General features: G+C 70.7%; 37 protein-coding genes and 1 pseudogene (1 of these 38 running past the window's edge). 24 read left to right on the forward strand and 14 right to left on the reverse strand.

Annotated features, from left to right (window positions below; translation table 11 throughout):
- The 3 genes from FBZ33_RS04845 to gatA all read left to right on the forward strand — a co-directional run.
- Positions 1–1,852 carry the 3' portion of a bifunctional diguanylate cyclase/phosphodiesterase gene (locus FBZ33_RS04845; protein WP_141908141.1) on the forward strand. It extends 731 nt beyond the left edge of the window, so the window shows 1,852 of its 2,583 coding nt (coding positions 732–2,583); the start codon falls outside the window, past its left edge; it ends in the stop codon at positions 1,850–1,852.
- 157 nt (positions 1,853–2,009) lie between these two features.
- On the forward strand, positions 2,010–2,315 hold the full coding sequence (gene gatC / locus FBZ33_RS04850; RefSeq protein ID WP_099851058.1) for an Asp-tRNA(Asn)/Glu-tRNA(Gln) amidotransferase subunit GatC: 306 nt from the start codon (positions 2,010–2,012) through the stop codon (positions 2,313–2,315).
- 76 nt (positions 2,316–2,391) lie between these two features.
- A complete protein-coding gene (gene gatA, locus FBZ33_RS04855; RefSeq protein WP_141908142.1) occupies positions 2,392–3,870 on the forward strand; it encodes an Asp-tRNA(Asn)/Glu-tRNA(Gln) amidotransferase subunit GatA in 1,479 nt (492 codons plus the stop codon).
- 39 nt (positions 3,871–3,909) lie between these two features.
- On the opposite strand, the gene FBZ33_RS04860 is transcribed toward gatA, so the two are convergent.
- Entirely contained in the window at positions 3,910–4,515 is a 606-nt protein-coding gene (locus FBZ33_RS04860; RefSeq protein WP_141908143.1) for a hypothetical protein, read from the reverse strand.
- A 121-nt stretch (positions 4,516–4,636) separates the two neighbouring features.
- On the opposite strand from FBZ33_RS04860, the gene gatB reads away from it, so the two are divergent.
- Both gatB and FBZ33_RS04870 read left to right on the forward strand, forming a co-directional pair.
- Positions 4,637–6,136 (forward strand): Asp-tRNA(Asn)/Glu-tRNA(Gln) amidotransferase subunit GatB, encoded by a 1,500-nt coding sequence (gene gatB / locus FBZ33_RS04865; RefSeq protein WP_141908144.1) that lies wholly within the window; start codon positions 4,637–4,639, stop codon positions 6,134–6,136.
- 85 nt (positions 6,137–6,221) lie between these two features.
- Positions 6,222–8,579, forward strand: coding sequence for a pyruvate dehydrogenase (locus FBZ33_RS04870; protein WP_088946532.1), 2,358 nt, complete (start codon positions 6,222–6,224; stop codon positions 8,577–8,579).
- A 309-nt stretch (positions 8,580–8,888) separates the two neighbouring features.
- Here the strand turns inward: FBZ33_RS04870 and FBZ33_RS04875 are convergent, their stop codons facing one another.
- The 3 genes from FBZ33_RS04875 to FBZ33_RS04885 all read right to left on the reverse strand — a co-directional run bounded on the left by FBZ33_RS04875 (position 8,889) and on the right by FBZ33_RS04885 (position 13,598).
- Entirely contained in the window at positions 8,889–10,454 is a 1,566-nt protein-coding gene (locus tag FBZ33_RS04875) for a metallophosphoesterase (protein ID WP_141908145.1), read from the reverse strand.
- Between the two features lie 61 nt (positions 10,455–10,515).
- Positions 10,516–11,688, reverse strand: a complete 1,173-nt coding sequence (locus FBZ33_RS04880) for a sorbosone dehydrogenase family protein (RefSeq protein ID WP_141908146.1) — start codon at positions 11,686–11,688, stop codon at positions 10,516–10,518.
- Between the two features lie 92 nt (positions 11,689–11,780).
- On the reverse strand, positions 11,781–13,598 hold the full coding sequence (locus FBZ33_RS04885; RefSeq protein ID WP_141908147.1) for a SpoIIE family protein phosphatase: 1,818 nt from the start codon (positions 13,596–13,598) through the stop codon (positions 11,781–11,783).
- A gap of 186 nt (positions 13,599–13,784) precedes the next feature.
- Here FBZ33_RS04885 and FBZ33_RS04890 point away from each other — a divergent pair, with 186 nt between their 5' ends.
- On the forward strand, positions 13,785–14,711 hold the full coding sequence (locus FBZ33_RS04890; protein WP_141908148.1) for a 2-hydroxyacid dehydrogenase: 927 nt from the start codon (positions 13,785–13,787) through the stop codon (positions 14,709–14,711).
- Here the strand turns inward: FBZ33_RS04890 and FBZ33_RS04895 are convergent.
- Positions 14,705–15,097 carry a PH domain-containing protein gene (locus FBZ33_RS04895; RefSeq protein WP_141908149.1) on the reverse strand — a complete coding sequence of 131 codons (393 nt, stop codon included), beginning with the start codon at positions 15,095–15,097 and terminating at the stop codon, positions 14,705–14,707. The two genes, FBZ33_RS04890 and FBZ33_RS04895, sit on opposite strands and share 7 nt — an antisense overlap.
- A 218-nt stretch (positions 15,098–15,315) precedes the next feature.
- Between FBZ33_RS04895 and FBZ33_RS04900 the strand changes: the two genes are divergently transcribed.
- Complete coding sequence (locus FBZ33_RS04900) at positions 15,316–17,706, forward strand: GGDEF domain-containing phosphodiesterase (RefSeq protein WP_185755214.1); 2,391 nt, start codon at positions 15,316–15,318, stop codon at positions 17,704–17,706.
- 20 nt (positions 17,707–17,726) lie between these two features.
- On the opposite strand, the gene FBZ33_RS04905 is transcribed toward FBZ33_RS04900, so the two are convergent.
- Positions 17,727–18,746 (reverse strand): LacI family DNA-binding transcriptional regulator, encoded by a 1,020-nt coding sequence (locus tag FBZ33_RS04905; RefSeq protein ID WP_141908151.1) that lies wholly within the window; start codon positions 18,744–18,746, stop codon positions 17,727–17,729.
- A gap of 119 nt (positions 18,747–18,865) precedes the next feature.
- On the opposite strand from FBZ33_RS04905, the gene FBZ33_RS04910 reads away from it, so the two are divergent.
- The 10 genes and pseudogenes from FBZ33_RS04910 (at position 18,866) to FBZ33_RS04950 (ending at position 37,102) form a co-directional block, all read left to right on the forward strand.
- A complete protein-coding gene (locus tag FBZ33_RS04910) occupies positions 18,866–21,310 on the forward strand; it encodes a glycoside hydrolase family 2 protein (RefSeq protein ID WP_141908152.1) in 2,445 nt (814 codons plus the stop codon).
- Positions 21,311–21,436: 126 nt separating this feature from the next.
- Entirely contained in the window at positions 21,437–21,772 is a 336-nt protein-coding gene (locus FBZ33_RS04915; protein ID WP_141908153.1) for a helix-turn-helix transcriptional regulator, read from the forward strand.
- The gene (locus FBZ33_RS04920) at positions 21,769–23,454 is read left to right on the forward strand and encodes a SulP family inorganic anion transporter (protein ID WP_141908154.1); all 1,686 of its coding nucleotides are present in this window, start codon (positions 21,769–21,771) and stop codon (positions 23,452–23,454) included. Before FBZ33_RS04915 ends, FBZ33_RS04920 begins: the two co-directional genes overlap by 4 nt.
- Before the next feature lie 151 nt (positions 23,455–23,605).
- Positions 23,606–24,142 carry a hypothetical protein gene (locus FBZ33_RS04925; RefSeq protein WP_141908155.1) on the forward strand — a complete coding sequence of 179 codons (537 nt, stop codon included), beginning with the start codon at positions 23,606–23,608 and terminating at the stop codon, positions 24,140–24,142.
- A gap of 732 nt (positions 24,143–24,874) precedes the next feature.
- Positions 24,875–25,621, forward strand: a pseudogene (locus FBZ33_RS33235) (DNA/RNA helicase domain-containing protein).
- Positions 25,618–25,806 carry a DNA/RNA helicase domain-containing protein gene (locus FBZ33_RS33240; protein ID WP_255508720.1) on the forward strand — a complete coding sequence of 63 codons (189 nt, stop codon included), beginning with the start codon at positions 25,618–25,620 and terminating at the stop codon, positions 25,804–25,806. The pseudogene FBZ33_RS33235 and the gene FBZ33_RS33240 overlap by 4 nt, the downstream one beginning before the upstream one ends.
- A 146-nt stretch (positions 25,807–25,952) precedes the next feature.
- Complete coding sequence (locus tag FBZ33_RS04935) at positions 25,953–27,929, forward strand: DUF2075 domain-containing protein (RefSeq protein WP_141908156.1); 1,977 nt, start codon at positions 25,953–25,955, stop codon at positions 27,927–27,929.
- 238 nt (positions 27,930–28,167) lie between these two features.
- Entirely contained in the window at positions 28,168–32,289 is a 4,122-nt protein-coding gene (gene pglW / locus FBZ33_RS04940) for a BREX system serine/threonine kinase PglW (protein WP_141908157.1), read from the forward strand.
- Positions 32,286–35,795 (forward strand): BREX-2 system adenine-specific DNA-methyltransferase PglX, encoded by a 3,510-nt coding sequence (pglX, locus tag FBZ33_RS04945; RefSeq protein WP_141908158.1) that lies wholly within the window; start codon positions 32,286–32,288, stop codon positions 35,793–35,795. Before pglW ends, pglX begins: the two co-directional genes overlap by 4 nt.
- Positions 35,796–35,809: 14 nt before the next feature.
- Positions 35,810–37,102: a PIN domain-containing protein gene (locus FBZ33_RS04950; protein WP_141908159.1), complete on the forward strand. Its 1,293-nt coding sequence runs from the start codon at positions 35,810–35,812 to the stop codon at positions 37,100–37,102.
- A 64-nt stretch (positions 37,103–37,166) separates the two neighbouring features.
- Here FBZ33_RS04950 and FBZ33_RS04955 read toward each other — a convergent pair whose 3' ends face one another.
- The 7 genes from FBZ33_RS04955 to FBZ33_RS04985 form a co-directional block, all read right to left on the reverse strand.
- Entirely contained in the window at positions 37,167–37,592 is a 426-nt protein-coding gene (locus FBZ33_RS04955; RefSeq protein WP_255508721.1) for a hypothetical protein, read from the reverse strand.
- Positions 37,579–38,232 carry a hypothetical protein gene (locus FBZ33_RS04960; protein ID WP_141908160.1) on the reverse strand — a complete coding sequence of 218 codons (654 nt, stop codon included), beginning with the start codon at positions 38,230–38,232 and terminating at the stop codon, positions 37,579–37,581. Before FBZ33_RS04960 ends, FBZ33_RS04955 begins: the two co-directional genes overlap by 14 nt.
- The gene (locus tag FBZ33_RS04965; protein WP_141908161.1) at positions 38,229–38,489 is read right to left on the reverse strand and encodes a hypothetical protein; all 261 of its coding nucleotides are present in this window, start codon (positions 38,487–38,489) and stop codon (positions 38,229–38,231) included. The genes FBZ33_RS04960 and FBZ33_RS04965 overlap by 4 nt, the downstream gene beginning before the upstream one ends.
- Before the next feature lie 15 nt (positions 38,490–38,504).
- A complete protein-coding gene (locus FBZ33_RS04970) occupies positions 38,505–38,768 on the reverse strand; it encodes a hypothetical protein (protein ID WP_141908162.1) in 264 nt (87 codons plus the stop codon).
- A gap of 92 nt (positions 38,769–38,860) precedes the next feature.
- Positions 38,861–39,292, reverse strand: a complete 432-nt coding sequence (locus FBZ33_RS04975; RefSeq protein WP_255508722.1) for a hypothetical protein — start codon at positions 39,290–39,292, stop codon at positions 38,861–38,863.
- A gap of 129 nt (positions 39,293–39,421) precedes the next feature.
- Positions 39,422–39,616, reverse strand: a complete 195-nt coding sequence (locus FBZ33_RS04980; protein WP_141908163.1) for a DUF397 domain-containing protein — start codon at positions 39,614–39,616, stop codon at positions 39,422–39,424.
- The gene (locus FBZ33_RS04985; RefSeq protein ID WP_370452973.1) at positions 39,609–40,589 is read right to left on the reverse strand and encodes a helix-turn-helix domain-containing protein; all 981 of its coding nucleotides are present in this window, start codon (positions 40,587–40,589) and stop codon (positions 39,609–39,611) included. Before FBZ33_RS04985 ends, FBZ33_RS04980 begins: the two co-directional genes overlap by 8 nt.
- A gap of 147 nt (positions 40,590–40,736) precedes the next feature.
- Between FBZ33_RS04985 and FBZ33_RS04990 the strand changes: the two genes are divergently transcribed.
- From FBZ33_RS04990 to FBZ33_RS05025, 6 genes are all read left to right on the forward strand, one after another.
- Positions 40,737–40,988, forward strand: a complete 252-nt coding sequence (locus FBZ33_RS04990) for a hypothetical protein (protein WP_141908164.1) — start codon at positions 40,737–40,739, stop codon at positions 40,986–40,988.
- Positions 40,989–40,993: 5 nt separating this feature from the next.
- Positions 40,994–43,000: a hypothetical protein gene (locus tag FBZ33_RS32615; RefSeq protein ID WP_185755215.1), complete on the forward strand. Its 2,007-nt coding sequence runs from the start codon at positions 40,994–40,996 to the stop codon at positions 42,998–43,000.
- 246 nt (positions 43,001–43,246) lie between these two features.
- Positions 43,247–47,011, forward strand: a complete 3,765-nt coding sequence (locus tag FBZ33_RS05010; RefSeq protein ID WP_141908168.1) for a phage resistance protein — start codon at positions 43,247–43,249, stop codon at positions 47,009–47,011.
- On the forward strand, positions 47,008–49,773 hold the full coding sequence (gene pglZ / locus FBZ33_RS05015; RefSeq protein ID WP_141908169.1) for a BREX-2 system phosphatase PglZ: 2,766 nt from the start codon (positions 47,008–47,010) through the stop codon (positions 49,771–49,773). Before FBZ33_RS05010 ends, pglZ begins: the two co-directional genes overlap by 4 nt.
- Positions 49,770–51,071, forward strand: a complete 1,302-nt coding sequence (gene brxD, locus FBZ33_RS05020) for a BREX system ATP-binding protein BrxD (RefSeq protein ID WP_141908170.1) — start codon at positions 49,770–49,772, stop codon at positions 51,069–51,071. Before pglZ ends, brxD begins: the two co-directional genes overlap by 4 nt.
- Positions 51,068–53,191: a DEAD/DEAH box helicase gene (locus tag FBZ33_RS05025; RefSeq protein ID WP_141908171.1), complete on the forward strand. Its 2,124-nt coding sequence runs from the start codon at positions 51,068–51,070 to the stop codon at positions 53,189–53,191. The genes brxD and FBZ33_RS05025 overlap by 4 nt, the downstream gene beginning before the upstream one ends.
- A 128-nt stretch (positions 53,192–53,319) precedes the next feature.
- On the opposite strand, the gene ilvD is transcribed toward FBZ33_RS05025, so the two are convergent.
- A complete protein-coding gene (gene ilvD / locus FBZ33_RS05030; protein WP_141908172.1) occupies positions 53,320–55,167 on the reverse strand; it encodes a dihydroxy-acid dehydratase in 1,848 nt (615 codons plus the stop codon).
- Positions 55,168–55,296: 129 nt separating this feature from the next.
- Here ilvD and FBZ33_RS05035 point away from each other — a divergent pair, with 129 nt between their 5' ends.
- Entirely contained in the window at positions 55,297–57,651 is a 2,355-nt protein-coding gene (locus FBZ33_RS05035; RefSeq protein ID WP_370453073.1) for a putative bifunctional diguanylate cyclase/phosphodiesterase, read from the forward strand.
- Positions 57,652–57,671 lie beyond the last annotated feature (20 nt).

Raw genomic sequence — 57,671 nt, forward strand, 5'->3', positions numbered from 1 at the left:
CGCCGCCGACCCGTTGACCGGTCTGCCCAACCGCAAGGCGCTGCTGGCCGAGGTGGCGGAGCAGGTGCACCTGCACGCCGAGCGGACGGCCCGCGGCGAACCCGACGGGCAGTTGGCGCTGCTGCTGATCGACCTGGACCGTTTCAAGAACGTCAATGACGCGCTCGGGCACGCCGTGGGCGACCGGCTGCTGGTCGAGGTCAGTGCCCGGCTCACCGACGTGCAGCCCCGACCACAGATGATCGCCCGGCTCGGCGGCGACGAGTTCGCCATCGTGATGACCGGCATGACCGACGTCGGTCAGGCCCGGGAGTTGGCCGACCAGGTGGTCCAGGCGCTGGCCGAGCCGGTGCCACTCGACGGGCTGCCGTTGGACGTGGGCGGCTCGATCGGGATCGCCCTCTTCCCCGAGCATGGCGAGGACTTCGCCACCCTGATGCGCCACGCCGACGTGGCGATGTACGACGCCAAGCACCGCAACGACACGGTGGCCGTCTACGCCCCCGAGTCCGACCACAATTCCGCCGAGCGCCTCGGCCTCCTCGCCGACCTGCGCCGGGTGTTGGAATCCAGCCCGTCGAGCGAGTTGTTCGACACCGACCCGGCGGACCAGGCCGACGGGGCTGTCGACGTACCCCTTGCGGCGACGGCGGAGGTGCGCGGCGGTGACGGCGCGGCGCTGCCCGTCGGGTCCCCGGCCGAGGCCGCACCCCACGCGGACCCGGCACCGGCGGTCGCCACGGCACCGCCGACCACCAACCGGTGGTGGGGGCGCCGTCGGCGCAACGACGCCGAGCTGGTGCACGCCGACGAGTTGATCAACCGGATCGCGACCGGCGCCGACCCGATCCGGGGCCGTGGCTCCCGTTCCACGGTCACCGGCACCCGCTCGGGCCTGACCCGGGAGCGACGCGCGGGAGCCGGCAACGGCCGCCGGTCACCGAACGGGAGCACGGTCCCCGCGAGGGGCAACGGCGGCCTCGGGCGGCGGCGTGACATCGGGACAGGCGGCCCGGGCCACCCGGTCGAATCGACGGGGTGGGCGCACGCGGACGGCGAAGCGGCAGAAGACGCCGGGGAAATCACCATGTACTACCAGCCGCAGATCGCCATCGCGACCGGCGAGGTGGTCGGTGTCGAGGCCCTGCTGCGGTGGCGGCATCCCCGGCGGGGCATGGTCGACCCGGAGGAACTCATCCGTGTCGCCGAGCAGAGCGCGGTGATGCGACTGCTCACCCGGCGGGTGGTCGACGACGTGGTGGAGCAACTCGCCAAGTGGTCGGCGGCCGGCATCGGCCTGCGCGCGGCGCTGAACGTGAGCGTGCGCGACCTGCACACCGGCGACGTCGCCGAACAGATCGCCGACCGGCTGGCCCGCTACGGGGTGCCTGCCGACCGGCTGCAGGTGGAGATCACCGAAGGTGCGTTGATGGCCGATCCGCGCCGGGTGCTGGCCACCATCTCCCAACTGCACCGGATCGGGGTGGCCATCTCATTGGACGACTTCGGCACCGGCTACTCCTCGCTGCAACACCTGCGCCGGTTGCCGTTGTCCGAGGTGAAGGTGGACCGGTCGTTCGTGCTCGGCATGGCCGAGGACGCCGACGACGCGGCGATCGTCCGATCGATGATCGAGTTGGCCGGGGCGCTGGGCCTGCGTGTGGTCGCCGAGGGCGTCGAGGACGAGCGGACCTGGCGGATGCTGCACTCCGCCGGCTGCGACGCCGCCCAGGGCTGGTTCTACGCCCGGCCCATGCCGGCCGAGGAGCTGGTCACCTGGCTGGCCCGGTACCGGCCGGTGCGCCCGAGCGGGCCCCCGCAGTCGGACATCGGCCGCCGCCCCACCCGCTGACCCCTCCGCCGGCATGGCATTCCGGCTGCCGGAGGGGGAGTCGGGGACGCGGCACCGGAGCGGAACAATAGACTCGCTCCGGTCACCGCGCGTCACGCTCCACCCGTCGCGCGGCCGGCACACCGCCCGACCAGCAGGACATCAGAAGGGGGCACGGATGGCCGCCATCTCCCGCGAGGAGGTCGCGCACCTGGCGCGCCTGTCGCGGCTCGCCGTCACCGAGGAGGAGCTGGACATGTTCGCCGGCCAGCTCGACGTGATCCTCCAGGCGGTCGCTCAGGTCGGCGAGGTCGCCGCCGCGGACATTCCGCCGACCTCGCACTCGGTGCCGCTGACCAACATCTTCCGCGAGGACGTCGTCACGCCGTGCCTGACCCCGCAGGAGGCGCTGTCGGGCGCACCCGACGCCGAGGACCAGCGGTTCCGCGTACCGCGGATCCTGACCGAGGATGTGGCGTCATGAGCGAGCGCCAGCGAGTGAATCATGGTTGCAGCGCGGTGGTGCCTCATGGCGTCATGGAGCGAAGCGGAGTGACGGCATGAGCAGCGATCTCACCAGAATGACCGCGACGGAGATCGCGTCCCTGGTCGCCGGGGGCGAGACCTCCGCCGTCGAGGTGACCCGGGCGCACCTCGACCGGATCGCCGCGGTCGACGACCGGGTGCACGCCTTCCTGCACGTTGACACCGACGGCGCGCTCGCCGCGGCCCGCTCGGTGGACGAGCGCCGGGCCGCCGGCGAGGAGCTGGGCCCCCTTGCGGGTGTGCCGGTCGCGGTCAAGGACGTGCTCGCCACGCGGGGCGTGCCGACCACCGTGGGCTCGAAGATCCTGGAGGGCTGGCGCCCGCCGTACGACGCGACGATCGTGCAGCGGCTGCGCGAGGCCGGCACGGTGATGCTCGGCAAGACCAACATGGACGAGTTCGCGATGGGCTCCTCCACCGAATACTCGGCGTACGGCCCGACGCACAACCCGTGGGACCTGAGCCGGATCCCGGGTGGCTCGGGTGGTGGCAGCGCTGCCGCGCTGGCCGCGTACGAGGCGCCGCTGGCGATCGGCTCGGACACCGGCGGCTCGATCCGCCAGCCCGGCGCGGTCACCGGCACTGTCGGTGCGAAGCCCACCTACGGCGGCACCTCCCGGTACGGGCTGGTGGCCTTCTCCTCGTCGCTGGACACTCCGGGCCCGTGTGCCCGTAACGTGCTCGACGCGGCCCTGCTGCACCAGGTGATCGGCGGGCACGACCCGCGTGACTCCACCTCGATCCCTCAGCCGATGCCGGACGTGGTGGCGGCGGCGAAGCTCGGCGCGACCGGCGACCTGACCGGTGTGCGGCTCGGCATCGTCAGCGAGTTCGTCGGCGAGGGCGCCGAGCCGGGTGTGATGGCCGCGTTCCGCGAGTCGGTCGACGCTCTCGCGAAGCTGGGCGCGGAGATCGTCGAGGTGTCCTGCCCGACGTTCGCGTACGCGCTGCCGGCGTACTACCTGATCGCCCCGAGCGAGTGCTCCTCCAACCTGGCCCGGTTCGACGGCGTCCGGTTCGGCCTGCGGGTCGGCGACGACGGCAACCGGTCGCTGGAGGAGGTCATGTCGCTGACCCGCGAGGCCGGCTTCGGCCCGGAGGTCAAGCGCCGCATCATGATCGGCACGTACGCGCTGTCGTCGGGTTACTACGACGCGTACTACGGGCAGGCGCAGAAGGTCCGGACGCTCATCACCCGGGACTTCACCGCCGCGTTCGAGCGGGTCGATGCGCTGATCTCGCCGACGACCCCGTCGGTGGCGTTCCCGATGGGCGCACGGACCGCCGACCCGTACCAGATGTACCTGGCCGACCTGTACACGATCCCGACGAACCTGTACGGCGGGCCGGGCATCTCGGTGCCCTGTGGCATCTCCGAAGGGCTGCCCGTCGGCCTGCAGGTGATGGCCCCGACGATGGCCGACGACCGGATGTACCGGGTCGCCGCCGCGTTGGAGTCCGTGATCGGCACGTTCACGCCACCGGCGTTGTAAGCCGCGCAAGCGGTCGAGGCGGGTCGGGGACAGGCGGTTTCACGCCGGTCCGTGACCCGCCTCGACCGTGTTGGTCGTCGGCCCGGCGAGGTAGCGGCGGGCCTCCCGCAGGCCACGCCAGCGATACCAGGCGGCACCTCCCCAGAGCAGGAGCAGCAGTACGGCCAGCACGCGGCCGAGCGGGCGGACCGGGTCCACCAGGGGCGGCAGTTGGCTGAGGAAGCCCACCGTGAACAGCACCAGCAGCCAGCGTTGACTGACGCGGGACCGGGCCTCCTTGCGAGCCAGCGCGTCCAGATAAGGGTCGTCGGTGGACCCGTCGCGTAACGCCTGCACGATCAGCCGCCTGGTCGTCGGGTCGACGCCGGCCGTCCGGGGCATCCGCCTGATCAGCCGCCGGCCGAAGACGAGGGCGACGACCGCGCCGACCAGCGGCGGGATCAGCATCAGCGCGAACGCCGCGAAGAGGTCGGGGCCCCCGGTCCGGCCGTTGACCATCGCGGCGGTGCCCGTCGCGGCCGCGCCGACCACGACGGCCGCGGCCACGACGTACGTGCTGCGGCGGTGCCGCCCTCGCGGCACCTGCTCGTCTGCGAGGATCACCTGCCGGGTCAGCGCTCCTGGTCGTTCCCCCGTATTCGACATGGTCGCTCCGTACCCCACCGTCAGCGACGACACGCGCGCCCGGCGAAACCCGCCCGAGGATTGATCGGGCAACCCCATTAGGCTGGACAGGTTCTGTCCCGGATCGCGCCTGGAGCGTCTCATGACCACGACACTGCCCGCGTACGACGAGGTCGTTGCACGCTACGAACCGGTGATCGGCCTGGAGACCCACGTCGAGCTGGGCACGAACACCAAGATGTTCTGTGGTTGCCCGACCGACTTCGGTGGCGAGCCGAACACCCGGGTCTGCCCGGTGTGCCTGGGCCTGCCCGGCTCCCTGCCGGTGGCCAACAAAGCGGCCATCGAGGCGATCATCCGGATCGGCCTGGCGCTGAACTGCTCGATTGCCGAGTGGTGCCGGTTCGCCCGGAAGAACTACTTCTACCCGGACATGCCGAAGAACTTCCAGATCAGCCAGTACGACGAGCCGATCTGCGTCGACGGCTACCTGGACGTCGAGGTGGGCGGCGAGACGGTGCGGATCGAGATCGAGCGGGTGCACCTCGAGGAGGACACCGGCAAGACGCTGCACGTCGGTGGTGCCACCGGCCGCATCCACGGTGCGACGGAGTCGCTGGTCGACTACAACCGGGCCGGCATCCCGCTGGTGGAGATCGTCACCAAGCCCATCCCGGGCACCGGCGCGCTCGCACCCGACGTGGCCAAGGCGTACGTCACCGAGCTGCGCGACGTGATCCGCACCCTCGGTGTCTCGGACGTGCGGATGGAGGAGGGTTCGCTGCGTTGTGACGTGAACACCTCGCTCAACCTGCCGGGGCAGGAGTGGGGCACCCGCACCGAGACGAAGAACGTCAACTCGCTGCGGTCGGTGGAGCGGGCGGTCCGCTCGGAGATGCTGCGGCAGGCGTCGGTGCTCGAAGCGGGCGGCCGGATCACGCAGGAGACCCGGCACTTCCACGAGGACACCGGCGACACCACCCCGGGACGTTCGAAGGAGACGGCCACCGACTACCGGTACTTCCCGGAGCCGGATCTGGTGCCGATCGCCCCGGACCCGGCGTGGGTCGCCGAGCTGAAGGCCGCCCTGCCGGAGCTGCCCCGGGTGCACCGGCGTCGGCTCCAGCAGCAGTGGGGGCTCTCCGACCTGGACATGCAGTCGGTGCTGAACGCCGGCGCGGTCGAGCTGATCGAGGCCACCGTGGCCGCCGGCACCACCCCGGCGGCGGCCCGCAAGTGGTGGCTGGGTGAGCTGTCCCGCCGGGCCAACGAGAGCGGTGTGGAGCTGGCCGAGATCGGTGCCACTCCCACCCAGGTCGCCGAGTTGCAGGGGCTGGTCGACGCCGGCAAGCTCAACGACAAAATGGCCCGCGCGGTGCTGGAGGGCGTGGTCGACGGTGAGGGCTCACCCGCCGAGATCATGGCCAGCCGGGGCCTGGAGGTCGTGTCGGACACCGGCGCGCTGACCATCGCCGTGGACGAGGCGATCGCCGCGAACCCCGGCATCGCCGACAAGATCCGCAGTGGCAAGGTCGCCGCGGCCGGCGCACTGGTCGGCGCGGTCATGAAGACCACTCGGGGTCAGGCCGACGCCGCCGCCGTCCGCACGCTGATCCTGGAGCGCCTCGGCGTCGAAGGCTGACCGGCACGTCACCCTCTGCCGCCCCGGGCGGCGCGATCCACACCCCTCGCGAGGGCGTCAACGGCGACGCCTGGATGGAGCCACCGTGACCCAGCACGACCTCGATGTCCTTGACGAGATCCAGCGGCGGGTGCTGTGGCTCGCCACCCGGATCGTGGACGCCGCCAACCATGACCGGGCCACCGGAGACGGTGTGAAGGTGGGCGGCCACCAGGCGTCCAGCGCCTCCCTGGTCACGGCGATGACCGCGCTGTGGTTCGCGCACCTGGACGCCGAGGACCGGGTCGCGGTGAAGCCGCACGCGTCCCCGGTGTTCCACGCCATCCAGTACCTGCTCGGCAACCTGGACCGCTCGTACCTGCCCCGGCTGCGGGCCCGGGGCGGCCTCCAGTCGTACCCGTCGCGGACCAAGGACCCCGACGAGGTGGACTTCTCCACCGGCTCGGTGGGTCTGGGCGCGGCCGCGCCGCTCTTCGCCGCCGCCACCCGTCGCTACGTCGACGCGCACTTCGGGGCCCGACCGCACTCCCGGTTCGTGGCGCTGATCGGCGACGCCGAGCTGGACGAGGGCAACATCTGGGAGGCGGTGGCCGACCCGGCGACCACCGGGCTGGGCAACGTGATGTGGCTTGTCGACTTCAACCGGCAGTCGCTGGACCGGGTGGTCCCCGGCATCCGGATCAACCAGTGGCGGGGTCAGTTCGAGGCGGCCGGCTGGCACGTCGTGGAGGTCAAGTACGGTCGCCGGCTCGCCGAGGCGTACGCCCGGCCGGGCGGCGAGGCGCTGCGCGACTGGATCGACGCGATGCCCAACGAGCAGTACCAGTCGCTGTTCGGGCTGACCGGCCCGGCGCTGCGCAAGCAGTTCCTGGACGGCGCGCCGGCCGGCATCGACGAGCTGATCGCCCACATCAGCGACGAGGACCTCGGTCCCCTCGTCACCGACCTGGGCGGGCACGACCTGTCCGCGATGCTCGACGCGTACGCCCAGTGCGACGCGGTCACCGACCGGCCCAGCGTCGTCTTCGCGTACACCGTGAAGGGTTGGGGTCTGCCCATCGCCGGCAACCCGCGCAACCATTCCGCGCTGCTCAGCTCGGAGCAGGTCGACACGCTGCGGGCCGCGCAGGGGCTGACCTCCGAGACCGAGTGGGACCGCCTCGACCCGGCGTCACCGGCCGGCATCCGGGCAGGCGCCCGCCGGGAGGCGCTGTCCCGAGCGCCCCGCGAGCGCGCGCTGGGGGTCACCGTTCCGGAAAGCACGGGAGTACGCGCAACCAAGCCCATCTCCACCCAGGAGGTCTTCGGTCGGGTGCTGGTGGACCTGGCGCGGAACCGGGAGGTCGGCCGCTACCTGGTCACCACCGCCCCGGACGTGGCCACCTCCACCAACCTGGCCGGGTTCATCAACAAGACCGGGGTGTTCGCACCCACCGAGCAGCGCTCCTGGACCGAGGACCGGATGCTGCGCTGGACGGAGAGCCCCGCCGGGCAGCACATCGAGCTGGGCATCTCGGAGATGAACCTGTTCCTGCTGCTCGGCCAGCTCGGGCTCTCCTGGGACCTGTCCGGGCAGCCGCTGCTGCCGGTGGGCACGGTCTACGACCCGTTCGTCCTGCGCGGCCTCGACGCGTTCCTGTACGGCACGTACTCCGGCTCCCGGTTCGTGGTGGCCGGCACCCCGTCGGGCATCACCCTGGCCCCGGAGGGCGGCGCCCACCAGTCCACCATCACCGCGTCGGTCGGCCTGGAGCTGCCCGGGGTGACCTTCCTGGAGCCGGCGTACGCGGCCAGCCTCGACTGGCTGCTCTGCGACGCGCTGGGGCAGATCGCCGGCGGGTCGGCCCCGGCCGCGACCGCCGCGCCGACCGAGGATGGGGCGTACTACTTCCGGTTGAGCACCCGGCCACTGGACCAGGCACCGTTCGAGGCGGCCCGCGCCCGGCTCGGCGACGCGGTCCTGCGTCGGCAGGTGGTCGCCGGGGCGTACCGGCTGGTCGACGCGCACCAGGCGTATCCGCACCTGGTCGACGCCCCGGTGGTGCAACTGGCCGCCTCCGGCGCGGTGCTGCCCGAGGTGCTGGCCGCTGCGGCGGAGCTGGCCGACGAGGGCGTCGCCGCGCACGTGGTGGACGTGACGAGCCTCGACCGGCTCTACCGGGCCTGGCAGCGCACCCTGCGCCAGGGCGTGCGGACGGCCACCGTGCCCAGCGTGCCGGGCGCGCTGCGGTCCGCGTTCGTCGATCGGGTGCCGGTGGTGACCGTGCACGACGCCGCGTCGCACGCGATGGCCTGGCTCGGTTCGGCGGTCGGCGCCCCGGCGGTGCCGCTCGGCGTGGACGAGTTCGGCCAGTCCGGCAGTGTCGCCGAGCTGTACGAGTTGCACGACCTGCTGCCCGGCAGCATCGTCAACGCCGCGCTGGCCGCCATCGCCCTACGCTGACCGCGGCGGGGAGCGTTATCACACTGAGTGATTCGCATAGGAAAGAACCCGTTCGCAACTCGCTGTAATCGTCTCTGTCGCTCACGCCACGCCCTTTCCTCCCTTTGCTCTGCTGCCGCCGATGCGCCACCGGTCTGAACAGCGCGAACCGATAGTTGCTCTTTGGTGTCATGTCGCACGGGGCGCACCGACAGTGACTGGTGCAGATTGGGCGGCAGAGCAAAGGGGGAAGCAGGGGTGGGGGAGGCTCGTCTCTGTTTACTCTCTGTCGAACTGAAGGACGGCGGTCGGTCGCCCTTCCATGCCGCGTCAGCCGGTCGGGCTGGTGGTGGGCGAGGGGGACGCCACGGTGGGGTTCTCCACCAGGCGTCGTTCCAGGTTGACCTGGGCCTGCCCGGTGCCTCCGACGGTGATGGTGTCGTACGCCTGGAGCATCTTCTGCTGGTCGAAGTAGAGCACGCTCATCGACAGCGGGGTCGGCTTCTCGCCCTCAAGGCCGCGCAGCCCGGCCCCGCCGGTCGAGCCTTCGACCATCAGCGTGGTGGGCTGCTGCCCGGGCACCTGTGGCAGTTTGGAGACCTGCCCCGAGTGGGTGTGCCCGGCCAGCACCAGCGGGCAGGTGCCGGAGAGCGCCCCGGCCGACGCCGGATCGTGCACCAGGGCGATGTTCACCGGCCGGGGTGAGCGGCGCACAGTGGTCGCGAGCTGCTCGCCGACCCCGGTCACCTGGTCGGCGACCTGCGGGGTCAGGCCGCTGCCGGCGGGTGAGGTGTTCTTGTCCGGGGTGAAACGCGGGTCGCCGATGCCGGCGATGGTCAGCCCGGCGACGGTCGTCGTCGTGTTGTTCAACACGATCGCGTTCGGCTGGCGGGCCACCGCGGCGGCGGTCTTGCCGGAGTCGTGGTTGCCCCGGATGAAGACGTACGGCTTCTTGAGCAGGCCGATCGACCCGACGAAGGACGCCTCCGGCTCGCTGCCCCAGTCGGTGATGTCGCCGGTGTCGATCACCACGTCGATGCCGAACTGCTCCACCACCGTGCGGATCAACTGCCAGCCGGTCGGGTTCAGGTGCATGTCGGAGACGTGCAGCACCCGCGTGGTGCCCGGGGTCGGCTCCAACAGCGGAAGCGCCGAGACGGTGGTGTAGAGCTGGCTGACATTGCCGACCAGGCGTTGCAGCTGCTCGGCGTACTTGGTGTAGTCGTTGGCGATCCGGCGCGCGTCGCCGACGATGGCCGGTGCGTTGACCAGCAGCCCTTCGTAGCGTGGTTCCTCGATCGCCTGCGGACGCAGGGTGGCCGCCGCCGTGCCGAGGCTGCCGGCGGTGATCAGCAGTGCGAGCCCGCCCGCCCAGGCGGTCCGCCGGACGTTGCGGAAGATCAGCCCGGCCAGGATCAGGGTGACCAGCACCGACGTGCCGAGGGTCCGCAGGCCGAGCCGCATCACCCCGGAGCGGACGTCCTCGACGGCGCTCTGACTGGCCCGGCTGATGCTGGCCGGGTCGTCGATCAGCGCCTCGGTGCGGCCCTGGTCGAGTGCGCCCAGGCGGACGGTGAGGTGGGTCGGCCCGTCGTGGCTGTCGAGCAGCAGCGCGCCCAGCGGTGGGATGTCGACAGTGGTGCCGCCATCGCGGGCGGGGGAGATGCTGAGGTTGGCCCGGAACGGGCCGATGTCGGTGTCCACCCGACCGCCGGCCAGCACCCCGAGCACCGCCCCGCCCAGGGCCACGGCGAGGACGGCGACGACCAGCCCGATGCGGCGCAGCACCTCGACGGACCCGAGCCGCCGACTGTCCGGGCGCGGCCGGTCGCCGCCGGTCGCCGGGTCGTCCCGGTCGTCGGCGTCGTCGTGCTGCTCGTCGCGTTGCCCGTCCATGCTGAAAGTCTGACCTGCCCGTCGAAAGATCTTGGCAAACCTGACCGGATGGTGACGAACGTCAGCTGCGGCCGCCGTCGCCGCCCGCGAAGACAACCCGCAGGAGCCGGTCGTCGTCGCCGGCCGGGTCACCGCGCCCGTCGTGGTTGGAGGTGCCCACCCAGAGCGACCCGTCCGGTGCCGCGGCCACCGCACGCAGTCGACCGTACCGGTTGGTGAGCAGCTCGCTGGGCTGGCCGAGCAGCGTCCCGGTGTCAGTCAGCTCCATCACCCAGAGGCGCTTGCCGCGCAGACAGCCGGTGACCAGCAGCCGGTCCGTGGCGGCCAGACCGGAGCAGGAGGCGTCCGAGGTGGCCCACTGCGTGATCGGGTCGGTGAACCGCTTGTCGCCGGCGCGCCCCTCGACCTCCGGCCAGCCGTAGTTGCCGCCCTTGGTGATCTGGTTGATCTCGTCCCACGTGTTCTGGCCGAACTCGACGGCGTACATCCGCTTGGCGCCGTCCCAGGTGAACCCCTGGACGTTGCGGTGGCCCAGTGACCAGACGGGGGAGTTGGGGTACGGGTTGCCGGCGGAGGGCTTGCCGTCCGGAGTGATCCGGAGGATCTTGCCGCCGAGGCTCTTCACGTCCTGGGAGGAGGGGCGCTCACCCGCGTCGCCCGTGCTGACGTAGAGCTGCCCGTCCGGCCCGAAGCCCAACCCGCCGCCGTTGTGCACGTTGGCCTTGGGGATGCCGGTGAGGATCGGGGTGGGCTGACCGCCGAGTTGCAGCCGGGCGACCCGGTTGTCCTGGGCGGCGGTGTAGTAGACGAAGACCGTGCGGTCCTGGGCGTAGGCCGGGGAGACGGCGATGCCGAGGAGACCGCCCTCGCCAGCCGCGGCCACCTCGGGGATCGTCTGCACCGGGCGGACCCGCAGCCCGTCCGGCCCGGACTCGGGGCCGACCTGAAGGATCCGGCCGTTGTCGCGTTCGGTGACCAGCGCGCCGCCGTCCGGCAGGAAGGCGATGCCCCACGGCACCCGCAGACCCTTGGCGAGCACTGTCGCCACCGCCTGCTGGCCGGCGCCGCCGGCGCTCGCCGGCGCGGACGGGGTCGGCAGGTTGGGCGGCTCGCCGGCCGGGTCGGGTTCCGGTTCGCCGAAGCTGCAACCGGAGGCGAACAGCAGCGCCGCGCAGGACGCCGCGAGGGCCGCCCGGAGGCGACGGACGCGAGGGTACGGGGGACGGGCTCTCACCCGGCCCAGGGTAGCCCGCTGGACGGCCCGGCCGGGCCCGTCGCGATCCGACGGGTGCCGGTGAACCCTGCCGGTGGTCCCCGGTGGACCGCTCACCGTGCCCGTACGGCCAGCAGCGCGGTGTCGTCCTCGCGGTGGTCGATCGAGGCGAGCAGCAGGTCGCACAGCTCGTCGAGGGGCAGCGTGTCGGTGCCGGCCAGTCGGTCTGTCAGCTCGGCCAGCCCCTCGTCGATGGAGCGGTCCCGCCGCTCGATCAGCCCGTCGGTGTAGAGCAGCAGGGTGTCACCGGTGGCCAGGTTGGTCGACTGGCTGGTCCGCGTCGACGGCCGGGCCAGTCCGAGCAGCGGCTCCGGGGTCGCCTCCAGGGCCTCGACCGCCCCACCGGCGCGAACCACGAGGGCCGGTGGGTGCCCGGCGTTGGACCAGGTCACCTCGTGGACACCGCCGTGCTGCGGGCAGATCCGGACCAGTGTCGCGGTGGCGGCGATCGGCAGTCGCAGGCCACGGATCGCGCCGTCCAGGTTGCTCATCAGCGACCCGACCGTGTCCGGCCGGCCGAAGGCGTTGCCCCGCACCAGGTTGCGGAGCTGACCCATGGTCGCCGCCGCCTCGATGTCGTGCCCGGCCACGTCGCCGATCGCCGCGATCACGTCACCGTCGGGCTGGACGAAGGCGTCGTACCAGTCGCCGCCGACCTCCACCCGGTCGGCTGCGGGCTGGTAGCGGGCGGCGAGCTCCAGCTCCGTCACGATCGGCAGCTGGGGCAGCATGCTGTGTTGCAGCACCTCGGCGACGTGCCGCTGCTCGCCGTACATCGAGCTGTTGCCCACGGCCTGGCCGGCCCGGCGGCCGATGTCGACAGCGGTGAGCAGGTCGCGGTCGTCGAACTGCTGTCGTTGCGCGCCGTTGACGAGGGTGATCGCGCCCAGCACGGTGCCGCCGACGCCCTGCATCGGCACGCTCAGGTAGGAGGCGATGCCGAGACGGTCGGCGATCGTCGACATCTCCGGCTGTGTGGTGCCCCTCGTGACGTCGGCCAGGGACGCCACGCTGCCGAGCCGAGGCTGGCCGGTCCGCAGGACCGCCCGGACCATCGACTCGGGGCTCAGCCCGGTGCGCAGCAGCTCACCGAAGCGGTCGACGTCCACCGCCCGGGCCGGGTCGCGGTGCACCGAGACCACCTCGCGGGGCAGGCCGGTCGGCCCGATCAGGGTGAGCAGGCACCAGTCGGCGAGCAGCGGCACCATCGCGGCGGCGAGCCGGCGCAACGCGGTGCCCACGTCCAGGGTGCCGGCCAGCGTCTCGCTCACCCCGGCCACCAGCTCCAACCGCTCGTGCGCCTGCACGATCCGCCGCCCGGCCTCCTGCGCGCTGTCGAGCGCGATCCGCAGTCGCAGCTCCGACGAGCAGGCGGCGGCCAGGTCGGCCAGTGTCCGCAGCTGCGCGGCCGTCCACGCTCGGGGCTTGTTATCGATGGCACACAGCGAGCCGAGCACCCGACCGGAGAGGTCGGTCAAAGGCATCCCGGCGTACGCGACCACGCCGAGGTCGTCGATCGCCAGATTCTCCCGGACGCGGGGGTAGAGCCGGGCATCCGGCAGCACCATCGGCACCTGGATGTCCACGACGTGCTGACAGAACGAGTGGCTCAGCGGGGTCTGCCGACGCTCCGACCAGGGGTCCGGCAACCCGACCGCGCCGGGGAAGAACTGCCGGTCGGCGGAGACCAGGGAGACCAGCGCCACCGGCACGTCCAGCAGGTCGCTGACCAGCCGGGCGAACCGGTCGAACGCCTCGTCCGGGACGGCGTCGAGCCCGGTGTCAGCGAGCGCGCGCAGCCGCGCCGGTTCGCCGAGCGCCGCAGGCGGGACGATCGGAGGCCGGGCGGTGGCGGGGGAGCCGTCGGTCATCGAGCACCTGTCTGCCGGGGCGGAGGCCGACCGGCCCTCCGACCCTTCGTTATACCTCGTCCAGGGCGGAGTCGAACATCGGTGTGCTGAGTCTCGCCCGCCCCGACCCCACGCGCCATCCCCCGGGACGTCTGTTCGCCGCCGTGCCCGCGCCGGCCGTGGTCAGGGGGACTATCGTCGGCGGACGTGAAGGTATGGATCCCACACCAGGCCGGTCTGAACCTCATGGGCGAACTGCCCCCGGACGTGACGGTGGAGGTGTTCGAGCACGCTGACCGGCTGCCCTCGGAGGCGACCGACGTCCGCGTCTGGGTGCCACCGTTTTTGGGCGGCTCGGACGCGACGGCGTTGCTGCGTGAGCTGCCCGACCTCGCCGTGGTGCAGTTGCTCTCCGCCGGGGCGGACGCCTGGGCCGGCCGTACACCGCCGGGGGTCACGCTCTGCGACGCGCGGGGCGTGCACGACCCGTCCACCGCCGAGTGGGTCGTCACGGCTGTCCTTGCCCAGCTGCGGGCGTTCCCGACGTTCATCAGGGCGCAGGCCGAGCGACGTTGGGCGAACGAGGGGAACCTCCCGACCGACGAGCTGACCGGCAAGCGGGTGCTGATCGTCGGTGCCGGCGCGATCGGCACCGCGGTGCGGGACCGGCTCGCCCCCTTCGAGGTGAGCTTCACTCTGGTGGCGAGGACCGCCCGCCCGGAGCAGGGCGTGCACGGCGTCGAGGAACTGCCCCGGCTGCTGCCCGACGCCGACGTGGTGATCGTGATCGTGCCGCTCACCGACCAGACCCGTGGCCTGATCGACAAGGACTTCCTGGCCGCGATGCCGGACGGTGCGTTGCTCGTCAACGCCGCCCGGGGGCCGGTGGCCCACACCGAGGCGCTGGTCGCCGAGCTCGCCACCGGTCGGATCTCGGCCGCCCTGGACGTCACCGATCCGGAGCCGCTGCCCGCTGACTCGCCGCTCTGGACGATGCCGAACGTGCTGCTCACCCCGCATGTGGCCGGGTCGGTGCGAGGTCTGCTGCCGCGTGCCTACCGACTGGTCGGTGACCAGGTGCGCCGGTTCGCCGCCGGGCAGCCGCTGATCAACACGGTGGTCGACGGCTACTGACCGGGCGCCTCGTCCGAGTTGTCGGGCAGCGTCTGGCCGGTGGCCGACACCAGCCGGGGCAGGTCCACGCCGCGTACCGCCGGCAGGGTCACCTGCTGGCCGTCGTCGAGCCGCGCGACCGCACGTCCGCGCTGGTCGGTGACCAGTTCGAGGACCTGGTCCCAGTCGATGCGGCGTTGCCCGGCCAACGCCCGTACGCGCAGCTCCCGGGCGTTGGCGTCGGTGCCGGCCCGCCAGGCCCAGAGCGCGACGGCGAGCGGCAGGAGCAGCACCGGCAGCAGGTAGGTCCGGGCGCTCGCCAGCGGCAGTGCACCGATGAAGGCGATGACCGCGGCGACCAGGATGGCTTGGTTGTACCGGAAGCGGACCGTGTCGGGCTTACTCACCCTCCGATGATCCCACCCCCGGCCGGTCCGGCTCGCGGCGGGCGGTGCCGGCGGGGTGCGGTACGCCGTACAGTGACACAGGTCATTGTCTCCTCCAGGTGACCGACACGTAACTAATCCGGCCGCCGATCGTTTCCGTTTGTTGAGCAGCGGACTCGCAACGTCCGATGCCCCGCACCGTCGTACCGCCCCCGTGCCCCCTCACGAAGGCGACCGCCGTGCTCCTCGCGTACCCGTTCCGTGTTCTCGTCCCTCGCCGGGCGGCACCGGAGGCCGCCACCTCCGCCGCGGTGGCGCTGCTCCTTCTCGCCGGTGCCGTCGACCTGGTCCCGGCCTCGGTGGTGATCGCGCTGACCGCTGGTGCCGGCGCCACACTCGCCGGGGTGCGGCTCTCCCGGCTGGCCGGACGACGCCGCGCCGATCCGTCACCGCGTACGGCGGGTGTGCTCCTCGACGCGGCGGTGGTGACCGCTGGCCTCACCGCCGTCGTGCTGCCCCTGGCCGACGTCGGGTCGACCGTCGCCGTGCTGATCGGTTCGTTGATCGTGGCTGCCCTCTCCGGGCTCGGCCTCCATCGCCTTCCCGGCCGGACGGGGACGTCGGCCGGTGTCCTGCTGCGTCGGTCGGTCGAGTCGAGCGGCCCGGCCGTCGGCCTGGCCCTCGCCGGCTGGCTGCTGCTGCCCCGTGCCGACCTGCCGGGTTCGACCCGGCTGGTCGTCGCGCTGGCGCTCGGCGGGCTGGGGATGGCCGCGCTCAACGCGTTCGCGGGGCCGAGGCGACGCTCGGGTGCGGAGGTCTGCCGGGGCGGCGTCCTGCTCACTCTGGGCGGGTTGGTGCTGCTGGCCACGCTGCCAACCGAGCCGGTCGGGCCGGCGGCCCTGCTGGCCGTACCCCCGTTGGTGTTCGGGATGCTGCTCGTCGCGGTCGGTGCGGCCGACGCGGCGGACGAGGGTGACGCCGAGCCGGCGGAGCCGGTCGCCGCGGCCTGGCCCCGAGCGGTGCTCCCGGCGGGGATGCTGCTGCTGGCGGCGGGTGTCCACCTGGCTGCCGGCCGTGCTCCCGACCGGACGAGCGTGGTGTTGGCCCTGGCGGCGGTGCCGTCCCTGGTGCTGCGTGACCTGCTGCGCGCGGGTGGCACCTCCACCACCGAACGGCGGGCCGCGCACCGCAGGCGCGCGGGCGGCGCGGTCCGGCACCGCCATGCGGCGCCGGCACGCTGGCCGGGCAGGTCGGAGCCGCCAGCCGCGCCGGCCCAGCACCACTCCGGCCGCGCCGTCGACCCGGCCACACCGAGCGGTGTCGGCCCAGCCTGGGCAACCGACGACGGTGCCGCCTGGTCCGCGCTCAACCGGCGGCCCGTCCCGGCGGGCGGCGGTGGTCCGGGTGACCGGGCGGCCCTGCTGGACGCCCTCGCCGCGATCGGCGACGTGCCAGCGCCGACCGGCGCGCTGCTGCTGGTGGACCTGCACGGCACCGAGGGCGTCGGCCCGACGGCCCGGGAGGACATGCTGGCCGAGGCGGTGCACCGGGCCCGCACGGTCATCGCCCCCGACGACCTGGTCACCGGGTGCACGGGTGCCGGCTTCGCCGTGGTCACCGCCGCCGGTCCGATGCTGGCGTACGCGCTGGGCACCCGGTTGTTGACCGCGCTCAGCCCGCCCTACCGGTTGGGCGGTGCGGTGCTGCGGGTGCAGACGAGCATCGGGTTGGCCGAGGTCAGCGGTGCCGGGCCGGCGGACGTGCTCCGTCAGGCCGAGCTGGCCCGACGGCGGGCCGTGCAGCTGGGCCGGGACCGGGTCGAGTGGTACGACGCGTTCCTGGAGGAGCAGCTGGTTCGCCGGCTCGACCTGGAACGCGAGCTGCCCGGTGCGGTGGCCCGCGGTGAGTTGGATCTCGTCTACCAGCCGGTGGTCGACCTGGCCGACGGGCAGCCGGTGGGCGCGGAGGCTCTGTTGCGCTGGCGGAGCCCGGTGCTCGGCACGGTGCTCCCGGCCGAGCTGTTGCCGGTCGCCGAGGACCTGGATCTGATCGGCGAGTTGGAGTGGTGGGTTCTGGACCGGGCCTGCCGGCAGTTGTCCGACTGGTCGGTGGGCGTACGGGAGCTGTGGATGGCGGTCAACATCACCACCCGGGAGCTGACCACCCCCGACTTCGTGCAGCGGGCTGCGGCCGTGCTGGCCGCGTACGGGGTGCCGCCGGAGCGGCTGGTGGTGGAGGTGAGCGAGCCGAGGGTCGCCGGTGACCTGTCGACGGTGGTGGCCCGGCTGGCCGGGCTGCGGTCGCTGGGTGTGCGCACCGCGTTGGACGACTTCCGGGCCGAGCACGCCTCGTTGGCGCAGCTTCGCCGCCTGCCGATCGACCTGCTCAAGGTGGGCCCGGAGTTGGTGGGCGCACGGCCGGACGGGCAGCCGCCGCTGATCGACGTGGTGGTCAACGTAGGCGAGCGGCTGGGTGTGGAGATCGTCGCGGAGGAGCTGGAGTCGTCGGCCCAGGTGGAGGGGGCGCGCCGGGGCGGCTGCCGGTACGGGCAGGGGTTCGCGCTGGCCCGCCCGGCGACGGCCGAGCGGGTCGAGGCGTACTTCGAGGAGTTCCCGTCAGCGTCCCGCTGAGCCCTGGTAACTGAACCGGTTCATCTCGCCCGGGGTGGTGCGGTGCTGCCGCGCGGGGTGAGGTGCGGCGTCTCGTCCTGCACCCGGCCGGCGGGCTGTCCGGCGATGACCGCGAGCAGTTGGCGGGCGGCGTGCGCGCCGTACGCGGGGATGTCCCTGCCCAGCGCGGTCAACGACGGGTGCACCAGGCGGCACAGCGGCGAGTCGTCCCAGGCCACGATGGACAGATCACCGGGCACGGTGAGCCCCATCTCCTGGGCGACGGAGAGCCCGGCGATGGCCATCACGTCGTTGTCGTAGATGACCGCGGTGGGCCGTTGGGCGGAGCTGAGCAGCCGGCGGGTGGCCCGACCTCCCTCCTCGCCCGTGTAGTCGGACCAGACGGTGGTCGCGTCGACCAGGTCGAGCCGCTGGCAGATCTCCGCGAAGGCCTCGGTGCGGATCTCGGTGTGCCGCAGGTCGGGCAGGCCGCCCACCCGGGCGATGCGTCGGTGCCCGAGGGCGACCAGGTATTCCACCGTCTCGGTCAGCGCTGCGGCGTCGTCGGACCAGAGACTGGACAGCTCACCGGTGCCGCCGGGCCCACCGATCACCACCGCCGGCAGTTGGAGCTGCTCCAGCGCGGAAATGCGCCGGTCGTCGGTGCGCAGGTCGCACACGAGCACCCCGTCCACCCGGCGTTCGGCCCACCACCGTCGGTAGACCGCGATCTCGGCGTCGTGGTCGGCCACCACCTGGAGGGTCAGCGCGTACGAGCGGGCGGAGAGCTCGGCCTCGACGCCACTGATCAACGCCATGAAGAACGGCTCGATGCCGAGTGTCCGGGCCGGGCGGCACAGGGCCAGGCCGACCGCCCCGGCGGTGGCGGCGGAGAGGGCGCGGGCGGCGCTGCTCGGGCTGAACCCGATCTCCGTGGCGATGGCCAGGATGCGCTGCCGGGTGGTCTCGGAGACGCCGGGCTGCCCGTTGAGCGCGTACGACACGGCGCCCTTGGACACGCCGGCGCGTCGGGCGACGTCGGCGATGGTCGGCCGCTTCACCGGCGTGCTCCTCTTCGCTGCGGGGCGTCAACCGGCCGTTGACAGTCACCAGGGTGGACCGTACGGTTGCTAGCTTATCCGGTTCAGTAAACGTCTTTCGATGCGGAAGGTGCGGTGCAATGGTGAGCCGACAGGCACTCTACGACGGTTGGACCCTGCGGGCGGCACCCGGAGCGCAGGTGCCGGTCGGGATCGCCGGGCGGGCCGTGCCGGCGACAGTGCCGGGTTGCGTGCACACCGACCTGCTCGACGCCGGGCTGATCGAAGACCCGTACCTCGACGACAACGAGCTGGCGCTGGCCTGGATCGGGCGCACCGACTGGAGCTACCAGACCACCTTCGTGCACCGGCCGGGCGACGACGAGCGTGTCGACCTGGTCTGCGCCGGCCTGGACGCCGTCGCCACGCTCACCCTCAACGGTGTCGAGGTCGGCCGCACCGAGAACATGCACCGCGGTTACCGGTTCGACGTCCGGTCGCTGCTGCGCGACGGCGACAACGACCTGGTCGTGGCGTTCGACTCCGCGTACCGCTACGCCGAGGCGCAGCAGGAGCGGCTCGGCGACCGGCCCAACGCCTACCCGGAGCCGTTCCACTTCATCCGCAAGATGGCCTGCAACTTCGGCTGGGACTGGGGGCCCACCCTGGTCACCGCCGGCATCTGGCAGGAGATCGGCCTGCACGCCTGGTCGACCGCTCGGCTGGCCACCGTCCGCCCACTGGTCACCATGGACGGCCGCGACGGCCGGGTCGAGGTGCACGTCGAGATCGAGCGGACCTCGGACCTCCCGCTGACCGTCCGCGCCGCCGTCGCCGGCTCCCGCACCGAGGTGATCGTCCCGGCCGGCCAGCGCACGGCCGTGCTCACCCTCACCGTCCGCGAGCCCACACTCTGGTGGCCCCGGGGGTACGGCGAACAGGCACGCCACCCGATAGAGGTGACAGTGCTCGGGCCGGACGACGACACCCTCGACGTCTGGTCGCACCAGGTCGGCTTCCGCAAGGTGCGACTGGACACCACGCCCGACGAACACGGCACCCCGTTCGCGCTGTCGGTCAACGACGTTCCCGTCTTCGTCCGGGGCGTCAACTGGATCCCGGACGACGTGTTCCCCACCCGGATCACCCGCGACCGACTGGCCGAGCGGTTCGACCAGGCCGTCGAAGCCAACATCAACCTGCTGCGCGTCTGGGGCGGGGGCCGGTACGAGTCGGCGGACTTCTACGACCTCGCCGACGAGCGGGGGCTGCTCGTCCAGCAGGACTTCCTCTTCGCCTGCGCGGCCTACCCGGAGGAGGAGCCCTTCGCCACCGAGGTTGCCGCCGAGGCGGCCGAGCAGGTGACGCGGCTGGCGCCGTACCCGTCGCTGGTGCTCTGGACCGGCAACAACGAGAACATCTGGGGCTGGCACGACTGGGACTGGCAGCAGGCCCTCGCCGGGCGCACCTGGGGGCGCGGCTACTACCTCGACGTGCTGCCCCGGATCGTCCGCGAGCTGGACCCTACCCGCCCGTACTGGCCGGGCAGCCCCTGGTCGGGCACCGAGGCGATCCACCCCAACGACCCGGCGCACGGCACCACGCACATCTGGGACGTGTGGAACACCGACGACTACACCAGATACCGGGAGTACGTCCCGCGCTTCGTCGCCGAGTTCGGCTACCAGGCACCACCGGCGTACGCCACAGTGCGCCGGGCGCTGAGCGACGAGCCCCTGGCGCACGACTCACCGGGCATGGCGCACCACCAGAAGGCAGCAGACGGTGACGACAAGCTCCAGCGCGGCCTGGACGCGCACCTGCCCGCCCCGGCGGACTTCGACGACTGGCACTACCTGACGCAGCTCAATCAGGCCCGCGCCATCCAGCTCGGGGTGGAGCACTTCCGCTCACACCGGGACGTCTGCGCCGGCACCATCGTCTGGCAGCTCAACGACTGCTGGCCGGTGACCTCCTGGTCGGCCGTCGACGGCGACGGCCGACGCAAACCCCTGTGGTATTCGCTGCGTCACGCGTACGCCGATCGGCTCCTCACCGTGCAGCCCCGCGCCGGCGGTCTGGCCCTGGTCGCGGTCAACGAGAGTGGCACGCCCTGGCGGCCGTCGGCCTCGGTGACCCGGGTGACCCTCGCTGGCGAGCCCCGGGCGAAGACGACGATGCAGCTGGCCGTTCCCGCGTACTCGGCGGTGACGCTGGCGCTGCCGGCGGAGCTGGCCCGGCCGGAGGAGGCCAGGCGCGAGCTGCTGGTCGCCGAGGCGGGCCAGAGCGCTGAGCGGGCGCTGTGGTTCTTCGCCGAGGACCGGGACATGGACTGGCCGGCGGCGGCCTGGGACGCGACGGTCGAGCCGTTCGACGGTGGGCAGCGGGTCCGAGTCACGGCCCGCTCGGTGCTGCGCGACCTGACGCTGTTCGCGGACCGGCTGGACCCGGCGGCTTCCGTCGACGAGGCCCTGGTCACCCTGCTGCCAGGTGAGTCGACGACCTTCACGGTGCGCGCCGACGGGTCGCTGGACCCGGCGGCTCTCACCGCCCGACCGGTGCTGCGCTGCGTCAACGACCTCTGAAAGAAGGGCCCCTTCTCAACGACTGCGGTAGAGGGGGCCCTCCGGGCTACGTGGGCGGACGGAAGCGCCCTCGAGTTGAAGACTTCTTCAAGTGTTAAAGTCTTCGTATCGATCGGGAGGGTGCTCATGTCGGTCCCGCTGTACCAGGCGAAGGCGGAACTCTTCCGCACCCTCGGGCACCCAGTGCGCATCCGCGTCCTCGAACTGCTCCAGGACGGTCCGAAGCCGGTCCGGGACCTGCTCGCCGTGATCGAGGTCGAGGCCTCCAACCTCTCCCAGCAGCTCGCCGTGCTGCGCCGCGCCGGGATGGTCACCTCCCACCGCGACGGTCCCCTCGTCATGTACGCGCTCAGCACCCCGGACGTGGCCGACCTGCTGGCCGCCGGGCGGCGGATCCTCGGCGCGGTCCTCACCGACCGGGACGGCCTTCTCGACGAGCTTCGGGCCGGTGGGGACAGGTGAGCGGCGCGATCGCTGTCGCCCGCGAACGGCTCCTCGGGCTGCTGCCCGGCAGGGCCGACTGGGCGGCCGTGCACCGCTCGCCGCGCCGGGACCTGCTGGCCGGGCTCACCGTGGCGGTGGTGGCGCTGCCGCTGGCACTGGCGTTCGGCGTCACCTCCGGCCTGGGCGCCCAGGCCGGACTGATCACCGCCGTGATCGCCGGCGCGGTGGCCGCGGTGTTTGGCGGCTCCAACCTTCAGGTCTCCGGTCCGACCGGGGCGATGACAGTGGTGCTGGTCCCGGTGGTGCAGCAGTTCGGAGCCACCGGCGTACTCATGGTCGGCGCGATGGCCGGCCTGGTGCTCATCGCGCTCGCCGTGGCCCGGCTGGGCCGGTACGTCCGCTATCTGCCCACCCCGGTGCTGGAGGGCTTCACCGCCGGCATCGCCGTGGTCATCGCCCTGCAACAGGTGCCTGCCGCGCTCGGCGTCACCGACGCGCACGGGGAGAAGGTCTGGGCCGTCGCCGCGAATGCGGTCGCCCGTTTCGTCGCACACCCGCGGCCGGCCGCCCTCGCGGTGGCCCTCGCCGTCGCGGCGCTCATGCTGCTTGGCGCTCGGTGGCGACCCGGCCTGCCGTTCTCGTTGCTCGGCGTGGCGGCCGCCACCGTCGTCGCCGAGGTCGTCCCGGTTGACCTGGTCCGGATCGGCGCGCTGCCGCAGGGCCTGCCCGCCCCCTCGCTCGGCTTCCTCGACCTCGCCGCGCTCGGCGTACTGCTGCCCAGCGCGCTCGCCGTCGCCGCGCTCGCCGCCCTGGAGAGCCTGCTCTCGGCGACCGTAGCCGACGGCATGACCGTCGGTGAACGGCACGACCCGGACCGGGAACTGTTCGGTCAGGGGTTGGCCAACCTTGCCGCCCCGGTCTTCGGCGGCATCCCCGCGACCGCCGCCATCGCCCGTACGGCCGTCAACGTCCGGGCCGGCGCGGCCTCGAAGCTGGCGGCCCTCACCCACGCCGTCGCCCTCGCGGCGATCGTGCTGGCCGCCGCGCCGCTGGTCGGCCGGATCCCCCTCGCCGCCCTGGCCGGGGTGCTGCTGGCCACCACGGTCCGCATGGTGGAGGCCGCCTCGCTGTGGGCGTTGGCGCGGGCCACCCGGGGCGACGCGGTCGTGCTGGTGCTCACCTTCGCCGTCACCGTCATCTGGGACCTCGTCACCGCCGTCGCGGTCGGCGTCGGCGTCGCCGTGGTGCTCGCCCTGCGCGCGGTGGCCCGCAGCGCCCGGCTGGAACAGGTGCCCCTCGACCCCGGGGAACACAGCGCGGAGGAGTACGCGTTGCTCACCGAACACATCGTCGCGTACCGGCTGGACGGGCCGCTCTTCTTCGCCGCGGCCCACACCTTCCTGCTCGAACTGTCCGAGGTCGCCGACGTCCGGGTCGTCATCCTGCGGATGTCCCGGGTGACCACCATGGACGCCACCGGCGCCCACGTCCTCGGCGACGCGATCCGACGGCTACGCGGACGCGGGATCACCGTCCTGCTCTCCGGCATCACGCCCGGTCACGACCAGGTCCTCGCCACCCTCGGAGTGGCTGACGACCTACGCCGCGAAGGGCTCGTCTTCTCCGACACGCCGGCTGCGATCCGGTACGCCCGCGGGGCTGCGCTTGCCGTGACGGGCGGCGCTGCTGATCGGCCGTAGCGGTTGGCAGGTGCGCGACCCGGTCGATGCGGGTAGGGCAGCGCGCCCCCGCTACGGCAGTATCTACCGTCTTGTGGCCGCTGCAGCACAGCGCGGCCGACGAAAGAGGCGACGACAGACGTCGAGCCCAGGCGGTACCAGGGGAGTGCGAATGGTCACCGAACATGTCCGAGACGCGGCGGCGACGGCGTTCGTCTTCGGCTTCTTCGCCAGCAGTTGGTTCGGCTGGGCGCAGGAGGCGCCCCCGAAGCGGTGGCGGCCGGTGCTCATCGTCGGTTCGGTTCTCTCCCTGCTCACGGCGGCTGCCGGGGCTCTTTTCGCCTGGCGTCACTGGTCGGACGGTACGGCGTTCGACGCCGACACCAGCCCTACCTTCGGCATCGTCGTGGGCATCGAGTTCGGCGCTGCCGCCGTCGGCGCCGGGCTGCTCGCCCTGCTGAAGCGCCGTGAGCTGATCGCCCCCTGGGTCGCCCTCGTCGTGGGTGTGCACCTCTTCCCGGTGGCGGCGCTGATGGACTACCCGCTGATCCATCTGGTCGCCGCACTGGTCACCCTGGTGGCGGTCGTAGCGATCCCGGTGGCCCGGGCCCGCGCCGTGGCGGTGAGTGCGGTTGTCGGGCTCGGTAGCGGCGTCGTGCTCCTGGTCGCCGCGGTGACCTCGCTGCTCATCGCGCTGTTGGGCTACTGAGGCCGGTCACCGTCCGCAGAAGCACACGAGCGGCAGCTGTGCCGGTCCCCCTCAGTGTGTCGAGTATCAGCTGCCGTTGACCAGCCGACGCGTCGACGCGGTTCTGGCCGGCGTCGATCCGCAGACGGGCGACGACTCCTACTTGTGGTGGAACTCAAGCAGTGGTCCTACGCCACGGCTTACGAGGACTCTGACACGCTCGTGGCCGTCGAGCAGGCTCGTGGGCCGCGTCTGCATCCCGGCGTCCAGACGCAGGACTACTGCCGTTATCTCACCGATCTTCTGGGTGTGCTCGGCCGCGACCAGAAGCTGTTGCGGGGTGCCGCCCGTCTGCACAACGCGGTGGATCGCGACGTTGTCGACCTATCGACAGGCCAGCCACGGAACAGAGTCGGATCTTCACCGGCAGCGTCGTGGGCAGTGGCTCGATCACCTGCTAAGCCGCTTCGCACCAGCTTCGGGAGCGGGCCCGGCGGACCGGTTCCTGACCAGCACCGTGCGCCCCAGCCGCCATCTGCTGGCGTACGAGCTGGTCATGCACGCGACCGAGCGGGCGCGGACGGCGGACCACAAACGCGCGGTGGTGGCGGGCGGGCCAGGGAGCGGCAAGAGCGTCATCGCCCTCGCGGTCCTCGGTGAGCTGGCCCGACGGGGTCGGCCTGTGCTGCACGCCACCGGTTTGGAGCTTTCACCCAGGCACTGCGCCGTTACGCCGGCAGGGGATCGACCCGGCTGCAGAGCCTCTTCAAGTACTTCAACAGCTTCATGTACGCCGAGCCGAACGACATCGAGGTGCTGATCTGCGACGAGGCGCACCGGGTGCGGGAAACGTCGGTGAACCGCTACACGCCCAAGGCGCGTCGGGACGTCGCGCGCCCGCAGTTGGAGGAACTCATCTCCCTCGCCCGGGTGCCCGTCTTCCTGCTCGACGAGCATCAGGTGGTCAAGCCGGGCGAGCTGGGCAACATCGAGGTCATCTCCGCCAATGCGAAGAAGCTTGGCGTGGAGGTCGACGTGGTCTCCCTGCACGACCAGTTTCGCTGTGGCGGCAGCGAGGCATACGAGGAATGGGTTCTTGACCTGCTCGGCCTCGACGGAGGCGAGCCGTCCGTCTGGACCGGTGATGGCCGCTTCGACGTGCGGGTCGCTGAGTCGCCCGAGGAGTTGGAGGCATACCTCGCGAGCGGCAGGCAGTGGGCGGCACGGCCAGGATGTCGGCCGGCTACTGCTGGCCGTGGAGCGACCCGCGACACGACGGCACGTTGGTGCCGGACGTGACGATCGGTGACCGGGCGCGGCCGTGGAACGTCAAGAGCGAACGCAGTGTGGGCGAGGCGCCGGGCAGCGTTCTGGGCCACCGACCCGAATGGCTTCGGCCAGGTCGGCTGCGTCTACACCGCGCAGGGCTTCGAATACGACTGGTCGGGTCGGGGTTCACTATCGGCCCGGACCTGGTGGCGCGGGACGGGCAGTTGGTGACTCGTCGCGAGGAGTCGAAGGATCCAGCGTTCCGCAGTCGCAAATCGCTCAGTGACGACGAGGCGGACCGGCTGATCCGCAACACCTACAAGGTGTTGCTGACCCGGGGCATGCGCGGCACGGTGCTGTACGCGACCGACCCGAAGACGCGAGACTTCCTGCGGGGTCTGGTGCGGGTCCGGTAGGCCCCGGAGACCAGGTTCGAGGGCGAAGCCGGGTAGCGGCAGTCACACAGTGTCGATACTGTGACGTCAGTTAAGCGGATCGACGGGCTTCCTTCGACGGACACGCCCCCACCGCACGAGATCTTCGTGCCTCGGGGGGCCCCAACGTGCTGGCGTTCCACACCACTCCGGCGCAGATTGTCGCACTGAGCGACGAGCGGCGTCTGGACGTCGAGGTGGAGAAGTACCTCACCGCATCTGGATACGAAGTGGACGAGCGCGAGCGGCGTTCCTGGCGAAAGAGCCTGCCCGTCTTTTCCCGGCACCTGTGCGCGCTGGGCTACGGCGACCTCGACGCGCTCGTGGAGTGCCAGCTTCCCCAGAGCAGCCGGCGGATCGACGTGATCATCGCCGGAGGGGCGCCGCTGACGATGCGGCCGGTGTACCTCCTTGTGGAGCTGAAGCAGTGGAGCAAGGCCGCACGGCATGACGATGACGGAAGCGTGCTGAGCGTCAGCCACCTGGATCAGCCGCAACTGCACCCCGCCCTGCAGGTGCAGGCGTACTGCGCCTATCTCGTGGACTTTGTCGAGCGACTGCGGGAGTGGCCCGACGCCGTGCACGGAATGGCCTACCTGCACAACGCTAAGCCAGGCATGATTCCCGAACTGCGACGTGCGCGCACGTACCAGAGCATGGTTTGGACCCAGGGCAAGACTGCCCAGTTCCAGAGCTACTTCGAGCGTCGATTCGCTCAGGAGCGGCATCCGCGAGCGGCGCACCGGCTATTGACCAGCCCCATCCGCCAGAGCGGACAGCTGCTGTCCGTGGCGGCCGACGAGGTGGCCAACCGGGCTCACTTCACGTTGTTGGACGATCAGCGAGCGGCGTACGAACTGGTGCTACGCGGCGTGCGCTGGGCGGAGGAGAGTCGGCGCAAACGGGTGGTGATCATCTCTGGCGGTCCCGGCAGCGGCAAGAGCGCGATCGGGCTCAGCCTGTTGGCGGAGCTGGCTCGTGAGACGCGGCAGTTGGCCCATGCCACCGGTTCGCGGGCGTTCACTCGGACCTTGCAGCAGTATGCCCGCCGCCAGCCGACGGACCCGTTGCAGCGGACCAGGCCGTTGTTCTGCTACTTCATGGACTTCATGACCGCCGCTCCCAACAAGCTCGACGTGCTCATCTGTGATGAGGCTCATCGGATTCGCGCTCGATCGAAGAAGGGATCCCAGCATGGCACCAAACCGCAGGTTGAGGAGCTGATCGAGGCCGCCAAGGTGCCGGTCTTCCTGCTCGACGACGATCAGGTGGTGCGGTCCGACGAGGTAGGTAGCGTCGACATGATCGTGGAGGCCGCCAGGCGGCTGGATCTGGAGTTCGATCGGATCGAGTTGGGCGGTCAGTTCCGCTGCGGCGGCAGCCCTCGCTACGAAAGTTGGGTGCTGCACCTGCTCGGTTTGGCGGATGCCGATCCATACCGGTGGAAGGGCGACGAGCGGTTCCGGCTTGCCCTGGTCGATTCTCCGGAGAAGATGGAGACGATCCTGCGAGGGTGCCACGACCGAGGGGAGACGGCCAGGATCTCGGCCGGATTCTGCTGGCCATGGACCCATCGACCGCAGAATGGCCGGCTCGTCTCCGATGTCCGCATCGGCGACTGGGCGCGACCGTGGAACGCGTACGACGACTACCCGCCCAAGGGCATCCCGACCAGCGCCTACTGGGCCACCGATCCGCGCGGTCTCGGCCAGGTTGGCTGCATCTACACCGCCCAGGGATTCGAGTACGCCTGGTCTGGCGTGATCATCGGTAAGGACCTCGTGGTGCGGGGCGGTCGGCTCGTGACTGATCCAAAGAGATCCCACGACCCGGCGATCGTGAACTCGGAAGGCAGGGTCATCGCGAAGAACGCGGACCGGCTGATTCGCAATACATACAAGGTGCTCCTTACCAGAGGGCTGCGGGGCACACTTGTCTTCGCCGAGGATCCGGAGACCCAGGACTACCTGTCGACGCTGATCCCTGCGCCGCATGCGCCCGGTCGAACGATCGCTCCCGGTGTGCAGCAGATCGATCCGGTCAAAGCCGATGGCCCGACGGGTTCCCATAACGGCGCGGCCGTTGGCGAACTCACCGAGCGCTGAGCGTGGGTGTCGGATTCCGGACTCTGTGAGGCAGCAGTGGTAGCCAGCGGAAGCCGAGGATGTGCAGGTCGACGGCGGGTGTAACGGTCAATGGTTCGGATGGACGGAAAGGTCGACTAATCCTTTCACCACATGGAGTCTGGGCACCGTCCGAAAGCGACGGTACCGTCCACGAGACCTGAAACAGGGCATGCGTGGGGAGTGGTTGTCATGACTGCGCGGGGGCGCCGGGTGCCGAATGCGTGAGGATTCGCCGCGCTGGGAGCAGATCAATTCGAGCGCGTTCGCGCACGAGCAGGATGGCCTGCGGGAGTTGGCGTCGTACCTGCCGGACGCCGAGCCGTACCACGTCTGGGCAAACGTCGAGTTCGTCGGCACCGACGGTTCGATCAATGAGGTCGACGCGCTGGTGCTCACCTCCAGCGGCCTCTACGTGCTGGAGCTGAAGCACTGGCAGGGCGTTATCGCCGGGGACGGCCAGCAGTGGCGACGCAAGACACCGGGCGGTAGCCGCCGGACGGTGGACAGCCCGCTCATCCTGGTCAACCGGAAGGCCAAGCGGCTACGCAGCCTGCTGCAGCAGTACGCCCCGCACGGCGCCCGGATCCCCTACGTCAACGCGGCGGTGTTCCTGCACGCTCGCAACATGCGTTCCGAGTTGGACGACATTGGCCGCCAGCACGTCTACGGGCTCGCCGGCAACTCGTCGAAGCTGCCCAGCCTGAAGGAGATGCTGCTGAACCGGCCGGTCGACGCCAAGCACCACGTCGATGCGGTACGCGGGCGGCAGATCGTCGACCTGGTGCGGGGCGCGAAGATCCGTCCTTCGGTGGCCGACCGGCGGGTCAACCAGTTGGTCCTGCACCAGCGGCCCTTCGCCGAGGGCCTCGGTTGGCAGGATTTCCTGGCCGACCACACGGTCGACACCTCTCTGCTGCGCCGGGTGCGGTTCTATCTGACCAGCCGGGCGACCGAGGAGCAGGTGCCGGCGATCCGGCGGGCCGCCGAGCGTGAGTTCCGCCTGTTGCAGGGCATCCACCATCCTGGGATCGCCCGCGCCTTGGATCTGGTGGAGCACCCGTGGGGGCCAGCGGTTGTCTTTGACCATCGGCCGGAGTGGGTGCGCCTGGACCAGTGGTTGGGTGAGCGGGACGGCCGGTTGCAACTGGCCCAACGGCTCCAGCTTGTGCAGGATCTCGCCGAGATTGTCGACCACGCGCACTCCCGGCGGCTGTCGCACCGTTCGTTGAGTCCGCGGGCGATCTATGTCTGTGACCCGGACAGTGCCCGTCCGACCCTGCTGGTGACGGACTGGCAGACCGGTGGCCGACTGCCGGGCACCCGACTCACCTCGCTCGGCTCGCCAACCGACCCGGCCAGTCTGGAAATCCTGTTCGACGACGCGGTTCGTCGCTATCAGGCGCCCGAGGCGGCCACCCTGGACGAGCTGCCGGGGCATCAGCTCGACATCTTCTCGCTCGGTGCGCTCGCGTACCGGATCGTCGCGGGATCCGAACCGGCTTCGTCGGCGGAGGAGTTGCTGGCGGCGGTCGCCGACGGTGGCCTGCATCTCGACTCGGTCGCCGACGGCATGCCGTACGCCCTGGTGGAGGCGGTCTACGACGCCACCCGGGGCGATCCGGCGCAGCGGATGAAGCGGGTCGGCGACTTCCGGGCCTGCATCGATCTGGTGTGGGAGGAGTTGACCGCCCCGGAGCCAACGCCGGTGGTCGATCCGTTGCAGGCGCATCGCGGCGACGTGCTCGACTGTGGTCTGACGGTGCTCAGCAACCTGGGCAGCGGTGCCACGGCCATTGCCCTGCTGGTCGGCCAGGACGGGCCGGAGGGCCGCCGCGAACTGGTGTTGAAGGTGGCACGGGACGAGCAGTTCGCCGACCGGTTCGCGGCTGAGGCCCGTACGGTCGACCAGCTTCGCGACTCCCGGGTGGCGGCCCTGGTCCAGGGCCCGATCAAGGTCGGCAGTCGGACCGCCCTGCTGTTGGAGAATGCCGGGCAGCGCACCCTTGCCGAGGATCTGCGCGGCGGTCGATTGGCGTTGGACCTGCTGGAACGCTACGGCCGTGACCTGCTGGAGATCATCGCCTTCCTGGACGGGCAGGGGGTGTGGCACCGGGACATCAAGCCGGCCAACCTGGCGTCCCGGCCCCGACCGAAGGACAAGCAGCCACATCTGTGCGTCTTTGACTTTTCGCTGGCCGCGGTGCCGGCCGATCAGCTCACCGCCGGCACCACCGCCTACCTGGATCCGTTCCTCGGGCCGCCGCGCCGGCTGCGTTTCGACGCGGCTGCGGAGCGGTTCGCCGCCGCGGTTACCCTCTATGAAATGGCCACCGGCACCCTGCCCCGGTGGGGCGAGGGTGCCAACCCGGCGGCTATCTCCGACGAGGTCACCCTCGATCCGGCCGCCTTCGACGTCTCCGTCGCGGATCGGCTGGTCGCGTTCTTCGGCAAGGCGCTGGCCCGGGACACGACGAATCGCTTCGACACCCTCGACGAGATGACCGACGCGTGGCGGGCGGTGTTCCGGGATATCCCGGAGCCGGCAGCGGGCACCGACGACACGGGAGCGGTCGCGCCCCTGGGGCGGATGTCGCCGCTGGAGGCCACCGAGCTGACCGCACGGGCCCGTTCGGCGCTGGAACGGCTCGGCATTCTCACCGTCGGGGAGCTGTTGGACGCCGAACCGTCGGCGTTGACCCGGGCCCGGGGAGTGCCGGACGCCACCCGCAAGGAGATCCTGGCCCGCACCCGCGAGCTGCGCGACCTGCTCGGGCCGGACCCGGAGCCGGCCCCGGCCCGGCCGCACGCCCAGGGCATCGAGGCGCTCTGCGTCAGCCTGCTTCCGGCCGAGACCACCAGAAACGCGGCGCAACGGACCACGCTGCAGGTGCTGCTCGGGCAGACCGCAGTCGACGGCATCTTCCTGCGGTGGCCCTCGCAGGCCGAGGCGGCCCGGGCCACCGGCAAGCAGCAGCCGCAGATCTCCAACCTGCTCAAGCGGATTATCGGCCGGGACTGGCAGCCAAACGCCGCGCTGAGCCTGGTCCGCGACGAGATCGTCGCGCTGCTCGACGTGCGGGGCGGGGCGATGTCCGCCGAGGAGCTGGCCGAGGCGCTGATCGCGGCCCGTGGCTCATACTCCGCCGAGCCGAGGCGTACCGCGCAGGCGATCGGCCTGGTCCGCGCCGCAGTGGAGGCCGAGCTGGCCGGGGGTGGCGATGCCCGGCTGGCCCAGCAGCGGTTGCGCGGCAGTCACTGCGTACTCATCGGTCGGGAGCCGGACGACCCGGGCGCCGTGCGGACCGCCGCGGACCTGCTCGGGTATGTGACCCGGCTGGGTCGCCGCGCGGTGACGCTGGCCGGCGCGGACCCGCTGCCCACCCGGGCCCGGGCGGTCGAGGAACTGCGGGCGTTGGAGCCGCCACCGAGCGGCATGCCGGCGCTCAGTGACGCCCGGCTGTTGCAGCTCGCCGCCGCCGGCAGCGGCGGCGACGCCGCCGTCAACGCGCAGGGTCAGCTCTACCCGGCGGGGATGCCCGCCGAGCGTGCGCTGCGACTCGCGGCGGGCGCGCTTGTCGGTCAGAGCCTCGACCCCGAGACAGTACGCGCCAGGGTCCGCACCCGGTTCCCGCACGCCCTGCACCTGCCGAACCGGCCGGCGTTGGACGCGTTGCTTCGTGAGGTCCCCCTGGTATGGGATCCGGTGGGCAGCCGTTACACGCCGCCGGACCGCACCTCGTCGGTCACCGGCACCCGGGTGCTGAGCACGGTGGGGCCGCTGCTCGAACCCGACGCTGCCGCGCAGGCGGCGGCCCGACTGGCCGGGGTGATCGACCGGCGGGGTTTCGTGGTGCTGCAAGCCTCGATCCGGCGGCTCGGCCGGGCCCGGCGAGCGCTGCTGGACCGGCTCGACCTGGTGGAGGTCGACGTCACCGCGATTCTGCTGCGGGAGCTGCGCACGCTCGGCTTCCCGTGGGAGGCGATCGTCGCCGCCGACAACGGCTCGCCAACCGACCCGGATTTTCGGTCCCTGGTGGAGTTGGTGCGCCACGAGGTGGTTCCGGCGGTCGAACGCGCGCTCGCCGAAACCGAACGGCCGGTGCTGATCACCGAAGCCGCACCGCTGGCCCGCTACCAGCAGCTCCGGCTGATCCAGGAGTTGGCCGACCCCACCCGACCCCGCCCGGCCGCCCGGCTGCTGCTGGTGCCGGCCCGCCGCACCGAGCCGGTCCTGCTCGACGGGAAGCAACTGCCGCTGACCTCGCCGGCCAGCCAGTCGCTGTGGCTGCCCGAGGACTGGCCCCCCACCCCCGCCCTGGAGAGGACCACCCCCCGATGATCGCGCTGAAGGCGCTGCAAGGCCAGGTCACCGCCCTCACCGATGACCTGCGGGGCCAGGTGGCTCGGGACTCCGAGCTGGAATCGTCGCTGCGCAAGGAACACGCCCAGGCGACCACTGCGCGCCGTACGGCGGGGACGTTCGAGACCTGGCTGGAGGACGTCCTCGACCAGGCGGCGGTGGCCTGGGTGCTCGGCTGCGTGTTCGTGCGCTTCTGCGAGGACAACGCACTTGTCGAGCCGCTGTGGATCGGCGGCCCGGAGCCGGCCGCGCCGGTCGGCCGTGCCGTTGAGGAGCGCCAGCAGCACCTGATCGACAATCCCCGGCACAACGACCGGGAGTGGCTGCGCGAGGCGTTCGGCTACCTGGCGACGCTGAAGGCCACCGGCAAGATCTTCGACGAGCACAACCCGGTGTGGCGGTTCGACATCTCCGGCGAGGCGGCCGAAAAGCTGTCGGAGTTCTTCCGGCGCGGACCGGGCCTGGTGTCGCTGCGGGTCGACGATCTCGATACCCGCTTCCTCGGCGACCTCTACCAGGACCTGTCGACCCACGCGAAGAAGACGTACGCGCTGCTTCAGACGCCGGACTTTGTCGAGAAATTCATCCTCGACCGCACCTTCGAACCCGCGGTCAAGGAGTTCGGCCTACCGGCCACCTCGGTCATCGACCCCACCTGCGGGTCGGGGCACTTCCTGCTCGGGGCGTTCGCCCGGTTGATGGCCAAGTGGCGGCAGCGGGAACCGGCCACCGACATCCGAGTGCTGACCGAGCGGGCGCTCGGGCAGGTCACCGGGGTGGACATCAACCCGTTCGCCGTGGCGATCGCTCGGTTCCGGCTGCTGATCGCCGCGATGAAGGAATGCGGGCTGACGTCACTGGAACGCACCCCGGCCTGGCCGGTACGGGTGGCCACGGGCGACTCATTGTTGGACTGGGGCCGCAAGTCGCGGCACCAGGGGGATCTGATGGCGGTCCTCGAAGGCCGGGAGGCTTTTGCGTACGCGACCGAGGACGCCGACGTACTTGGCGACTACCTGCGCGAGGGGCAGTACACGGTGGTGGTTGGCAACCCGCCCTACATCACTGTCAAGGACAAGGCCCTCAACGATCGATACCGCGAGGAATATCCATCCGTCTGCCATCGGCAGTACGCGCTGACCGTGCCGTTCGCCAAGCGCTTCTTTGATTTGGCCAAGCGGTCGGACGAGCATGGCGAGGGCGCGGGTCACGTTGGGCAGATCACCGGCAACGCCTTCATGAAGCGCGAGTTCGGCAAAAAGCTCATCGAGGACTACTTCGCGCACAAGGTCGAGCTGACCGAGGTCATCGACACCTCGGGCGCTTACATCCCTGGTCACGGCACGCCGACGGTCATACTGATCGGCAGAGCAAAGGACCGGCGGCACTCGCAGAATGTTTTGGCGGTGCTCGGGGTTCGCGGAGAGCCCTCCCAGCCTGCTGATCCGGCAGCCGGCTTCGTGTGGTCAGCGATAAAGGCGGGCGTGGAACGGTCGCAGGCCGGCTCGGAGTGGGTGACAGTGGTCGACCTGGATCGCGGACGGCTGGGAACGTATCCCTGGAGCCTCAGCGGGGGTGGAGCAGCCGATCTTATGGAAGCCTTAGTAGACAGTAGGCAGTCGCCGCTCCGTGCAGCGGTGGCTGAAATCGGGTTTGGCGCGGTGACACGAGAAGACGATGCGTTCGTAATGAGCGCGGGTGCTCTGGGGCGTTTCGCTATCCCGGCTCCTTACCTGCGGGCCATGGTTGAGGGTGAGAATACGCGTGACTGGGCGATCGCAGCCAGCATAAACTGCATCTGGCCATATGACGAACACACCCTAAAAGCTAACCTCGATTCGTCGGCGGGGCGTGTGCTGTGGCCAAATCGCCGTCTCCTAGTGGAGCGAGTTGCGTACGGCAAGACGCAGATCAAACGAGGGCTAAAATGGTTTGAGTTCTCGATGTTTTTTCACCGTAGATATGCCACCCCCGTGTTGATCACATTCGCTGACGTTGCGACACATAATCACTTTGTGGTCGACCGCGGATCGAAGGTCTTCAACCGGCACTCGCCGGTGATCAAGTTGGCGGAGGAGGCGACGGAGGACGATCACCTGCGGTTGCTCGGGGTGCTGAACAGCTCGACCGCCTGCTTCTGGCTCAAGCAGGTCAGCCACAACAAGGGCAGCACCGTAGATCAGCGGGGTGCACGTCAGACGACCATTGCTTGGGAAAACTTCTATGAGTTCACCGGGACCAAGTTGCAGGAGTTTCCGCTGCCGGCGGCGTACCCGTTGGGGCCTGCGCGGCTGATCGACTCGCTGGCCCAGCGGCTCGCCAGCCTGACCCCGGCGGCGGTCGCGGAGTCCGACGTGCCGACGCGTGAGCGACTGCGGACGGCGCGGGCCGACTACGACGCGACGCGAGCCCAGATGATCGCGGTGCAGGAAGAGTTGGACTGGGAGGTCTACCGGCTTTACGGGCTGCGCGACGACGACCTGACCTGCGTGGAGCCGCCGGCACTGGCGCTGGGGGAGCGGGCGTTCGAGATCGTGTTGGCGCGGAAAAACGCCGAGCCCGAGTGGTTCGCGCGGCACGGGTCGGCGCCGATCACGGAGGTGCCGGCGCACTGGCCGGATGACTACCGGGCGTTGGTGCAGCGGCGGATCGAGGCCATCGAGTCGGATCGCAACATCGCGCTGATCGAGCGGCCGGAGTGCAAGCGGCGCTGGGCGACCGACGGCTGGGATGCCATGCAGACCAGGGCGCTGCGGGACTGGCTGCTCGACCGGTTTGAGTCGCCTGAGCTGTGGGGGGACCGGCCGATGCCCCAGTCGTTGGCGCAGCTCGCCGACCGGGTACGCCACGACGAGGGCTTCCGTTCGGTGCTGGAGCTGTGGGTCGGCCGCGACGACTACGACCTGACGAAGACGCTCGCCAAGTTGGTCGCCGACGAGCATGTGCCCTACCTGCCGGTTCATCGGTACAAGCCGTCCGGGCTGCGCAAGCGGGTGCAGTGGGAACGCACCTGGGCGCAGCAGCGCCTGGAAGACGCAGGCGAGGACGTGCAGGTCGCGGTGCCACCGAAGTACACCTCGGCGGACTTCGTGAAGCCGTCGTACTGGCGGGCGCGGGGCAAGCTCGACGTGCCGAAGGAACGCTTCATCTCGTACCCGAAGGCGGGCCGGGATGGCGACGGCACGGAACTGCTCGGCTGGGCGGGATGGGACCACCTCGCCCAGGCCCAGGCACTGGCGACCGTCTACCTGGACCGTAAGTTGCAGGCAGCGTGGTCGGCGGATCGCCTGCTGCCCCTGCTGGCCGGGATCGCTGAGCTGGAGCCGTGGCTACACCAGTGGTACGCCGACGAGCGCCCCGGCTTTCCCGGCTCACCGGCCCAGTTCTTCACCGACCTGGTCGACGCGGAGCTATCCCAACTCAGCACTGATCGGAATGCCCTGACCCAGTTGCGCGGTGCGTCAACCGCGGTAACTACTCCATGAGGGAGCGGGACCGTATGGATTTCGGGCCGGAGGAGACCCGGATAGTGGGACCGCTCGGCGGCATATTCGACGGGTTTGAAGGTTTTCGCCAGGTCAAGCCCGAAGACTTGGTCGAGGCTGTTCGGTCGAGCACCGTCGCACTCGACACCAACGTGCTCCTCGACTTGTATCGGTCCTTGAAGCAGACCCGCGAGGAGAACATCGAGGCGTTGCACGAGGTTGGCCCGCGCCTGTTCATGCCGGCTCAGGTGCAGTCGGAATTCTGGCGCAACCGCGACCAGGTCATTCGTGGCGTCATCGACAGGGACTCGGCCGAGGGGTTGCGCGAAGCGCAGCGGAAGGCCCGGACGGTGCTGAACGCGTGGGGCAAGCAGATCCTGTCGAAGGCCGAAGCCGACACGCTGCGGAACGAGCTGGACGCTGCCTTCCAGCAGGTCATCACCAAACTGCGATCCGGTGGTCATGGTCTGAAAATGAGCGGTGCCTTGAAGGACACCACCCTGGACCCGGTCTTGCAGGAGGTCGAGGCACTGTTTGACGGGCGGGTCGGGCTTCCGTTCGCGGCCGACCGGCTCGCTGAACTGGTACAGGAAGGGCAGGCGAGGTTCGCGCGCCGGGTCCCGCCCGGCTACATGGACGCTGACAAAGCGAATCAGATCGAGGAGGGGACCGGCGACTTTCTCATCTGGGAGCAGCTTGTCGCCCATGCTCAAGCCACGGGTAGGGACATCCTCTTCGTCACCCGCGACGTCAAGGAAGACTGGTGGCGCCTCGGTGAGCTGGGCTCACCGATCGGCCCTCGAGTTGAGCTGATCAATGAAATGCGCGACCGTGCTGGTGTCGGCCTCCTCCTCGCCGAGCCGCCCGAGCTCTGGGCCGCGTTGTCCGAGGCATTCCCTGCTCTGCCGACCAGCCAGAGCACTGTCGACGACGCCGAGCGACTGGGTGAGGAAGCGGATATCGACGGCTCGCTGCCGTGGACCTCCGAGATGTGGGAGGCGTTGCTGTCGCGGTTGGAGGATTCTGCCTATCCGATTCGGGTCGCCGTGCTGCGTGAAGCAGCGAGCAGCCCGGAGGGCTTCATCCCGCGGCATCGGGTCTACGAGATCGGTGACTACGACCAGAATAGGCTCCTGGTCGGCTTCACCAAGCCGATCATCGGGGCGACCAGGAAATTGATCGCCGACGGAGAGTTGCCCGCTGGCCTAGAGCCTGCCCTACGTGCTCACTATCTCCGGCCCGGCAAGGCCGAGGGTTTCCTCGTCCCACGGTCTGTCGTCGAGAGTGCCGGCCAAGCCCCGAGCTAGAGCCGACCGGAGGCTGGTTCCCAGTCTGTGGCGTCGCTCCTCGTGGCACCTGCCCGGTGTCGGCTCACACTCGATCAGCCAGCGCTACGGCCTCCGCGAGGAGTGCGTCCAAGTCGTCATCGCCAACGGCGTCGTCGCCCAAGATGGTCAGGATCACCAGGCCCTGAATTCGACCGGCCATCTGCGGATCGATGGCCGTCTCGGCATCGGGATCCACGGCCGCCCGGATCAGCGTCTCGGCGGCATTGGCGTCGATTTCCGGCGCACCGACGGGAGTTGCCGCTCGCATGTCGGCCACGAACCGCATGATCTCTCCGGGGGGCGTCCGTTCGTCGAAGCGTCGGTTGACCGCAAAGTAGAAGACGGCACCGAGGAGGGTTGGGAAGCCGTCCCAGCCGAGCTGGTCAAGTCGGGCCTCGACTCGGTCGTTGGCCTCGTGGTCGCCTCTGACCATCGTCCGGATGTAGTCGACCATCTCAGGGCTGCTCATCAGATTGCTTCCTCTCGCGGCGCTTCTTTGCCATGTTCCAGACACCTCGGAGGCCCACCACGACTGCGCCAGCAGCCATGATGACTGATGTGACCGGGTGCTCCAACTGAGGGCGGTCAACCGGCGTGCCGGGGCTGGCGGACGTGGATGTCGTACTGCCACTCGATCCCGAGCCCTTGAAGCTCTTTTGCAGCTCGCGAAGACCAGTGGTGATCGACTGTTCGGTCTGTTTGAGGGTGTCCTCGGAGTCGTCCGCCTTCTTGACGTGCCGGCGAAGGAATGCCTCGGCCTTCCGACTGCGACCTTCTGCTTCCTCCACCAGGCGCTCGCCAGAGGGTGATGCCGCATCATCTGAGCCGGAGGACGCGGCACCGGGGGCGATGGTGTTGACGTACCCGGTGATGTGTCGGGCGGCGTTGGCCAGGAGGCGGGCGTAGCGGCCGGCTTTGTCGCGGGCCACCTCTGCATCCGCGACGGCGGCGCTCAATCGCTGGTCACTGCTACCCCGCTTTAGCGCAGCCAGGTGTGTCACGGCCTGTTCCGCGTCCGCCCGGGCCCGCATCGCCGTGACGGCGGCGGCATCGAGCTTTCCGCGTACGGCGAGAAGCTGCGCGACCAGCGCGGCAATGGTGGCGCTCATCCGAGTCGGGTGAGGTAGTCGGTCGCGTGTGTGGCGGTGTTGTCGAAGCGGCGCCGGGTCGGCTCGACCTCTGCGCTGGCGGCGGCAAGCGCCTGATGTGCCGCCTTCACGTCGTCGTTCCGGCTGCCCCGCAGCATGGCGTCTGCCATTCGGGTGGCTGCCTCCGCGTCAGAGGCAGCCTGGTCGAAGACCCGCCGTCCCTGGCGGGCGGCGTCGATGGCGGCGCGAAGAGACGCCTTGACCTCGCCAACGCTCATCGTGGTGGTCGGTGTTCAGCCGAGGACGCTGATGTAGCGGCGTGCCGCCTCCGAGCTGCCCTGCACGAGAGCCATGGCTTCGGCCAGGCGCTGCTTGCTCTGCTCGCCTCGGGCGATGGCTTCGGCGATCGTCGGATGCCCGGTGCCGGCGGAGATTGCGCGTAGCCGGGCCAGCATCTGTTCGGTGTTGTCGGCGGCGGCCCGGATCTGGTTGATGGTGGCGTTGCCCTGCTCGGCGGCCTGCATCAGCGCTGCCTTGACTTCCTCGATGCTGGCCATGCCGCCCTCCGTCTGACGATCGCGCAACGAGTTCACGTTTGCGTGGTCGGACGGACACTATCGGAGATGACTGTGGCACGCAGCCCCGCTGGTTACAGGTATTCGGCAGCTGTGCGCTCCACGTCGGTGATGAACTCTTCAAGCTGCGTCTCGCTGAGATCGCGGTCCTGGAGCAGCTTGCCGAGGAACACGATCTGCATCTGGAGAGCCGTCTCGGGGCTGAGGCTGTCGATCAGCCCGACCTCACCGAGGGCCGCGCGGACGAGCGCTTCCATCTCCGGGGCGGGCAGCGGCTCCGCGCCCGGAAGCTGGGTACGCGTCTCGGCGACGAAGAGGGCAACGTCAGTGGGGGAGTGGGCGGCGGAGAAGTGGTCATTGACGGCGATGGCGAAGGCAGCGCCGATCACCTGGTTCCCGCCGCGCCACCCGCAGGTCTCCAACCCATCCAGGAGTTGGTCCACCGTTCCCCAGTCACGGCGTGCCATCGCGCGGATCAGGTAACTGAACTCGGTCCGTACGCTCACGGTCTCGTAGCCTCGCTGTTCCCCTGCAGGTCCCCTGAATGGAACTGTGGACGGCGATGCTCGTCGCAAGCGAGCGCAACCCTGTACCGGGTGGGTGTCCCAGGAGGACCCGAGACACCCGTCGGCGCCTCAGCGGAGGGTGCTGGTCGTCTGTACGAAGGTGGCCCAGGCAGTAGGGGTGAAGGTGAGAGCCGGGCCGTGTGGGTCCTTGCTGTCGCGGACCGCGATGATGCCGGGCAGATTGTCGGCAACCTGGACACACTCGCCGCCGTTGCCCGCGCTGCGGGTGCTCTTGCGCCACAAGGCGTCCGTCAGGTCAACCACGGTGGACCTCCCCGATGATCTTGTTGATCAGTTGGAACGATTGTCCCTCATCGAGGGCGAGTGACAGCAGGCTCGACCAGACCTTTTCGTAGGCCGCGAACTCGTTGGGGCGGTCGAGGTAGAGAGCACCGGTGATGGCCTCGCTGTAGACCACCGGTGGCTCGGGTGTGGTCCGGTTTCCGAGCGGAAAGTCAAGAAGCACGAACTCGCCGGCAACAGTGCCGTGGTGCGGCCCGGCGATGAGGGGCAGCACACGAATCGACACGTTCGGCAGCCGAGTCATTGCCAGTAGGTGGGCAAGTTGCCCCGCGATGGTTTCCGCATCGCCCACTGGCCGAAGGAGCACCGACTCGCAGAGCACCACCTGCACCTGCGGGGCTCGGGGCAGGCGGCGGGTCAGCAGGGACTGTCGTTGCAGGCGAAGCTCGACCGCGCGCTCGCGATCATCCTCGCTCATGTCGGGCTGGTCGATGCGATAGATGCCTCGGGCGTAGTCGCGGCTCTGCAGGATGCCCGGCACAAGGCTGTTCTTGTAGAACCGCAGTCTCGACGCCGCGGATTCGAGGCCAACGTACAGCTCGAACCATTCGGGGACGGCATCGCCGTACGCGTGCCACCACCCCTTGGCCCTGGTCTCGCCGGCCAACGATGTCAGTGCACGGGTCAGCTCGCCCGTCGCCCCGTACAGCTCGCACATCGCTCGGACGTCGACGCCGCGCACCGAGCCGAGCCCGCTCTCGATCCGCCACACCTTCTGGCGGCTGCACTCCAGCGCCTCGGCGACCGCATCGAGGGTCGCTCCGGCCTCGGTGCGCAGGTCACGTAGCGCCCTGCCGAGCTGCCGTCGGGGCACCGTCGAGCCCATGTCGTCGGCCACGCGGCCCTCCTTCCTGTTGAGTTTTGCAACATCCCGACGGCCGTTCTGCAACAGGGGAATGTTGCCCACAAATACTGGAACAGTGTGCGTCGACATTCATTGTCGATAGTGCCCCTGACCTTACAAGATGGGTCCGACAAAGGCGATGACCGCGCATTTCCCGTCGCCTGTCAATTGCCGATCGAATCCGTCAGTGAGGAAAGGCATGCGCGCGTTTCTTCGAGCCGAGCCGACGGCCATCCAATGAGCGCCCGTTGGGTGGCGCACCTGCCGTTCATCGCCGCCGACCTGCCGGCCGCCCAGCACTTCGCCGGCACCCTGGCCCGCTCCCTGAGTTTCCTGTCCGAAGTGGACGCGGGCGAGACCACCGTGTCCGCCGAGGACGCTCAGGGCGTACGCCGTCGGGTCTTCTGTGACCTGCCGCTCGACGGCGGCCGGCGGTGTGCGCGCCGCGTCGAGCACGGCGGCGACTGCGCGGCCCGGCGGTGTCGGTGACCGCCGTGCCTGTCGTCGTCACCTGCCCCGACTGCGACGGGCGGGCCTTCACGCTCGATCCGTGCCGGTGCACCACCTACGGCAACCGGTTCCTCGCCGACGCCGACGCCCCCGCCCAGCGCCGGGAGGCATACCGGAGCTGTGAGCAGTGTCGGGGCGCGGGCACCATCGCGTACCCCTGTTATCGCTGCCGCCGGCGTGGCCGGCGGCGGGCGCAGCTCGTGGTTACCGTCGCCAACCAGGACACCGGCGCGGTCGCGTCCCACCAGGTCGTGCCCGGCGGCCTCGACCCCCGGCGCGACCCGGGGGGTCAGTGGGTGGTCAACCTTGCCTCCCGGGTACGCGACCTCGCCGCCAGCGTCGGCGCGGTCGTCGCCGACGCCGAGGCGCCCTCGTTGTGGCTGGACCGGCAGTGGCGACCCGACCTGCCCGCCGTGCAGCGGCACGAGTTGGAGGCCCACGCCATCCTGCGGGCCGACCATGCCCCCTGGCGGCTGGTGTTGGGCCGATCCACCGGCCGCGCCCACCGTCGACCCGGCCGCCCGGCTGGCTCGGCTCTGCGCGCTGGCCGACCTGCTGCTGCTCGACCTGGTCGTCGAGGCCCGCCGGCAGGGCCCGGGGTTCGGCTGGGCCATCCGGTACGAGGTGCCCGGCTCCCCGGCACGCCCGCCTGGTGCCAGGATCTGCCGGAGGCGCTGACCCGCGCCGACGTGGCCCACGCGCTCACCGGTATCGCCGAACGCGGCCTGACTGCCCCCGCCCGGCTGTTGCGCCCCGACTCGCCGCGCCCACCCGTCACCCCGGTCGTCGACGTAGACCAGCTCGAACGCCGCGTCCTCGCCGACTGCGTCGACCCGGCCGACGGCGACGAACTGCCTGGCGCGCAGGCCGTCTGGCGCGACGGCCGCTGGTGGCACACCACCCTGCGCCCCGGCGAGCCGATCGAGACCCTCGCCGAACAGCCCACCGGGCAGGTGGTTCGCAGGGTGCGGGTGCCGTTGAGTCGCGGCTACGAACCACCCGACCCAACGTGGCTCGGCGCACCCGTCGAGTGGCGGCCCTGCCCGGACTGCCGGCCACACCACCGGCTACGTGCCTGCGACTGCCGACTCGGCGGGCGGCCCGCCGACCCCGACTGCCCGCACTGCTGCGGCGCCGGCCTGCGTCCGCCGGCGCTGCGCTGCTACACCTGCGGTGACAGCCACCGCCTGCACAGAACCATGCTGATGACCGTCACCGACCTGCGGCACCGGGTGGTGCACCTGACCTGGCAGGCCGGCATACCCGAGGTCACCCCACTGGTCGCCACCCAACCCAACGGTCGGCCCGTCGTGCAACTCCCCGACCGCTACCGGCTCGGCTCCTGGGCCGCCGTCCTCGGCGCGCCACCCGAAGACATCCGCGACGCCGACGGCGGGCACGACCTCGACCGGGACCTACGCGACGGGTACGTCACACTGCCCTGGGCCGGCTCCGACCCGGTGGGGGAGCACGTGCGCGCCGCCGGGCGGGGCACCGCCGCCGGCCGGCTGATCTTGGTGGCGGCACCTCCCGACGCGCCGCCACTGCCCGAGCTGCTGCGGCTCGCCCTCGGCCTCGACCTGGCCCTCGTGGTGGCCGTCTGCGACCTGCGGCACAACGCCGGTGACCCGCTGCTGGCCGACGGGCTGCGCTGGTCCGTCGAGGTAAAGCCGCGCGACGCACCCGTGAACCCCGACGACCTGCCGTACCGGCCGAGCCTGGCCGCCGCCCTCGCCTGGTGCGTGGAGTGCCTGACCGACGCCGTCGCCAGTGCCGCCCCGACCGACCCGGCTCTCCCGATCCCGGTGCCGTCGTCCGGGCCGCGCGCCATCGTTGCCGACCCGGTGCCGGAGCTGCTGCGGCTCGCCGCCCGGCACGCCGGACAGGCGGTCACCGTGCGTTTCACCCGCGCTGGCTGCGCCTTGCACCGACACGACGACGACGGCGTACGCCTCCTCGCCGAAGGCCCCGACCTGAACCGTCTGTGGTGACACTCCGCAAACGATGGGCGTGGATCTGTCCGGAATCTGACTCGCCTTCGGGATGTGGGCTGTCCGTTCGGGTCAGCCTCGTGACACGTGCCTGATCTGCGGCTTCTCCGACGAACGGGCGACCGATCTGCCATCCGTCCATGGTGATCGGTGCTGGTGGCCAGACTGCGCCGACCACTGTGGTACCCGGACATCCACGCCTGTGGGTAGCCTGTCGGGCACCCTGGGGAGGCTGGAGGAACACCCGTGACGCTGCTGCGTGACCTGATCGACATCCCGACATCGGTCGGCGAGGGCGACTTCGTGGTCAAGGCGGCCGAAGGCGCCGACCTGGACCGCTACGTCGTCACTGACCAACTCCGGGCGAACTTCAGCAGCGCCCTGCAGAAGATCGGACATGCCGTCACGACCGGTCGATCGCAGGCGATGTTCCTGCACGGCTCGTTCGGCTCCGGCAAGTCACACTTCATGGCCGTACTGCGGGAGATCCTGGCCCATAACTCGCAGGCCCGGCAGATCCGCGGGCTGGAAGGGCCGGTCGTCTCCGCCGACGCGTGGCTGCCGCAACGGACGTTCCTGACCCTGACCCTGCACATGCTCGACGCGCGTTCCGTGGAGCAGGCGATCCTTGAGGGGTATCTACGCCAGGTCACCGCGCTGCACCCGGACGCGCCCGTTCCCGCCGTACACCGGTCGAATGCGCTGCTCACCGACGCGGCCGGCCTGCGCGCGACGATGGGTGACGACACGTTCTTCGCCGCCCTGCGTGGCGGTGGCGCGGGGCCGGCGGCCAGCGGTGCGGGCCTCTCCGCGCTGCGGGCCCAGGCCGAGGGCTGGACCCCCGACCGGTACGCCGATGCCGCCGTCCAGCCGCCCGGCACGAAGGACCGCGACGCCCTGGTCAGCGCGCTCACCGCGACCTTCTTCAGCGGCGCGGTGCACAGCGCCGAATACCTCGACCTGGACACCGGCCTCGCCGTCATCACCCGGCACGCCAAAACCCTCGGGTACGACGCCATCGTGCTCTTCCTCGACGAGCTGATCCTCTGGCTCTCCGGCCGGATCGCCGACCACACCTTCGTCAACACCGAGGGTGCCAAGCTCAACAAGCTTGTCGAGTCGGCGGACTCCGCGCGCCCGCTGCCGCTGATCTCCTTCGTCGCCCGTCAGCGAAACTTGGAGGAGTTCCTCGGCCCACAGGTCGGCGGCACCGAGCGGGAGGCGCTCGCGCACGTGATGCGCAGTGTGCAGGGCCGGTTCGGCGAGATCGTCCTGGCCGACACGAACCTGCCCGAGATCACCGAGAACCGGCTGCTCAAGCCGAACGACGCCGCCGCCCGTGCCGTCATCGACAACGCCTTCGCCGCCGTCCGCCACAACCGCGAGGTGTGGGACATTCTGCTGCTCGGCGCCCAGTACGGCGACGCCGGCATCGGCTCCGACGCCACCGCCTTCCGACAGCTCTACCCCTTCTCACCGGCCCTCGTGGCGACCCTGGTCGCGCTGTCCCAGGCGCTGCAGCGGGAACGGACCGCGTTGAAGGTGATGACGGAGCTGCTGGTCGACCGGCGGGACAACCTGCGGGTCAACGACCTGATCGGGGTCGCCGCCCTCTTCGACCCGCTGGTGTTGCACGGCGAGTTGCCCGACCGGCCGAAACTGCGGCAGCAGTTCGAGGCCGCCCGATCCCTCTATCAGCGCAAGCTGCGCCCGATCCTGCTCGCCCTCAACGGCATCGACGAGGGCAAAGCCGGCACCCACACCCAGTTCCAGCTCGACGACAAGCTGGTCAAGACGGTGCTGCTCGGCGCGCTGGTGCCCGAGGTGCCGGCCCTGCACAACCTGACCGCGGCGAAGCTGCACGCCCTGAACTTCGGCTCGATCGCCGCGCCCATCCCCGGCTACGAGAACACCATGGTGCTCAACCGGCTGCGCAAGATCGAGCAGGACGCCGGCGAGCTGCACCTGACCGACGACCACGACCCGGTCGTCTCGCTGAAACTGCACACCGTCGACTTCGACAAGCTGCTCGACCTCGTTCCGCTTGGCGAGACCTCCGCCGGCGTACGGCAGCAACTGCTCCGCGAACTGATCAGCGCGGAGATGGGGCTCGCTGGTAGCGAGGGCAGTCACGGCGAGCTTCAGCAGCCGCGCGACTGGCGGGGCCGGCGACACATCGTCCAGGTCAAGTTCGGCAACGTCCGGGACCAGGACGCCATGCCTATCGCCGCGCTGCTCGCCCCCGGGGAGTCGTGGCGGATCGTCGTCGACTACCCGTTCGACCCGCAGGACTATCCGCGCAGCGCCGACCGTGCTCGGATCGAGGAACTGCCCCGAGGCTCCAACACGGTCTTCTGGCTGCCGCTCTATCTGACCGACGACATGATGGGTCGGGTCGCCCAACTCGCGAAGATCAATTATCTGCTCGGGGTTGGTGGCACGGGGGAGCGGTTGAACACCCTCGCCGCCGACTGGCCCAAGGCCGACCGGCAGCAGGGGCGGGTCTACCTGCTGCAACGGCAGACCCAGCTCCGCGACGGCCTGATCACCGCCCTCAAACAGGCATACGGGGCAGCCAACCCGCAGCCCTCCGACGTGCACGACGACACCGTCGGGGTCCTGCACACCCTGGCCGACGGGCTGCGCATCGGTGACCCCCGTGGCGGGACACTCACCGACGCCTTCCGCAACCTCACCGCCGAACTGTTGGACTGGTCCTACCCCGGCACCCCCGCCCTGCCCGTCGACGAGAAGCCCCTCACCAGAGCAGACCTGACCAAGGTGCTCGAGTACGCGAGGAAGGCCGCCGCCGACCCCACCCACGGCGTCTCCGTCGCCTCCCCGGCGGACCAGAAGACCCTCCGCCGCATCTGCAACCCGCTGCAACTCGGCGAGCTGGTCGACCACCGGTACGTGCTCGACATCAGCACCTGCTTCTGGAGCCGGCACCTGCTGCAGGAGTCAGCCAAACAGGACTACCGCGACCACTTCCCGGTGCACATGCTGCGCAAGCTGCTCGACCTGCCCAAGGCCCGCGGCTTCGACCGCGACCTGCAGAACCTGATCATCGCGGTCTTCGCTCTGGAGCAGCAGCTCAGCTGGTACGACGGCGGCGGCAAGACAAGCGTTGCCGCCGTCAACGGGGTGGAGGACCGCTTCGAGCTACGCCACCCGCCGATGCCCGACGACGACACCTGGAAGGCTGCGGTCCGGTTTGGTCAGCCGTTCTTCGGCGAGGTGCTGCCGCTGTTCCGCAACCCGGCGAACCTCACCACTCTCGCCAGCACCATGCGAAGGGTGGCCAAGGAGTACGCCAATCTCAGCGGCCAGCTCATCACCGAACTCGAGCGGCACGGCGCCCTCCTGGGCCTGGACGGGACGGCCGCCACCGGCCGGCTAGCCACCGCCCGACGGGTCGCACACCTGCTCACCCAGGTCGCATACGAGCAGGACGACGTTGTGCTCGTCGCCGTCGTGGCCAGCGGCGATCAGCACCTCGCAGGGCTGGACGGCCAGGCCGCAAGCGGTGTCTACAAGCAGGCGCAGAAGCTGATCACCGCGCTCGCCGCCACCCAGTGGCCTTTAATCGCGGCGCTCATTACGCGGGCGGGCAGCGACGACCGCGCCCGGGTCGTCGTCGAGCAACTGCGTGCCGCGGCCCGCGGCGAGCACCACGGGTCAGACCTCGTCAAAGCGCTCCAGCAGGCCGTGGGTGCCGCTGCAGCCCTGCTGGCAGAGAACAAGCCGATCGTCGGTCCCGAACCGCCCGAGGTCCCCGGGCCCGTCCACCACACGCTGCAGGTCGTCACCCCGACGCTCATTCCGGTTCAACGTCCCCCCGTCGCCCCTGTCGCACCCGTCGACCCTGCTGCCCCGGCGGCCACCACCCAGACAGTGCTGGTCGCCGACGAGAGCCACCTCAACCGGCTGACCGAGCAGATTCGCGCCGAGGTCAAGGCCGGCCGGCGGGTCGAGGTCACCTGGCAGGTGCGGCAGGACGTGCCGCAGTGAGCGTCAGCCGGGTGGCCGTCCGCCCAGCCGCTGTCCGTCGCAAAGTCGAAGCGTGGCTCGCCGAGCGGGACGACGCCGAGGCGATCGTGCTGCTCGCACGTCCCGAGTGGACCGACGATCCGGTCCTCACCATCGACGACACCCGGGTACGGGTCGTACCCTGCGCCACCCCGCTCGCGGCCCGCGCCGCGCTGGCCGACCGCGCGGCCCACGAGAAACTCGTCCTGCTCACCGATCTGACCGACACCGAGCTGGGCGACGGGCTGCTCGCCCACGTCAGCCTCCAGACCGGCCGCAGCGTCGACCCCTGGGACCTGGTCGGCCAGGCGTTCGGTGGCCAGGTGCGACCCGACTCCACGCTGGTGCGCACCGGTCGGTGGGTCGCCGACGCGCTCACCGAGCTGGCCCCCACCCACCGCTGGCCGCCGCCCGCAGGCACCATCCTCACCCGCGACCATGCGCTGCGGCACCTCGCCGGAGCGGTCCTCGCACTTGACCCCGACGAGCTGGACGGCGCCGGGTTGCTCCAGTGGAGCACGGACGCGCCCACCCAGATGCGGTTCGTCGAGCTGCCGGACGCCTGGGCCGACGGCATCGCCGCGTTCCTGGTCGAGGTCGCCGGGCCGATCGCCGTCCCGGTGCTGGCCGCAGTACGCGCCGGTCACGGAACCGATGCGATTCCGCTCGGGCTCCTGGCCGGCGTGCTTTGGCCCCGAGGCCCTGGAACAGCGCCGGCGGTGGAGATCGCGGTTGCCCGTACCCGGCTGGAGCCGCGCTTCGGCGGCACCCGCCTCACCGACCACCAGGCGACCCTGTTCCTCGAGGCCGCCGAAGCATGGATCTACCGAGCACTCGACGGTGACGACGCGGTACGGCACGACGCGCATCGGATGCTGCGCCGGGCCGAGGAGATCGCCGCCGAGATCGACGTGACCGAGCGGTTGGTCGCCTCCGCTCTGCTGCCGGCTGGATTCACCCAGCGGATGCGGGCCTTCGGTGCCGCGGTCCGGATGGCCCTGTCCGGCTCCACCGCCGTCGTGCCCGCCCTTGACCTCATCGAGAAGGCGCAAGACCGGCTCGCCGAGGTCGAGGCCCACCGCTCGGCGGACCGCTCCCGGGTGGAGACCGCGCGAATGGCCGTGCGGCTTCTGCGCTGGCTGACGATCGGTGACGAACGCGACCCGTCAACCATGCTCACCGCCGTGCAACGGCAGATCCGTGACGATGGCTGGGTGGACCGCGCCCGACTCGACGTCTTCGCCGGAGACGTCGACCCACAGGTCGCGCACGCGTATCGAGCGCTGCACGCGGCCGTCGACATTCGGCGCGCCCGACATGACCGGGAGTTCGCCGAACAGTTGCAGGACATGACCGGCGCCGAGCGGGAGCCCGGAGCCCTGCTTCGGGTGGAGGACATCCTGGACCGGGTGGTCCGGCCGATCCTCGACAACGGCCGACGGATCCTGCTGCTGCTTCTCGACGGCATGAGCGCGGCGGCCGGTATCGAGATCGCCGACTCCCTGGGGCGCAGCGGAGCCTGGACCGAACTGACCCCCGACGGGGGCCCACGAACCGGGGTGCTCGCGGCCCTTCCGACCATCACTGTCGTCAACCGCTGCAGCCTGTTCAGCGGACGCATCACCGTCGGTGACCGGGTAGCCGAACTGCGGGCCTTCTCGGCCCAGTTCCCGGACAGCGTGCTGCTGCACAAAGCTGACCTGCGTACGCCGGCCGGCCTGGCGGTCGACCCCGAGGTCGCCGCCGCGATCGACGATTCGGCCGTTCCGATGGTGGCGGCCGTGATCAACACCATCGATGATGCCCTCGACCGCAGTGACCCGGGCACCATCGAGTGGAGCACCGACACCATCAACGGCCTGCGCGACCTGCTGGCGGTCGCCCAGGACCGGGTGGTGGTGCTGGTCTCCGACCACGGTCACGTGGTCGACCGTGGATCGGAGGCGGTGCTGCTGTCATCGGACTCCAGCGAGAACCGTTGGCGCTCGGCGACCATCGCGCCCCGCGACGGTGAGCTGCTCTTCACCGGCAGTCGAGTGGCGCTCGGCGAAGGCCGCGTGATCCTGCCGTGGCGGGAGGAGTTGCGGTACGGCCCCCGAAAGGCGGGCTACCACGGTGGCGCGACACCCGCCGAGGTCGTCATCCCCCTGCTGGTCTTCGCCGCCCAGGACGAGCACGCCGTTCCGGGGTGGGCCGGTGCTCCGGTCTCCAGCCCGGAGTGGTGGCGGGAACCGATCCGCGAGCCGGCGTCGAACGGCACTGCCGTCGTCGCCTCCCAGCCGGAGACCAGACCGACGAGCCGGCCGGCCCGCCCTCCACGGCAGCGCGCCCAGGACGAGGGCCTGTTCGATCTACCGTCGCCCGTTTCCACCACCCCACCCACACCTGCCGCTCCGCCGTCACCGGACGCGGCACGGGCCCCAGTGGAACCGGTGTCGGCGCTCGTTGACGCCCTGCTGGCCAGCCCCGTGTACGCGGACCGTCGGGACACCCGGGCGCCGATTCCCGACGAGCGGGTCGCCGCAATGCTCTCCACGCTGGTCGTCGGCAACGGCCGGGCCGCACTGGAGACCCTGGCCACCCGGGCCGGCATCCCGGTCCACCGGATGTCCGGCACGTTCGCCGCTCTGCGACGACTGCTGCAGGTCGAGGGCTATCCGGTTCTCAGCCTCGACCCGGATGGACGGACCGCGAAACTAGATATCCCGCTGATGATCGAACAGTTCGGGTTGGACCCGACATGACCGTCGAGGTGAGCGCCCGTCGGCGCAGGGACATCATCGACGCGCTACGGCGTGGGGCGGTGCCCTCCAACGGCCTCGACGCCCTCGCGGTCGGACTTGACCGTTTCACCGCGGCGCTCGACGAGGATCTCGACAGGGCTTCCGGTGGCGCCAGCGTCTTCAAGGCGATACGCGGCGACTACGGCGCAGGCAAGACGTTCTTCACCCGCTGGCTGGGGGAGCAGGCAAAGCGACGTGGATTCGCGGTCGCCGAGGTGCAGATCTCCGAGTTGGAGACACCGCTGCATCGGATGGAGACCGTCTATCGACGGCTCGTCGAGCAGTTAACAACGGAACAGTTCGCCCCGAGCGCGCTGCGACCCGTGCTGGACGGCTGGATCTTCGCCCTGGAGGAAGACGTCCTGGCCGGGGGCCAGGTCTCCGAGACGGATGCGGACGGCCTCGACCGGGAGGTCGGCGAGCTTCTCGAACTCCGCCTGGCGGACATCTCCCGGCGCACCCCTGGCTTCGCGGCAGCACTGCGCGGCTACCGCACGGCCCTCGCCCTCGGTGACCAGGCCACCGCCGACGGGCTCGCCGCGTGGCTCGGAGGACAACCGCACGTCGCCGCGTCCACCCGACGGGCGGCCGGGGTCAAGGGCGATCTCGATCACTTCGGTGCGTTGAGCTTCCTGCAGGGCCTGCTCGCGGTGCTGCACGACAGCGGGCACGCCGGTCTCCTCCTGGTGCTCGACGAGGTGGAAACCCTGCAACGAGTCCGCTCGGATGCCCGGGACAAGGCGCTCAACGCGCTTCGCCAACTCGTTGACGACATCTACGCTGGCCGGTTCCCCGGTCTTTTCCTGCTGATCACCGGAACTCCGGCATTCTTCGACGGCCAACAAGGTGTGCAGCGACTGCCCCCGCTGGCCCAGCGGCTCGCCACCGACTTCGGGGCCGAACCCCGCTGGGACAACCCCCGGGCCACCCAACTGCGACTGCCCGGCTTCACCGAGGAAGCGTTGGTGCAACTCGGCGTACGGGTTCGGGAGATCTATGGCAGCAATCGGGTCTCCGACCTCGTCGATGACAGGTACCTCAGCGAACTCGCTCGCGCGGTGGCCGGTCGGCTCGGTGGTCAGGTCGGCGTGGCGCCCCGGGTCTACCTCAAGAAACTTGTCGCCGACGTGTTCGACCGTGTCGATCAGTTCGACGACTGGGATCCGCGTCGCCACTACGCGTTGACACTGCGCCCCGACGAGCTGACCGAGGTCGAGCGCAACGCTGCCACGGCCGACGACGTCAACCTGCCGATGTGAACGAGGAACGCCTGCTCGACCCGGTCGTCCTGCACCACGTCGTCAACAGTCTCGGCTGGCCCGACCTGCGGCCCCTGCAACGCGCGTCGATCGGGCCCCTGACGCGAGGCGACGACGCGCTGCTGCTCGCCCCGACGGCCGGAGGGAAGACCGAGGCGGCTCTCTTTCCCCTGCTCTCCCGGATGGCCGGGCAGAGCTGGCGCGGCACCTCGCTGCTGTATCTCTGCCCGCTGAAGGCGTTGCTCAACAATCTGCTGCCCCGAATCGAGCGGTACGCCGGGTGGCTGGGACGCACTGTGGCGCTCTGGCATGGCGACGTCACCACGTCCGCCCGCCGGGCCGTGCTCTGGCAACGGCCGGACATCCTGCTCACCACACCAGAGTCCCTGGAGGCGATGCTGGTCAGCGTGAACGTCGACCACCGGCTGTTCTTCGCCGACCTCCGCACGGTGGTGGTGGACGAGGTGCATGCCTTCGCCGGGGACGACCGGGGATGGCACCTGCTCGCCGTCCTCGAACGATTGACGCGGGTGACCGGCCAGCCGCTGCAGCGGGTGGGACTGTCCGCGACGGTTGGCAACCCCGAGCAGTTGCTGACCTGGCTGCAAGGATCCGGGGTCGGGGCCCGGCCGGGCCGCGTGATCGCCCCGGAGGCGAGGAAGGCGCCACCGGCGAATTCCGCTGCTCCGCCGCCCGGGCAGATCGAACTCGACTACGTCGGTTCGCTCCACAACGCCGCGACGGTCATCTCCACCCTGCACGGCGGGGAAAAGCGGTTGGTCTTCTGCGAGTCCCGCCAGACCGTCGAGGAACTCGGGCAGTTGCTGCGCGAGCGCGGCATCACCACCTTCCTGTCACACGCCTCACTTTCGGCCGACGAGCGACGTCGGTCCGAGCAGGCATTCGCCGAGGCCCGAGACTGCGTCATCGTCTCCACCAGCACCCTCGAACTGGGCATCGACGTGGGTGACCTCGATCGGGTCATCCAGATCGACTCACCGTCGACGGTCGCGTCGTTCCTGCAACGGCTCGGGCGAACCGGCCGCCGGCCGGGTAGCACCCGCAACTGTCTCCTCCTCTGCCGCAGCGGCGTGGAGCTGACCAGAGCGGCAGCACTGCTGCTGCTCTGGGGAAGAGGTTGGGTGGAGCCGGTCGTCGCGCCGCCCGAGCCCCGGCACATCGTCGCCCAGCAGGTGATGGCCCTCTGCCTCCAGGAACACCGCATCGGCGACCGGCTCTGGCCGACAGCATGGAACGGGCTGGGGCCGTTCGGACCCGGTGCCGAGCCGATCGTCCGTCACCTCGTGGAACAGGGGTATCTCGACGGCGACGGTGGGCTGTTGTTCATCGGGCCGGAGGCGGAACGGCGCTTCGGCCGTCGCCACTTCATGGACATGACGGCGGTTTTCACCGGGCCACCGGAGTTCACCGTGCTGCACGGCCGGACCGAGCTGGGGAGGGTGGACCCGAGCCTGCTCACCGAACAGGTGTCTGGTGAGCGGCGACTCCTGCTCGGAGGGCGGGCCTGGCGGGTGACGTACGTCGACTGGCGTCGTCGCCGGTGCTTCGTCGAGATGGCGGACGGGGGCGGGCGGGCCCGCTGGACGTCGTCGGGTTGGGTTGGCTCCGGACACGCACTGACTCGCGCGATGCGAGACGTTCTTCTCGGCGCGGATCCGCCGGTCCAACTGACCGCTCGGGCGAAGAATCGCCTGTCAGTTGACCGCTACGAGCGTTCCGCGTTGGTACATTCCGACGGCAGCATGGCTGTGCGTACCGCCCAAGGGGACCTGCTCTGGTGGACCTGGGCCGGGTTGCGGGCGAACGCGACGCTGACTGCGACGCTCGGTGAGGTCGTCGACCCGGCACAGCGGTTCGACGACTACGCCATCCGGCTCCGCGAGAATCTGGCACCACAGGACTGGCGGCGCCTGGTCGCCGACGCGAGCCACCGACTCTGCCTGCCGGAGGTGAACGACCGAGCCCTCGCCGGGCTGAAATTCAGCTCCGCCCTGCCGGAGCGCTTGGCGCGGGCCACCCTCGCCGCACGTCTCGCGGACCTCCCAGGAGCGGCAGCCATGCTAGACGAACCGGTCCGGTTCGCCGTTCTTGCCTCCTGACCCGACCCGGTGGCCGGCCTCACCTCGCACAGAGGACGCCAAGCCGTGGGCGCCTGTACTACGTCACCGGTGACATACAGGCGGGTGGGCGATCCCATGTTGATCAAGCGACCTGGGCCTCGCGGCGGTTACTCCGGGACGCGGCGGTAGGCGCCGTCGCTGGCCGAGGTGGCCATCGAGGCGTACGCGCGCAGCGCCGCCGACACCGGGCGCTGCCGGTCGGTCGGGGTGTACGGCTTGTCGCGCTTCTCCTCGGCCACCCGTCGCGCCTCCAGCTCCTCGGCGGACACGTTCAGCTCGATCGACCTGTTCGGGATGTCGATGACGACCTCGTCACCGTCACGGACCAGGGCGATCAGCCCACCGGAGGCCGCCTCGGGGGAGACGTGCCCGATGGAGAGCCCGGAGGTGCCGCCGGAGAATCGGCCGTCGGTGAGCAGCGCGCAGGACCGGCCCAGCCCACGTCCCTTGAGGAACGAGGTGGGGTAGAGCATCTCCTGCATGCCGGGGCCGCCCTTGGGTCCCTCGTACCGGATCACCACGACGTCACCCGCGACCACCTGCTTGGCGAGGATCGCGGTCACCGCGTCGTCCTGCGACTCGTAGACCTTCGCCGGGCCGCGGAAGGTCAGGCAGTCGTCCGGCACGCCGGCGGTCTTCACCACGCTGCCCTCCGGTGCCAGGTTGCCGTGCAGGATGGCCAGCCCACCGTCGGCGGAGTAGGCGTGCTCGCGGTCCCGGATGCAGCCACCGGCCGCGTCGGTGTCCAGCGACGACCACCGGTTGGTGGTGGAGAACGGCTCGACGGTACGCACGCCGCCGGGAGCCGCGTGGAACAGCTCGACGGCCGTCGGTGTCGGCGAGCCGCCGCGCACGTCCCAGTCGGTCAGCCACTGCGCCAGCGAGGGGGAGTGCACGGCCCACACATCCCGGTTGAGCTGCCCGGCCCGGTCCAGTTCACCGAGGATCGCGGGGATGCCGCCGGCCCGGTGCACGTCTTCCATGTGGTAGTTCGGAGAGTTGGGCGCGACCTTGGCCAGGCACGGCACCCGCCGGGAGATCGCGTCGATGTCGGCGACGCCGAAGTCCATCTCCGCCTCCCGGGCGGCGGCGAGCAGGTGCAGCACCGTGTTGGTGGACCCGCCCATCGCCACGTCCAGGGCGACCGCGTTCTCGAAGGCGGCCTTGGAGGCGACAGTGCGGGGCAGCACCGAGTCGTCGTCGCCGTCGTACCACCGCTTGGAGATCTCCACGACGGTGCGGCCGGCCTCGACGAAGAGCGACCGGCGCGCGGCGTGGGTGGCCAGCGTCGAGCCGTTGCCCGGCAGGGCCAGCCCGATCGCCTCGGTGAGGCAGTTCATCGAGTTGGCGGTGAACATGCCGGAGCACGAGCCGCAGGTCGGGCAGGCGGAGCGCTCGATCTCGCCGAGCTGCTCGTCGGTGACCGCCTCGTTCGAGGAGGCGATCATCGCGTCGATCAGGTCGATCTTGCTGTGCACGACGCCCTCGATCGCCATCGTCTTGCCGGCCTCCATCGGGCCACCGGAGACGAAGACGGTCGGGATGTTGAGCCGCAGTGCGGCCAGCAGCATCCCCGGGGTGATCTTGTCGCAGTTGGAGATGCAGACCAGGGCGTCCGCGCAGTGCGCGTTGACCATGTATTCCACCGCGTCGGCGATCAGCTCCCGGCTGGGCAGCGAGTAGAGCATGCCGCCGTGGCCCATGGCGATGCCGTCGTCGACCGCGATGGTGTTGAACTCCCGGCCCACCCCACCGGCCTCGGCGATCGCGTCGCCGACCAGGCCACCCATGTCCTTGAGGTGGACGTGACCAGGCACGAACTGGGTGAAACTGTTGGCGATGGCGACGATCGGCTTACCGAAATCGTCGTCGGTCATCCCGGTGGCCCGCCAGAGGGCCCGGGCGCCGGCCATCGTCCGACCGTGTGTGGAAGTCCTCGACCGCAGCTCAGGCATGCATACCAGCATGACACCGCAGCCACGGGGGCCGGCCCCGGTGGGCGCCGTGTCCCAACAGATGCACACCCAGCCCCCCACGACTCGCGCGCATCCGGCACTCTTGGGAGCGTGCATCTCCCCCCGGGCATGGTCGCTGTGGCGGCGCTCAGCGGGCTCGCCGCCGCCGTGGCCGCCGTGCTGCTGACCGTCGTCGCCTGGCGGCGTACCGGGCCGCGCCGGCCCGCACACGTGCTGCTCGCCGCGGCCGCCGGGGTCGCGCTGCTCAGTCTGCTGGCCGGGGTCGTGGCCGCGCTCAGCGCGAACGACCACTGGGCCCACGAGCAGGGGCAGCGTACGGGCTGGGCGACAGTGGTGGCGATCGGCGCGGCGCTGAGCGGGCTGGCCTTCGCCGCCGGTCTTCTCCGGCTGCCCGGGGTTGCCGCCACCGCGTCGGGAACGGCCCGGCTCGCCCTGGACGGGTTGGTCATGGCCGCCGCGCTGTGGTTCGTCGGCTGGGTGCTCTTCTCCGAGCCCACCCGGCTGCTCGGCGCCGCCACCCCGATGGCCTGCCCGGCGATCCTGGTGGCCACGGTGAGCGCCGCCCTCGGCGCCGGGCTCGCCGTGATCGTGGTCTTCCGGGCCGCGACCCCCCGTCGACGGCTCGCCGCGCTGGGTTCCGGCATCACCGCGGTGACCTGCGGTGGCCTCGGCCTGAGCGCCGGGCTCTGCCAGGCCGGGCCGACGATGGCGCTGACCGGTGCCGCGGTGCTCGCCGCCGGCCTGCTGACCGTCGCGCTGTCGGTGTACCGGGCGGACCGGCCCGGACAGGTCGATCTGGACCTGATCGGCCGCGACGGCGAGTACGCCATCGCCCCGATGTTGGCGATGGCCGCGTCGGCGATGTACCACCTCGCCCAGGACGGCCGGTTCACGGCGGCGGGCATCGTGGCCGGCAGCGTGGAGGGCTTCGCCCTGGTGGCACGGCAATACCTCACCCTCCGCGACGTCCGGGGGTACGCGGACCGCCTGGCCGAGCGGGAGGCGCACTTCCGGGAGCTGGCGCACACCGACCCGTTGACGTCGTTGGCCAACCGGCGTGGTCTGCTCCGCGCACTGCACGACAGCGCCGCGACGGGCAACCCCCGCGTCCTGCTCGGCCTCGACCTGGACGGCTTCAAGAACGTCAACGACATGCGCGGTCACGACGTGGGCGACGCCGTGCTGGCCGAGGTGGGCCGGCGACTGCGCGCCAACCTGCGCCCCGGCGACGTGGCCGCCCGGCTGGGCGGCGACGAGTTCGCCGTCCTCATGCAGGGCCGGCCGGCCGAGGCGGACCGGGTCGCCGAACGGTTGCTCGGGGTGGTCAACCGGCCGTACGACGAGCCGGAGGGGCCGGTCTTCCTGTCGGTCAGCATCGGGGTGGCCGGGTCGGCCGGGGAGGGAGACGTGGAGCTGCTGCTGCGCCACGCCGACCTGGCGCTGCGCTACGCCAAGCAGCGCGGCAAGAACCGGATCGAGCGCTACGACGCGGCGTACGACCAGCTGTTGCGTCGGCGGACCGCGGTGGAGCACGAGCTGCGCGGTGCCATCGACCGCGACGAGCTGCGGTTGGCTTTCCAACCGGTGGCGTCGCTGCCGTCGGTGCGGCCGGTCGGCGCCGAGGCTCTGCTCCGCTGGCACCACCCCGAGCTGGGCAACGTCCGTCCGGACGAGTTCATCCCGCTCGCCGAGGAGTGCGGGATGATCGCTCCGCTCGGCGCCTGGGTGCTGCACCAGGCCTGCTACCAGCTCTCCCGGTGGCTGGCCGACGGGCACGACGTGTGGGTGTCGGTCAACGTCTCCCCGCGTGAGCTGCACGCCCCGGAGTACGTGGTGCAGGTCGCCGAGGCGCTGCGCGCCCACCACGTGCCGCCGCAGCGGCTGGTGCTGGAGGTCACCGAGCACGCGGTCGCCACCGACCTGGACGAGCTGATCCGGCGGCTGACCGCGCTGCGGTTGACCGGCGTCCGGATCGCGCTGGACGACTTCGGGGCCGGCTACTCGTCGCTGGGGCAGTTGCGGCGGCTCCCGATCGACATCCTGAAGATCGACCACAGCCTGGTCGCCGAGCACGAGCCGGTCCGCCCGGTCGACCAGGACGGTCCGGCGTTCGCGCCGATGGTCGACATCGTCATGCGACTGGGCCACCAGCTGGGGCTGGAGGTGATCGCCGAGGGGGTGACGACGCCGACCGAGCTGGCCGCCGTGGTGGCCGCCGGATGCCGGTTCGGCCAGGGCGCGCTCTTCGGCTGGGGAGTGCCGGCCGAGCACCTGGAGGCGATGCTGGAAGCGGCGACCTCACCCGGTGCGCGGCCTGCTCCGCTGCCCACGCCGCGTCGGCATCCGGGCGGGTCAGGGCAGCTCAACCCGCCTGCCGACAGCGCGTCGCCGACCGACGCGCCGGCGTCCGTTAACCAACATGTGGGATCAGTTGACTCATCGCGTGAGATGCGTCAGGCTTAGCCGCATGTCGTCGTACCGGT

Origin of the sequence: Micromonospora sp. A202 (genome assembly GCF_006715105.1) — a bacterium.
In the GTDB taxonomy this organism is placed as follows: Bacteria; Actinomycetota; Actinomycetes; order Mycobacteriales; family Micromonosporaceae; genus Micromonospora; species Micromonospora zamorensis.

What these genes read in the sequence shown, in the direction of transcription:
- gatC (WP_099851058.1), top strand. Translation starts at nt 2,010, where the DNA reads ATGGCCGCCATCTCCCGCGAGGAGGTCGCGCACCTGGCGCGCCTGTCG.
- gatA (WP_141908142.1), top strand. Translation starts at nt 2,392, where the DNA reads ATGAGCAGCGATCTCACCAGAATGACCGCGACGGAGATCGCGTCCCTG.
- FBZ33_RS04860 (WP_141908143.1), bottom strand. Translation starts at nt 4,515, where the DNA reads ATGTCGAATACGGGGGAACGACCAGGAGCGCTGACCCGGCAGGTGATC.
- gatB (WP_141908144.1), top strand. Translation starts at nt 4,637, where the DNA reads ATGACCACGACACTGCCCGCGTACGACGAGGTCGTTGCACGCTACGAA.
- FBZ33_RS04875 (WP_141908145.1), bottom strand. Translation starts at nt 10,454, where the DNA reads ATGGACGGGCAACGCGACGAGCAGCACGACGACGCCGACGACCGGGAC.
- FBZ33_RS04885 (WP_141908147.1), bottom strand. Translation starts at nt 13,598, where the DNA reads ATGACCGACGGCTCCCCCGCCACCGCCCGGCCTCCGATCGTCCCGCCT.
- FBZ33_RS04910 (WP_141908152.1), top strand. Translation starts at nt 18,866, where the DNA reads ATGGTGAGCCGACAGGCACTCTACGACGGTTGGACCCTGCGGGCGGCA.
- FBZ33_RS04915 (WP_141908153.1), top strand. Translation starts at nt 21,437, where the DNA reads ATGTCGGTCCCGCTGTACCAGGCGAAGGCGGAACTCTTCCGCACCCTC.
- FBZ33_RS04925 (WP_141908155.1), top strand. Translation starts at nt 23,606, where the DNA reads ATGGTCACCGAACATGTCCGAGACGCGGCGGCGACGGCGTTCGTCTTC.
- pglW (WP_141908157.1), top strand. Translation starts at nt 28,168, where the DNA reads ATGCGTGAGGATTCGCCGCGCTGGGAGCAGATCAATTCGAGCGCGTTC.
- pglX (WP_141908158.1), top strand. Translation starts at nt 32,286, where the DNA reads ATGATCGCGCTGAAGGCGCTGCAAGGCCAGGTCACCGCCCTCACCGAT.
- FBZ33_RS04950 (WP_141908159.1), top strand. Translation starts at nt 35,810, where the DNA reads ATGGATTTCGGGCCGGAGGAGACCCGGATAGTGGGACCGCTCGGCGGC.
- FBZ33_RS04955 (WP_255508721.1), bottom strand. Translation starts at nt 37,592, where the DNA reads ATGAGCAGCCCTGAGATGGTCGACTACATCCGGACGATGGTCAGAGGC.
- FBZ33_RS04960 (WP_141908160.1), bottom strand. Translation starts at nt 38,232, where the DNA reads ATGAGCGCCACCATTGCCGCGCTGGTCGCGCAGCTTCTCGCCGTACGC.
- FBZ33_RS04965 (WP_141908161.1), bottom strand. Translation starts at nt 38,489, where the DNA reads ATGAGCGTTGGCGAGGTCAAGGCGTCTCTTCGCGCCGCCATCGACGCC.
- FBZ33_RS04970 (WP_141908162.1), bottom strand. Translation starts at nt 38,768, where the DNA reads ATGGCCAGCATCGAGGAAGTCAAGGCAGCGCTGATGCAGGCCGCCGAG.
- FBZ33_RS04985 (WP_370452973.1), bottom strand. Translation starts at nt 40,589, where the DNA reads ATGTCGACGCACACTGTTCCAGTATTTGTGGGCAACATTCCCCTGTTG.
- FBZ33_RS04990 (WP_141908164.1), top strand. Translation starts at nt 40,737, where the DNA reads ATGAGCGCCCGTTGGGTGGCGCACCTGCCGTTCATCGCCGCCGACCTG.
- brxD (WP_141908170.1), top strand. Translation starts at nt 49,770, where the DNA reads ATGACCGTCGAGGTGAGCGCCCGTCGGCGCAGGGACATCATCGACGCG.
- ilvD (WP_141908172.1), bottom strand. Translation starts at nt 55,167, where the DNA reads ATGCCTGAGCTGCGGTCGAGGACTTCCACACACGGTCGGACGATGGCC.
- FBZ33_RS05035 (WP_370453073.1), top strand. Translation starts at nt 55,297, where the DNA reads ATGGTCGCTGTGGCGGCGCTCAGCGGGCTCGCCGCCGCCGTGGCCGCC.